The organism is Enterococcus sp. AZ103 (assembly GCF_051714685.1).
Taxonomy (GTDB): Bacteria; Bacillota; Bacilli; order Lactobacillales; family Enterococcaceae; genus Enterococcus_A; species Enterococcus_A alishanensis.
The window spans coordinates 2,303,292-2,360,962 of sequence record NZ_JBIOSI010000001.1; the positions used below are offsets into that span (position 1 = coordinate 2,303,292).

General features: G+C 35.9%; 48 protein-coding genes, 1 pseudogene and 2 riboswitches (1 of these 51 only partly in view). Of the genes and pseudogenes, 1 reads left to right on the forward strand and 48 read right to left on the reverse strand.

Annotated features, from left to right (window positions below):
* Nucleotides 1-219: 219 nt before the first annotated feature.
* The 22 genes from ID741_RS11570 to purC form a co-directional block, all read right to left on the reverse strand.
* Nucleotides 220-2,373, reverse strand: coding sequence for a 5'-nucleotidase C-terminal domain-containing protein (locus ID741_RS11570; RefSeq protein ID WP_438720069.1), 2,154 nt, complete (start codon nt 2,371-2,373; stop codon nt 220-222).
* Nucleotides 2,374-2,537: 164 nt separating this feature from the next.
* Nucleotides 2,538-4,382, reverse strand: coding sequence for a translational GTPase TypA (typA, locus tag ID741_RS11575; RefSeq protein WP_218325326.1), 1,845 nt, complete (start codon nt 4,380-4,382; stop codon nt 2,538-2,540).
* Nucleotides 4,383-4,500: 118 nt separating this feature from the next.
* Complete coding sequence (locus tag ID741_RS11580; RefSeq protein WP_438720070.1) at nt 4,501-5,259, reverse strand: inositol monophosphatase family protein; 759 nt, start codon at nt 5,257-5,259, stop codon at nt 4,501-4,503.
* 13 nt (nt 5,260-5,272) lie between these two features.
* Nucleotides 5,273-5,542, reverse strand: coding sequence for a UPF0223 family protein (locus ID741_RS11585; protein ID WP_218325328.1), 270 nt, complete (start codon nt 5,540-5,542; stop codon nt 5,273-5,275).
* A gap of 82 nt (nt 5,543-5,624) precedes the next feature.
* On the reverse strand, nt 5,625-7,031 hold the full coding sequence (lpdA, locus tag ID741_RS11590; RefSeq protein ID WP_438720071.1) for a dihydrolipoyl dehydrogenase: 1,407 nt from the start codon (nt 7,029-7,031) through the stop codon (nt 5,625-5,627).
* A 7-nt stretch (nt 7,032-7,038) separates the two neighbouring features.
* Entirely contained in the window at nt 7,039-8,688 is a 1,650-nt protein-coding gene (locus ID741_RS11595) for a dihydrolipoyllysine-residue acetyltransferase (RefSeq protein WP_438720072.1), read from the reverse strand.
* Between the two features lie 19 nt (nt 8,689-8,707).
* The gene (locus tag ID741_RS11600) at nt 8,708-9,685 is read right to left on the reverse strand and encodes an alpha-ketoacid dehydrogenase subunit beta (RefSeq protein ID WP_218325331.1); all 978 of its coding nucleotides are present in this window, start codon (nt 9,683-9,685) and stop codon (nt 8,708-8,710) included.
* A gap of 2 nt (nt 9,686-9,687) precedes the next feature.
* On the reverse strand, nt 9,688-10,797 hold the full coding sequence (gene pdhA / locus ID741_RS11605) for a pyruvate dehydrogenase (acetyl-transferring) E1 component subunit alpha (protein ID WP_218325332.1): 1,110 nt from the start codon (nt 10,795-10,797) through the stop codon (nt 9,688-9,690).
* Between the two features lie 375 nt (nt 10,798-11,172).
* Complete coding sequence (gene mgtA / locus ID741_RS11610) at nt 11,173-13,779, reverse strand: magnesium-translocating P-type ATPase (protein WP_438720466.1); 2,607 nt, start codon at nt 13,777-13,779, stop codon at nt 11,173-11,175.
* 125 nt (nt 13,780-13,904) lie between these two features.
* Nucleotides 13,905-14,071, reverse strand: a riboswitch (M-box (ykoK) riboswitch).
* Nucleotides 14,072-14,126: 55 nt separating this feature from the next.
* Nucleotides 14,127-14,855, reverse strand: a complete 729-nt coding sequence (locus tag ID741_RS11615; protein WP_438720073.1) for a nitroreductase family protein — start codon at nt 14,853-14,855, stop codon at nt 14,127-14,129.
* The gene (locus tag ID741_RS11620; protein WP_438720074.1) at nt 14,848-16,287 is read right to left on the reverse strand and encodes a PLP-dependent aminotransferase family protein; all 1,440 of its coding nucleotides are present in this window, start codon (nt 16,285-16,287) and stop codon (nt 14,848-14,850) included. Before ID741_RS11620 ends, ID741_RS11615 begins: the two co-directional genes overlap by 8 nt.
* A 109-nt stretch (nt 16,288-16,396) precedes the next feature.
* The gene (guaC, locus tag ID741_RS11625) at nt 16,397-17,374 is read right to left on the reverse strand and encodes a GMP reductase (protein WP_438720075.1); all 978 of its coding nucleotides are present in this window, start codon (nt 17,372-17,374) and stop codon (nt 16,397-16,399) included.
* 127 nt (nt 17,375-17,501) lie between these two features.
* Nucleotides 17,502-17,933, reverse strand: a complete 432-nt coding sequence (locus tag ID741_RS11630; protein ID WP_218325336.1) for a DUF3788 family protein — start codon at nt 17,931-17,933, stop codon at nt 17,502-17,504.
* Between the two features lie 364 nt (nt 17,934-18,297).
* Nucleotides 18,298-19,551 (reverse strand): phosphoribosylamine--glycine ligase, encoded by a 1,254-nt coding sequence (purD, locus tag ID741_RS11635; protein WP_438720076.1) that lies wholly within the window; start codon nt 19,549-19,551, stop codon nt 18,298-18,300.
* Nucleotides 19,552-19,562: 11 nt separating this feature from the next.
* Nucleotides 19,563-21,095, reverse strand: a complete 1,533-nt coding sequence (gene purH / locus ID741_RS11640) for a bifunctional phosphoribosylaminoimidazolecarboxamide formyltransferase/IMP cyclohydrolase (RefSeq protein WP_438720077.1) — start codon at nt 21,093-21,095, stop codon at nt 19,563-19,565.
* A complete protein-coding gene (purN, locus tag ID741_RS11645; RefSeq protein ID WP_438720078.1) occupies nt 21,076-21,663 on the reverse strand; it encodes a phosphoribosylglycinamide formyltransferase in 588 nt (195 codons plus the stop codon). The genes purH and purN overlap by 20 nt, the downstream gene beginning before the upstream one ends.
* Nucleotides 21,664-22,707, reverse strand: coding sequence for a phosphoribosylformylglycinamidine cyclo-ligase (purM, locus tag ID741_RS11650; RefSeq protein WP_438720079.1), 1,044 nt, complete (start codon nt 22,705-22,707; stop codon nt 21,664-21,666). It abuts the gene before it with no gap.
* Between the two features lie 12 nt (nt 22,708-22,719).
* Nucleotides 22,720-24,159: an amidophosphoribosyltransferase gene (gene purF, locus ID741_RS11655; RefSeq protein ID WP_438720080.1), complete on the reverse strand. Its 1,440-nt coding sequence runs from the start codon at nt 24,157-24,159 to the stop codon at nt 22,720-22,722.
* Nucleotides 24,144-26,360, reverse strand: coding sequence for a phosphoribosylformylglycinamidine synthase subunit PurL (gene purL, locus ID741_RS11660; protein ID WP_438720081.1), 2,217 nt, complete (start codon nt 26,358-26,360; stop codon nt 24,144-24,146). The genes purF and purL overlap by 16 nt, the downstream gene beginning before the upstream one ends.
* Entirely contained in the window at nt 26,360-27,040 is a 681-nt protein-coding gene (gene purQ, locus ID741_RS11665; RefSeq protein WP_218325343.1) for a phosphoribosylformylglycinamidine synthase subunit PurQ, read from the reverse strand. Before purQ ends, purL begins: the two co-directional genes overlap by 1 nt.
* Complete coding sequence (gene purS / locus ID741_RS11670) at nt 27,041-27,295, reverse strand: phosphoribosylformylglycinamidine synthase subunit PurS (protein ID WP_438720082.1); 255 nt, start codon at nt 27,293-27,295, stop codon at nt 27,041-27,043.
* 3 nt (nt 27,296-27,298) lie between these two features.
* Nucleotides 27,299-28,009 carry a phosphoribosylaminoimidazolesuccinocarboxamide synthase gene (gene purC, locus ID741_RS11675; protein ID WP_438720083.1) on the reverse strand — a complete coding sequence of 237 codons (711 nt, stop codon included), beginning with the start codon at nt 28,007-28,009 and terminating at the stop codon, nt 27,299-27,301.
* A gap of 244 nt (nt 28,010-28,253) precedes the next feature.
* Here purC and ID741_RS11680 point away from each other — a divergent pair, with 244 nt between their 5' ends.
* Nucleotides 28,254-28,610, forward strand: a complete 357-nt coding sequence (locus ID741_RS11680) for a hypothetical protein (protein WP_218325345.1) — start codon at nt 28,254-28,256, stop codon at nt 28,608-28,610.
* A 112-nt stretch (nt 28,611-28,722) separates the two neighbouring features.
* Here the strand turns inward: ID741_RS11680 and ID741_RS11685 are convergent.
* The 26 genes and pseudogenes from ID741_RS11685 to ID741_RS11810 form a co-directional block, all read right to left on the reverse strand.
* A pseudogene (locus ID741_RS11685) lies at nt 28,723-30,162 on the reverse strand (alanine/glycine:cation symporter family protein); the annotation flags it as partial.
* 125 nt (nt 30,163-30,287) lie between these two features.
* Entirely contained in the window at nt 30,288-31,583 is a 1,296-nt protein-coding gene (gene purB, locus ID741_RS11690; protein ID WP_438720084.1) for an adenylosuccinate lyase, read from the reverse strand.
* A gap of 13 nt (nt 31,584-31,596) precedes the next feature.
* Entirely contained in the window at nt 31,597-32,718 is a 1,122-nt protein-coding gene (purK, locus tag ID741_RS11695) for a 5-(carboxyamino)imidazole ribonucleotide synthase (protein ID WP_438720085.1), read from the reverse strand.
* Entirely contained in the window at nt 32,711-33,199 is a 489-nt protein-coding gene (gene purE / locus ID741_RS11700; RefSeq protein WP_438720086.1) for a 5-(carboxyamino)imidazole ribonucleotide mutase, read from the reverse strand. Before purE ends, purK begins: the two co-directional genes overlap by 8 nt.
* 155 nt (nt 33,200-33,354) lie before the next feature.
* Entirely contained in the window at nt 33,355-33,936 is a 582-nt protein-coding gene (locus ID741_RS11705; RefSeq protein WP_218325456.1) for a xanthine phosphoribosyltransferase, read from the reverse strand.
* Between the two features lie 151 nt (nt 33,937-34,087).
* Nucleotides 34,088-35,242 carry a glycine/sarcosine/betaine reductase complex component C subunit alpha gene (grdD, locus tag ID741_RS11710; RefSeq protein WP_438720087.1) on the reverse strand — a complete coding sequence of 385 codons (1,155 nt, stop codon included), beginning with the start codon at nt 35,240-35,242 and terminating at the stop codon, nt 34,088-34,090.
* A 10-nt stretch (nt 35,243-35,252) separates the two neighbouring features.
* Nucleotides 35,253-36,791 carry a glycine/sarcosine/betaine reductase complex component C subunit beta gene (grdC, locus tag ID741_RS11715; RefSeq protein ID WP_438720088.1) on the reverse strand — a complete coding sequence of 513 codons (1,539 nt, stop codon included), beginning with the start codon at nt 36,789-36,791 and terminating at the stop codon, nt 35,253-35,255.
* Nucleotides 36,792-36,809: 18 nt separating this feature from the next.
* Nucleotides 36,810-37,130 carry a thioredoxin TrxA gene (trxA, locus tag ID741_RS11720; protein ID WP_438720089.1) on the reverse strand — a complete coding sequence of 107 codons (321 nt, stop codon included), beginning with the start codon at nt 37,128-37,130 and terminating at the stop codon, nt 36,810-36,812.
* 1 nt (nt 37,131) lies between these two features.
* Nucleotides 37,132-38,097, reverse strand: a complete 966-nt coding sequence (locus ID741_RS11725) for an NAD(P)/FAD-dependent oxidoreductase (protein WP_218325353.1) — start codon at nt 38,095-38,097, stop codon at nt 37,132-37,134.
* Nucleotides 38,098-38,179: 82 nt separating this feature from the next.
* Complete coding sequence (grdB, locus tag ID741_RS11730; protein WP_438720090.1) at nt 38,180-39,484, reverse strand: glycine reductase complex selenoprotein B; 1,305 nt, start codon at nt 39,482-39,484, stop codon at nt 38,180-38,182.
* A gap of 35 nt (nt 39,485-39,519) precedes the next feature.
* Nucleotides 39,520-39,993: a glycine/sarcosine/betaine reductase complex selenoprotein A gene (gene grdA / locus ID741_RS11735; RefSeq protein WP_438720091.1), complete on the reverse strand. Its 474-nt coding sequence runs from the start codon at nt 39,991-39,993 to the stop codon at nt 39,520-39,522.
* A 29-nt stretch (nt 39,994-40,022) separates the two neighbouring features.
* Nucleotides 40,023-41,309 (reverse strand): glycine/sarcosine/betaine reductase component B subunit, encoded by a 1,287-nt coding sequence (locus ID741_RS11740; protein WP_438720092.1) that lies wholly within the window; start codon nt 41,307-41,309, stop codon nt 40,023-40,025.
* Nucleotides 41,310-41,357: 48 nt separating this feature from the next.
* Nucleotides 41,358-41,732 carry a GrdX family protein gene (locus ID741_RS11745; RefSeq protein WP_438720093.1) on the reverse strand — a complete coding sequence of 125 codons (375 nt, stop codon included), beginning with the start codon at nt 41,730-41,732 and terminating at the stop codon, nt 41,358-41,360.
* A 221-nt stretch (nt 41,733-41,953) separates the two neighbouring features.
* A riboswitch (glycine riboswitch) is annotated at nt 41,954-42,057 on the reverse strand.
* Nucleotides 42,058-42,239: 182 nt separating this feature from the next.
* Nucleotides 42,240-44,846, reverse strand: coding sequence for an ATP-dependent chaperone ClpB (clpB, locus tag ID741_RS11750; RefSeq protein WP_438720094.1), 2,607 nt, complete (start codon nt 44,844-44,846; stop codon nt 42,240-42,242).
* Between the two features lie 363 nt (nt 44,847-45,209).
* Complete coding sequence (locus ID741_RS11755) at nt 45,210-45,383, reverse strand: hypothetical protein (protein ID WP_218325361.1); 174 nt, start codon at nt 45,381-45,383, stop codon at nt 45,210-45,212.
* A gap of 123 nt (nt 45,384-45,506) precedes the next feature.
* On the reverse strand, nt 45,507-46,547 hold the full coding sequence (locus ID741_RS11760) for a lysylphosphatidylglycerol synthase transmembrane domain-containing protein (protein ID WP_218325362.1): 1,041 nt from the start codon (nt 46,545-46,547) through the stop codon (nt 45,507-45,509).
* Nucleotides 46,548-46,674: 127 nt separating this feature from the next.
* Nucleotides 46,675-47,904, reverse strand: a complete 1,230-nt coding sequence (gene pepT / locus ID741_RS11765; protein ID WP_218325363.1) for a peptidase T — start codon at nt 47,902-47,904, stop codon at nt 46,675-46,677.
* A 28-nt stretch (nt 47,905-47,932) separates the two neighbouring features.
* Entirely contained in the window at nt 47,933-49,048 is a 1,116-nt protein-coding gene (locus ID741_RS11770) for a Nif3-like dinuclear metal center hexameric protein (RefSeq protein WP_438720095.1), read from the reverse strand.
* On the reverse strand, nt 49,035-49,736 hold the full coding sequence (locus ID741_RS11775) for a tRNA (adenine(22)-N(1))-methyltransferase (RefSeq protein ID WP_438720096.1): 702 nt from the start codon (nt 49,734-49,736) through the stop codon (nt 49,035-49,037). Before ID741_RS11775 ends, ID741_RS11770 begins: the two co-directional genes overlap by 14 nt.
* A 116-nt stretch (nt 49,737-49,852) precedes the next feature.
* Nucleotides 49,853-50,779 carry a primosomal protein DnaI gene (gene dnaI / locus ID741_RS11780; protein ID WP_438720097.1) on the reverse strand — a complete coding sequence of 309 codons (927 nt, stop codon included), beginning with the start codon at nt 50,777-50,779 and terminating at the stop codon, nt 49,853-49,855.
* The gene (locus tag ID741_RS11785; RefSeq protein ID WP_438720098.1) at nt 50,779-52,077 is read right to left on the reverse strand and encodes a DnaD domain protein; all 1,299 of its coding nucleotides are present in this window, start codon (nt 52,075-52,077) and stop codon (nt 50,779-50,781) included. Before ID741_RS11785 ends, dnaI begins: the two co-directional genes overlap by 1 nt.
* An 11-nt stretch (nt 52,078-52,088) precedes the next feature.
* Entirely contained in the window at nt 52,089-52,565 is a 477-nt protein-coding gene (gene nrdR, locus ID741_RS11790) for a transcriptional regulator NrdR (RefSeq protein ID WP_218325368.1), read from the reverse strand.
* 90 nt (nt 52,566-52,655) lie between these two features.
* The gene (coaE, locus tag ID741_RS11795) at nt 52,656-53,255 is read right to left on the reverse strand and encodes a dephospho-CoA kinase (RefSeq protein ID WP_438720099.1); all 600 of its coding nucleotides are present in this window, start codon (nt 53,253-53,255) and stop codon (nt 52,656-52,658) included.
* Nucleotides 53,252-54,091 (reverse strand): DNA-formamidopyrimidine glycosylase, encoded by an 840-nt coding sequence (gene mutM / locus ID741_RS11800; RefSeq protein WP_438720100.1) that lies wholly within the window; start codon nt 54,089-54,091, stop codon nt 53,252-53,254. The genes coaE and mutM overlap by 4 nt, the downstream gene beginning before the upstream one ends.
* Before the next feature lie 181 nt (nt 54,092-54,272).
* Nucleotides 54,273-56,915, reverse strand: coding sequence for a DNA polymerase I (gene polA, locus ID741_RS11805; protein ID WP_438720101.1), 2,643 nt, complete (start codon nt 56,913-56,915; stop codon nt 54,273-54,275).
* A 101-nt stretch (nt 56,916-57,016) separates the two neighbouring features.
* Nucleotides 57,017-57,671: the 3' portion of a Bax inhibitor-1/YccA family protein gene (locus ID741_RS11810; protein ID WP_438720102.1), read on the reverse strand. It continues 29 nt past the right edge of the window; only the last 655 of its 684 coding nucleotides appear in the window; the start codon falls outside the window, past its right edge; the stop codon is at nt 57,017-57,019.

Consider the following 57,671-nt stretch of genomic DNA (forward strand, 5'->3'; position numbering starts at 1 on the left):
GAAAAAAAGTTTAAGGAATCTTTTTTTCTCTCTAAATGTTCGGCTTTAAGTTTTACACAAGTTAGATTTTTTTAGAAATAGAGAATTTAAAAAAATTGTGATTAAATCAGTTTTTAATTGTGAAACAATCTCAAATATGAAACATTAGTTATAGTTATTAATGAAAATTTTGCTTTTACTATAAAAAAAAAGAGCTGATAAAAAATCAGCTCCTTACTCTTAATATCCGTTAAAACCAATACCTTCTGCTTTCCAACCAGCAGTTACTAACCAATCATTTTCTGCTTGGCTTAAAGTATAATGATGGGCTCCAGCAACAGCATTTTTATTGTACAAACGATAAATTGATTTTTGTCCACCAGATCGGAAACTTACACCTTCATTAACCCAGCCTTGTTTAACTAAATAATCTCTTTCACCAGCATCTTTAGTGTAATGATGATCACCAGCATTTGGATTATAAACGCGATAAACTTCGTCTCCTTGTTGCGGCGCTTGCCAACCAGTACCTTCATCAGTCCAGCCAGCTTGAACTAGACCATTTTTCTCGCCTTCACTAAGAGTGTAAAAATGTTCGCCAGAATTTGGATTATAAACACGATAAACGTCTTGATTTTGCAAATCTCCGTAAGTTTTTCTTCCTTCAATGGCAGCAGCGATAGTTTGCCCGTTTGCTGTCAAATCTTCAATATAACCAATGAAAGTTTCAGTATCAGGATCAATTGCGCTAATTAATTTTGCATTGGTAAATTCTGTAAATCCATCACCACCACCATATAAGAAATCATTGATAATTAATTTGTAAGTTGTATTATCTTCAATTGGTGTCCCATCTGTTTTGGTTAGATTATTAACCACATAAGGATATTCAGTTTTTGTTGCTGCATCTTGGTTGTCTGAGAAAGTATATTTCAAACCAGAACCTTGCAAGAAGTAGCCAGAATATTGCTGCGTTTCTTTGTTATAGCTAAAAGTTTGTTGATTTAACACTGTTCTGATTTGCGCACCGGTCATTTCAACCACTTGCATAATATTACCAAAAGGTTGAACGGCTTGTGCGGCTCCCCAAGTAATTGTGCCATCATCTTGAACTTTTAAATCGTCACGAATTCCACCATTATTTGTTAAAGCAAAATCAGCATCAATATTAGCTTTTTTAGCCATATAAACCTGACCATCGGTAATTAAATTACCAACTGCTGATTCACCAAATTCATTCACCGTTCGGGAAATGTCATCTCCGCTGTTTGCTTTACCAATAGATGTATCAGTTACCGCTTTTACTCTTTCAGAAGCATCATCCACAATTTTTTGAACTTCAACATCAGCAGTTGCACCACCAGGAGCTACCGCTTTTACTTCGGCATCCGGTGTAGCAACAAAATCCATTTTTTCAGTATCATAAGTCCCATTTAAATTAATAAAACCTTTGCCTTGTGATGTTGATTGAACCACACGAGTTTTACCGACCACACCGTTTGTGTACACATGGTTATGACCTGCAAAGTAGGCATCAACACTATTAGTTGGATCTAATTGATTAACTGTGTTAATAATATTAGCAGTTTCACCAGTTGCTGTATTTCCATCTTGAATTGAAGGAGTGTGTCCTAATACAACAATCGCATTGACGCCCTGATCACGTAATTTTTTAGAACTATTGACGATTGCTTCCGCCGGATCAGTAAAATTATAATCTTTATGATGAGCAGCCAATACTAAATTAGGAATTTCAGTCGTTACTACACCAATAAAACCAACTTTTACTGTTTCTCCGCCAACTTGCTTTTCTTCAATCACATAGTCTTGCCAGCCAAATGGGTTAGCTCCTGTCATTTTATCTTTTACATTAGCAATGGTTAAATCAAAATTTCCTTTCAACGCTTCTTGACCAATCTCGGTATTATATTCACTAACGATATCGTAAAAATGATCATCTTTTCCCGGAGGATTTCCTAATAAGATACGATTAAATTCTGCTAAACCTTCATCAAATTCATGATTTCCTAAAGTACCCACATCAAATTTCATTTGATTTAATATCCGCATCGTGGGTTGGTCTTGTAGCAAACCTGAGTTAGCTGGGCTGGCTCCAACCATGTCGCCAGCTTGTACGCGATAAACTGCAGCATCTTGGGCAGTAGCTTCATTAAAATATCCTGCTAAAAGAGATGCTGTTCCCGCACCACTAACTTTTTCTCCATTAGGACCATAATAACTTCCTGTAGTGCTTAATGCTCCGTGAAAGTCATTGATACCCAACATCTGGACTGGAACCTCAGCTCCTTCACTTATTTGAGAGAGACCAGCAATCCCAAATCCAAAAACTGCTGAAAAAGTAAAGAGACTTTTAAATAGTTTACTTTTTTTCATAAACATCCTACTTTCTTTAAATTTTTGAAACGCTTACAGGTAAAGGATAATATTTAAACGATAATTATTCAAATAGTTTTCATGATTTCTTCACATTCTCTAATAATAAATAATTTCACAAAAAAACCAAAATCTCAAAGATTTTGGTTTTCAACATTTGCATATTAAACAGCTTCAAGATTCTTTTTCTTTTTAGCGGCTTTTTCCCGTTCAGCTTTGTTTAAAATTTGTTTTCTCAAACGAATGCTTTCAGGAGTTACTTCACAATATTCATCATCGCCTAAAAATTCTAATGATTCTTCTAAAGTAAGAATTTTTGGACGTTTAATTACTGATGTTTGATCTTTGTTAGCAGATCGTACGTTAGTCATTTGTTTTGCTTTAATAATATTTACACCTAAATCTTTGTCACGACTATTTTCGCCGACAATCATGCCTTCATAAACATCTGTACCAGGTTCAACAAAGACCGTTCCACGTTCTTCAACACTCATAATTGAATAAGTTGTCGCTTTACCAGTATCAACCGAAACCAGAGCACCATTACGACGTCCGCCGATGATAGCTTGAATCATTGGTAAATATTGATCGAACGTATGAGACATAATACCATAACCACGTGTCATTGATAAGAATTCTGTTGTAAATCCTAATAATCCACGAGCTGGAGCTAAGAAAATTAAACGCACTTGACCATTTCCTGAGTGAATCATGTCTTGCATTTCAGCTTTACGTTGACCTAAAGCTTCAATAACTGAACCCATGTATTCTTCAGGCGTATCAATTTGAACCCGTTCAAATGGTTCGCATTTTACACCATCAATCATTTTTTCAATTACTTCTGGACGAGAAACTTGTAATTCATAGCCTTCGCGACGCATGTTTTCAATTAAAATTGACAAATGCAATTCGCCACGACCAGAAACCGTCCAAGCATCTGGTGAATCCGTTTGTTCCACTTTTAATGAAACATCGGTGTGAAGTTCTGACATTAGACGTTCTTCAATTTTACGAGAAGTCACAAATTTACCTTCACGACCAGCAAAAGGAGAATTATTTACTAAGAATGTCATTTGTAATGTTGGTTCATCAATGTGTAAGATTGGCAAAGCATCTTGTTGATCAACTGGTGTAACAGTTTCACCAACGAAAATATCTTCCATTCCAGAAACAGCAATTAAATCGCCAGCTTTTGCTTCATCTACTTCTAAACGTTGTAAACCGAAGAAACCAAAGATTTTTGTTACACGGAAGTTTTTAACTGAACCATCAAGTTTCAATACAGATACTTGATCGCCGACTTTAATTTTCCCACGGAAAATCCGACCAATTCCGATACGTCCAACATAATCATTATAATCAAGTAAAGATACTTGGAATTGTAAAGGTTCATCGGAATTATCAACGGGTGCTGGAATTTTTTCTACAATTGTGTCAAAAATAGGTTTCATTGTATGCTCTTGTTCAGCAGGATCATCAGATAAGCTAGATGTTCCATTGATAGCAGAAGCATAAATTACTGGGAATTCTAATTGGTCTTCATCTGCGCCTAATTCAATAAATAATTCTAACACTTCATCGACAACTTCTGCTGGACGAGCTGAAGGTTTGTCAATTTTATTTACTACTACGATTGGAATCAAATGTTGTTCCAACGCTTTTTTCAACACAAAACGAGTTTGAGGCATTGTTCCTTCATAAGCATCCACCACTAAGACAACACCATCAACCATTTTCATGATTCGCTCAACTTCGCCACCGAAGTCCGCGTGTCCAGGTGTGTCCATAATATTGATTTTATAATCTTGGTAGTTTACTGCAGTATTTTTAGCTAAAATAGTAATGCCGCGTTCTTGTTCCAACGCATTAGAATCCATTGCACGTTCTTGTAAGCGGACATGACTATCTAAAGTATCGGATTGTTTTAACATTTCATCAACTAGGGTTGTTTTACCATGGTCAACGTGGGCAATAATTGCTACGTTGCGGATATCATTTCTGTATTTCAATTTTTTTGCTCCTTTTCTCATAACACAAGACTTGCACAGTTGTTGATTATAGCAGATAAGCAGTTAAAATGTTAGTAAAAGATTTTCATTTTTTCAGAAAATATCTTTTACTTAAGTTTTAAATATCATATTCTGTTATTTCTGACATCACTGCCTGTGTGCCGCCTTTAAAAAATTCTCGACCGTTAAAGCTTAATGGTTGATCCTGGAACCCACTAAACACCATATCAAACTGTTGCATCATGACGATTCCAGCCGCGTAATCCCAAGGACTTAAACGACTAATGTAGCCGTTTTGAGTGCCTTTTAAGATTGCAATAAAATCTAAGCCCGCACAGCCTAAGATTCTAACACCCATTGCTTCTCGACCGATTTCTTTCGTATGGAATTTATTTTCACCTGTTACTAGAGATACGCCCATACCGATTAGTCCATCTGCTAATTTTGTATTAGCCGGTTTAGGCAATTCTTTTCGGTTATGGAAAACTTTACCGAGCTTAGGACCACCCCAAAACAAATCATCTCGCATTACATCATAAATAAATCCTAATTGCCCGATGCCTTCTTCAAAAACCGCAATCATAATACAAAAATTCTCTTTTTGTAAAACAAAGTTCATCGTACCATCAATCGGATCAATCACAAAAACACGACCTTTAGAAATATCGGTCTGATCTTGATCGTTCTCTTCACCTAAGATATGTGCATCAGGATCATAGGCTCTTATTTTATCTACCAAAAAATCTTGGGTTTCTTTATCGACATTTGTCACTAAGTCAGTGCGTCCATTTTTTTCATCAATTACTAATTCATCATTTAAAGCCGCCCTAATCTTTTCTGCTGCTTGATAAATCCACTGAATAATTTCATTTTCCATAAAAACTTCTCCTCTACATTTTAAATCGCTTTTGTTGTGTATTTTTAGCTGTTTTAACTGATTGGTACAAAGAATAGCCACTTGTTTGTTCAAAGCTTCGACCGATTCGTTTTTCTTCACCAATACTTTTTACAACAGTTTTGAAGTCCTTGTAGCCAGCTAGAAACGTATCAGTTTGGATTCCTTCTTCATATGCTTTTTCAACTAAATTTAAAAATTGGACAACTGTCACCATTTCTTCAGTACTCCAGTCATCATCTAAGGGATAGCTATAATTATCCATTGATCTCCCTCCGTTCTTAATTAGTTTAACAGTATCAAAAAAAAAGTCGAGTGTCTCCACCCGACTTTTCACTGATTAAAAATTAAATATGGATTGGTAAACCTAGAGCAAGTTCAGCAGCATCCATGGTAATTTCTCCTAAAGAAGGATGAGGATGAATTGTTAAAGCAATATCTTCAGCATTCATGCCTGATTCTATCGCTAAGGCTAATTCCGAAACCATGTCACTTGCACCTACACCAGCAATTTGTGCGCCGACAATCACATTATCTTCGACTGTCGTAACTAAACGGATAAATCCTTCAGTTTTAGCTAACGATAATGCACGACCGTTACCAGAAAATGGGAATTTATAGCTTTTAGCTTCAATACCGGCAGCTTTCGCTTCTTTAATTGTTAATCCAACAGAAGCAAGTTCTGGATCAGTAAATGCAACAGCTGGCATAGCTTTATAATCAATCGCTACTTTTTTACCAGAAATTGCCTCTGCAACAATTTTAGCTTCATAACTTGCTTTGTGAGCTAAAGCTGCTCCTGGTGTAATATCACCAATAGCATAAATATTAGGTACATTTGTACGTCCTTGATTATCGACTTCAATCAAGCCACGATCAGCAATCTCAACACCTGCTTGTTCTAAGCCCATATCATTTGTATTGGCACGACGTCCAACAGTCACCATTACGTAGTCTGCTTCGATCGTTTCTTCTTTACCGTCTACTTCATAACGAACACTAACGCTATCGCCATTATCAATAGCTTCACGAGCCATTGCAGAGGTAATAACTTTTACCCCTTTTTTGGCAAAATCATCTTCTACCAATTTCACCATATCTTTTTCATAAGTTGGTAAAATTTGAGGTGTTCCTTCAAGGATTGTTACTTCAGCACCAAGGTTTGCATATGCACCACCTAGTTCAGCACCGATAACACCGCCACCGATGATGATGAATTTCTTCGGTACTTCTGGCAAATTCAATCCACCAGTTGAATCTAAAATTCTACCGCCAAATTTAAATCCTGGAATCTCAATTGGACGTGAACCAGTCGCAACAATCGCATTGTTAAACGAATAAGTTTGCGCAGAATCGGGATGAATCACTCGCAAAGTATGATCATCAACAAAGAAAGCTTCCCCTTCAATGATTTCAACTTTGTGTTTTTTCAGTAAGAATTTAACACCTGTCGTTAATTTGTTAACGACACCATTTTCTTTCCAATCTTGTGTTTTTGCAAAATCTAATTTTACATTTTCACTAGTTACACCAAACAAACTAGAATCTAATGAATCTTGATAATGATGTCCAGCAGAAATTAACGCTTTTGATGGGATACAGCCGACGTTTAAACAAACGCCGCCGATAAATTCTCGTTCAATAATTGCAACGGTTTGACCCATTTCTGCTGCACGAATTGCAGCAACATATCCTCCAGGTCCTGAACCAATTACAACTGTGTCTAATTCAATGGCAAAATCTCCAACTACCATGTTTCTATCATCCTTCCATTAAAAGTAATTCTGGGTCAGCCAATAGACGTTTAATATTGTTCATGGCTTTTTGAGCAGTAGCGCCATCGACGATTCGGTGGTCAAAACTTAATGACAATTTCATCACGCGACCGACAGCTAATTCACCATCAGCATTTACAATCGGTTCTTGTGTAATCGTTCCAACACCTAAAATCGCAACTTCAGGATAATTGATAACTGGTGTGAACCAACCACCACCAACTGAACCGATATTTGAAATAGTAATTGTTCCATTGCGCATATCTTCTGCAGCTAATTTACCTTCAATTGCTTCAGCAGCTTTATTGTTGATTTCATCAGCAATTTGGAACATCCCTTTTGTATCAGCATTTTTTACGTTTGGTACATATAAACCATGATCAGTATCGGTAGCTATGCCGATATTATAATAATTTTTGTAAACAATTTCTTGCGCTGCATCATCAATTGACGCATTCAAGATTGGGAATTTTTTAACTGTTGCAGTTAAAGCTTTCACCACATAAGGTAAGAAAGTTAATTTTGTACCATTGTCTAAAGCGACTTGTTTAAATTTCTTACGGTGATCCCAAAGTTTAGATACTTCTACATCATCATGCAAAGTAACATGTGGTGCAGTATGTTTGCTATTCACCATCGCCTTAGCAATTGCTTTACGAGTTGGTGTCATTTTTTCTCTTGTTTCTGCTTCGCCCATATTTGAAACGAACGGTTTCGCTGGCGCTGCTGGTGCACTTGGTTGTGCAGGAGTAGTACCAGTTGGTGTTGATTCAGTAGCTGGAGTTGGTGTATTTGCTACTGGCGCTGCATTTCCACCTGCTAGGAAGGCATCAATATCAGCTTTTGTTGTACGACCATTTTTACCAGTTGCCGCAACAGCTGTGATATCTACATCTTTTTCGCGGGCATATTGACGAACTGATGGCATTGCCAAAACATTTTTATTTGGGTCACTTGCTGCAACAACACCAGTTGATTTTGGTGCTTCTGCTGCAACAGGAGCTGCCGGAGTTTCAGCTGCGGCTGGCGCTGCTGATGCACTATCGTTATGACCTGGTGCATCGATTTCGACTAAAACATCGCCTACATTTGCCACTGTTCCTTCAGGTACGATGACATTTTTAACCGTTCCAGTAACTGGAGACGGAATTTCTTCAACTGATTTATCATTTTGTACTTCTAATAAAGTATCATCTTCGTTAATTGTATCGCCGGCTTTGACAAACCACTTAACGATTTCGCCTTCAGCAATACCTTCGCCGATATCTGGTAATTTAAATTGGAAAACGCCGCCGCCAGATGAACTTGAACCTGATTCTACTACCGGTCCAGCTGCAGGACTTTCTGGTGTTTGTTCTGTAGCAGCAACCCCGCTATCACCTTCGTTCTCTTCGTGACCAGGTGCGTCGATTTCAACTAGAACATCGCCTACATTAGCCACTGTTCCTTCTGAAACTAAAATATTTTTCACCGTGCCTGTCACTGGTGATGGAATTTCTTCAACTGATTTATCATTTTGAACTTCTAACAAAGTATCATCTTCATTAATTGTGTCACCTGGTTTTACAAACCATTTAACGATTTCGCCTTCTGCGATTCCCTCGCCAATATCAGGCAGTTTAAATTGAAAAGCCATGCTTATCTCGCTCCTTTAATTAAAATTCTACGATTTCTTTTACTTTTGCTTCAATATCGCTAGCATTTGGTAACCAGATACCTTCCGCTTGACCAAATGGGAAAATTGTATCTGGGGCAGAAACACGTCCAATCGGAGCTTCTAGGGATAATACAGCTCTTTCAGAAATTTCAGAAACTACTTGTGCACCGACACCGGCTTGTTTTTGTGCTTCTTGTACAACAACCACTCGGCCAGTTTTTTCAACTGATTTGATAATTGTTTCAACATCTAGAGGAGCAACTGTTCTAAGATCAATAATTTCAACGTTGATATTTTCTTTTGCTAAATTATCGGCTGCTTTTATCGCTTCACGAACCATTGCGCCATAAGTAATAATTGAAACATCACTACCTTCACGAGTTACAGCAGCTTTATCTAAAGGTACTTCATAAATTCCTTCTGGCACTTCTTCACGGAACGAACGATACAATTTCATATGTTCTAGATAAACAACTGGATCATTGTTACGAATTGAAGAAATCAATAATCCTTTTGCATCATATGGATTTGATGGGATAACTACTCGCAAACCGGGAGATTGAGCCATCAAGCCTTCTAAATTATCAGAGTGAAGTTCAGGTGTATGCACACCACCACCAAAAGGTGAACGAATAGTGACTGGTAAATGACGTGTACCACCCATACGGTAACGAGTGCGAGCCATTTGACCTACTACTTCATCCATCGTTTCAAAAACGAAACCAAAGAATTGAATTTCTGGAACAGCGCGAAAGCCTTCTAAAGCCAAACCAAACGCTAAACCACCAATTCCTGACTCAGCTAAAGGTGTATCAAAAACGCGTTCTTCACCATGTTTTGCTTGTAATCCTTCAGTCGCACGGAATACACCACCGTTTTTACCAACATCTTCACCGAAAACTAATACATTTTCGTCTTTTTCTAGCATTAAATCAAGAGCATCAGTGATGGCTTGAATCATTGTTTTTTGGGCCATGATTATTTCGACTCCTTCGCTTCATAGAATTCAATTTGTTCTTTAATACTTTGCGGTTGTACTTCATACATATTTTTTAAGAAGTCTGAAACTTTTTGTTTAGGTACACGATCAGCTTCAGAAATTGCTTCCTTGATTTCTTCTTTTGTTTGTTCAATGATTGCTTCTTCTTTTTCTTCAGACCATAGACCTTTTTCCGTTAAATAATTTCGGAAACGAACCAATGGATCTTTCTTTTGCCATTCGTCATCCATTTCTTTAGAACGGTAACGAGTTGGATCATCACCTGATAAAGTATGAGGACCATAACGGTAAGTCAAAGTTTCAATTAAAACTGGACCGTTGCCATTTGCTGCCCATTCACGAGCCATCTTTGATACATAATAAACAGCCAATGGATCCATACCATCAACTTGGATACCTGGGATTCCAGCAGCAACAGCTTTTTGAGCTAAAGTAGCTGCCGCAGATTGTTGTTCTCGCGGAGTTGAAATTGCGAAGCCATTGTTTTGAATGTAAAAAACGGCATTGGCATGGTAGGCTCCAGCAAAGTTAATCGCTTCATAGAAGTCCCCTTGAGATGAACCGCCGTCACCAGTATATGTGAAGGCAACATTTTTCTTATTACGTTTCTTAAGACCTAATGCTACACCAGCTGCTTGGACATATTGCGCTCCAATAATAATTTGTGGTGGTAATGCTTGTAAGTCGTCAGCATAATGATTTCCGGCAACATGACCGCGCGACCATAAGAATGCTTCTGCTAAAGGTAAACCATGTTGAACCAATTGAGGCACATCACGATAACCTGGTAATAAAACATCTTCTTTTTCAAATGCAAATTGACTAGCTAGTTGGCTAGCTTCTTGGCCAGCAGTTGGCGCGTAAAATCCTAAACGACCTTGACGATTCAATGCAGTTGAACGCTGATCTAACACCCGTGACCAAACCATTTTAGTCATTAATTCGACCAATTCCTCATCTGATAAATCTGGGATCAATGCTTCGTTTACTACTTTTCCATCTTCATCAATTGCTTGATAAACAGGGAAATCAGCATTAATATCGGCTAATAACGCTTTAAAGTCGATCGTTTTCTTTTTTTCTGCCATGTTGTCACACTTTCCTCTCTTTTTCTCAGTCACTGATAAAACAGGAACTGAATCTGTACTACTGATTTCTCAGCTTCACCATTAAAGTATCATTTTTAACATGAGAAGACAAACAATATGCAACGCTATCATAAAAGTTTTAGCTAGAAATTTCTTATTTTTTTGTGAAAAATTGACCAAACTAAAGTGGTTTAACAAAGAAAACTAACAAGAGACTGAAACCTCTTTCTTTCGCTATGATTGCCAGTCATAAATCAACTCGTGATCTAACAATTTAAAAATTACAATTTTTAATTGTGAAAAAATTTACTTGTGAAAATATATTTTATATAAAAAAAGAAACAGAGCAACTATAAAAGTCACTCTGTTATAATTTCAAACCCATTCACCAGCAATTTTGATATATATTTTTTTCCCAATCTGCACTGCAATTAAATAGCCAACAACAATTAAGAAATACCATACCCAATAGGCATTAGGTAATGCTACAAAATCAAATTGCGCTCTTATTGGCGTAATCACAATAATAATACCAACCACTACTGCAGCCAGTAGACTAGCCAAAACTTGTGGTGCCGGACGACTTTGAATAAATGGAATTTTTCTAGTTCTTACCATTAAAACTACTAAGGCTTGCGTCGTTAAACCTACAACAAACCAACCTGTTTGAAATAGATTTTGATTTCCTATTGTATTTGCGCCAAAAACATACCACATTAAGACAAAAGTTAAGATGTCAAAAATCGAACTGATTGGACCAATACAAACCGTAAATTTCAACAAACCTTTTGTTTCCCATTTTGTTGGTTTAACTAATTCCTCTTCATCCACGTTATCCCAAGGAATTGTTAGCTGAGCAATGTCATAAATTAAATTTTGTAATAAAAGTTGCATGGATAACATTGGTAAAAATGGTAAAAAAGCACTGGCAACTAAAATTGAAAAGACATTCCCAAAATTTGAACTAATCGTAATTTTAATATATTTCATCATATTACTAAATACTCGCCGGCCTTCTAACACACCGCTTTCTAAAACGGTTAAGCTTTTTTCCAACAAAATAATCGAGCTGGCATCTTTAGTAATATCAGCAGCTGTATCAACCGATATCCCCACATCGGCTTTTCTTAAAGCTGGTGCATCATTAATTCCGTCTCCCATAAAGCCAACCGTGTGGCCTTTTGTTTGTAAATTTTCAATAATCCGGGCTTTTTGCATTGGATTTAATTTTGCAAATAAATTAGTTGTATCACCAGCAATCTGTAATTCTTGATCACTCATTCGGTCAACCTCAGTACCTAAAACATATTTACTGGCATCAATACCTACGTCATTACAAACTTTTTGGGCTACTATTTCATTGTCACCTGTTAAAACTTTGACGTTTACTCCATGTTGATGCAAAGAATCAATTGCAGTCTTGGCAGATTCTTTTGCTGGGTCTAAAAATCCCATAAAACCGATTAAAGTCATATTTTTTTCATCACTGCTACTATAAATTGCATCGCTATGGACATCTTTTTTGATTGCCACCGTGATTACTCGCATACCTTGACGATTCATTTTTTGGTTTACTTCTTGCAATTTTTCTTTTAATTCATCAGTTAAGGGTAAGATTTCTCCATTAATCTCTACCTTATCGCAGACAGTCGCCATCTCTTCAACCGCACCTTTTGTGATCATTAATTGATGATCATCTGCTTTAATCACAACTGTCAAACGACGACGTGAAAAATCAAAGGGTATTTCATCGATTTTTTGGACTGTTTGATAAGGTAATTGCTGTTTTTGTTCTTCATAGTAATTAATCACTGCAATATCCATTAAGTTTTTCCAACCAGTTTGATAAGTTGAGTTTAAAAAAGTTAGATCTAAAACTTGGCGATTTTCTTCCCCTAAAGGATTCAAGTGTTCAACTAATACCACACGATCTTCTGTAATCGTACCGGTTTTATCAGTACACAAAATATCCATGCCACCTAAATTTTGAATCGCAGCTAGTTCTTTCACAATCACTTTTTGTTTAGACAATGTCAAAGCACCTTTGGCCAGATTTGAACTAACAATCATTGGAAGCATTTCTGGCGTTAAACCAACTGCTACGGCAATTGCAAAGAAGAAGGCACTGCTCCAGTCTCCTTTAGTAACACCATTAATTAGTAAAACTAAAGGGAATAAAACCATAATCATGCGTAATAGCAATTTACTAACTTTCGTCAAACCAATGTCAAAACTTGTCTTCCCACGTTTGGCTGTTGCATTTTTAGCAATGTCTCCAAAAAATGTTTGTTGCCCGGTTTTTAAAATAATAGCTTTGCCTTGACCACTCAAGACATCTGTTCCCATAAAAACTAAATTTGATAAATCTAGGGCAGTTTCCTCACTTATTTTGTTGTGGTCACTATTAACAAATTTTTCAATCGGCATTGATTCACCGGTTAACGAAGATTGATTAACGAACAAATCTTTGGTCCAAATCAAAACTGCATCAGCAGGAATCATATCACCAGTTGCTAAAGTTAGGATATCTCCAGGAACAATTTCATCCATTGGTATTTCCGCTGTTTCGCCATTTCTTGTAATGGCAGAGGTATTTTCAATCAATTCTTTTAATTCAATACTGGCTTTTTGGGAACGGTATTCTTGAATAAAAGTGATTAAAACACTCGCTAAAATCATAATAACCATTACAATTGCCGCTTGAAAATCTTTAGTGGCAATTGAAACAATCACTAATAATGCTAAAACATAAACAAAAGGATCGTTAAAGGCTTGTAAAAACAATAACCAAGCAGGCGTCGGTTTTTGTGCAGATACTTCGTTGGGCCCATATTCTTCCAAACGCGTTTTTGCATCTTGATTTGACAAACCTTTTTCAGAAGTCCTTAAGTTTAAAAATAAATCCCGATCAGTTAATTGTGCTAATTTTTTTAGTTCTTGGTCCTTGCTGATATTTTTGGCAAGGAGATTTTTCTTGCTCATCATAATAATTCCTCCAATTTCTTATTCTCTTACTCGGATGTTCGTCAAGATCCATCTTCCTCACCACCTTTCATTGTCAGACACAAAAAAACGCACACTCAACAACGAGCATGCGGAAATAACCTCAATCATGTCATCGTTGAGCTTTAGCACTATAGGGCGTAGACAAAATTTGTCAGCTACGTTAAACGTCACCTTCACGATGGCATCTGTTAGACCAACTCGGAGTCTCTCGATTCCTTTGCGGCAGTAGCTTATGTCCATATAGGAGCCTCACCTAACAATATTTATATTATTTAATAAAATAACTATAAATTGAAAATCTGTTTCTGTCAAATCATCTAAAGTTATTTTTGCAATTTTTTATCTTTAAGAAATTGATCAACTGCAGTATTTGGTTTTTGTGAAAAATAATCAGCAAATTTTTGACTCCAGATTTTTGTTTCTCTGGCTTCAGCAAATTTTTCCATCGTTTCATCATATTTTTCAATCACTTGATAGTCATAATCTTTAAAAGTGTCATAAAATACAATAGCTTCTTCGGGTAAACGTGGTTTTACTTTCATTTCAACAGTTGGTTTGCCAATGCTCATTCCCGCTACTGGCAACATATAATCAGGTAGATTTAATAATTGGCTAATTGCAGCAATATCTTTGCGAATACTTCCAACAATTACGCTTCCTAGTCCAAGGGATTCAGCGGCTAATGTTGCGCTATTCATGGCTAAGGCTGTATCAGTCACCGCAGTCAATAATGGATCAATTCCTTCAATTATCGGGAAATCAACCTCATATTTATCAGCGACTTTTTTTGAACGATTTAAATCAGCAACAAAAATTAAAAAAACAGAGCTTTTTAGCATGTGGGGATTACCTGGATTCATTGCAACTAATTTTTCTCGAATTGAGGAATCTTTTACCACAAAAATACTGTAGAATTGTCCATTCATCCAAGTTGGCGCTTGTCTTGCAGCTGATAAAATCACCTGTAATTCTTCTTCCGATAGTTGATAATTCTCATCGAAATCACGGTACGTACGACGGGTTTGTAATAGATCTAGCATTTGATTATTCATATTGACCTCCTTCATTTTTTTTCAATTGATCGGTGATTTGTTGAAATTTATTAAAAAACACTGCCAAATTTTCTTGATTTAGACGAGTGTAATTAATCCTAAGGGACATCGTATCATTACTAAATAAAAACGCCGGAGCTACTAATAATTGTTCATCCAAAAAAAGTTCCCAATCTTTTCTCGTTAATTTTTTATTTTTCCAAGTTAAATAAGCATATAGCCCACCTTCAATTGGTTCAAACTGCCAATCATTTGATAAAAGCTTTAATTCTTTTTCAAAATCATGAGCGCTTTGTTTTAAAGTGTCTACTAAATTCTGCTGCTTTTGATTAAAATAAGGATCCTTTAATGCAGTGCTGGCAACAACCTGAGGGAAAACGCTTAAAGAAAAATCAACCATTTGACGTGCTTCGGCTAAACGCACAATCAAATCACGATTTGCAACAATCCAACCAATTTTCAAAGATGAACCAAATATTTTTGACAAGGAACCTAAGTGAATGACTTCATCTGGTGCAAGTTCTTTCAAGGACAGCGGTAAATCTACGAAGGCCAATTCGCTAAACACATCGTCTTCTACAATGGGAATTTGATATTTTCGACTTAAATCAATTAATTCTTTTCTTCTTTGTAAGGACATAGTCCTGCCAGTTGGATTTTGAAAGGTCGGATTGACTAATATCATTTTGATTTTTTTGGTTAAAATCAATTGTTCTAACTGATCCACTCGCATTCCTTGGCTATCTAATTCAACACCGTACAATCGAATGCCCGCAGTAGCAAAAATTGGCAAAGAGTACAAAAATGATGGATCTTCAATCGCGACACTATCGCCATTTTGCAACATCACTTGAAGCAATAAAAACATGGCTTGTTTGGCTCCTGATGTAATTAGCACTTCATCAGAAGAAACATCGATTTTTTGTTCTTTTTTTATCCGCTGAACAATTAATTCCTGTAATGGTAAATAACCCAATGGGCTTTGCTTTTGTTCTTCCAGTAGCAATGTCTCCCATTTGAAAGAAGGTAAACGAAAACTGGGAATTAAATTCAGTGGTAATTCTCCAGTATATAGATCCAAACTTTGGACTGATTTCAATTGCTGTTGCAGTTTAACTAAATATGCTTCTTGTTGAAAATGATTGTCGGCTAATCGCCTACGCCAATCAATCCGAGGATTAGCTGTTCTGCCCCAGTTTCCCTCGTTAACAAGCGTTCCGCTACCACGTTTTCGTACAATCCAGCCCAAAGCAACTAATTCATCCAACGCATGAACTACTGTTGAACGATTCACTTGATAAGTCTCAGCCAATTTTCGCTCCGGTGGCAAACGATCTCCCGGCAGTAATTGGCCATTTTGAATATATTCGATTAACTGTTCCATAATTTGTTGATAGACTGGAATATTTTTTTGGTTATTTAACTGCCACATCAGTCGACTCACTTCCCTTAGTATTAAAATTACTGGAGGAAAGGGCCACTGTCAATCAAAAAAAGTGATGGAGGATGATCAATTTGATCTTCCTCCATCACTTTTAAATTTAAATTGTATCACCATTGAAAATTGAATTTTTAACTATTACGTAGTCAACTTTTTGGATAGATTCCAAATCGCGACCACCTGCATAAGAAATTGAAGACTGTAAATCCTGTTGCATTTCCACTAAAGTATCTTTCAAATGACCTTTAAACGGAATCCAGATTTTTTTACCTTCCACATTTTTCTTTTCACCTTTTTGAAATTCAGAAGCACTACCAAAATATTCTTTTAAAACGACACCATTTTCAACTTTGGTTTCACCTGGAGACTCTTCATGGCCAGCAAAAAGTGAGCCAATCATTACCATTGTCGCTCCAAAACGAACAGATTTAGCAATATCACCATGGGTACGAATTCCACCATCGGCAATAATAGGTTTTCGGGCAGCTTTTGCACACCAACTTAATGCTGCTAATTGCCAACCGCCAGTTCCAAAACCAGTTTTAATTTTAGTAATACATACTTTACCAGGTCCAATGCCGACTTTTGTCGCGTCTGCACCAGCATTTTCTAGTTCACGAACCGCTTCAGGCGTTCCAACATTACCAGCAATCAAAAATGCATCTGGCAATAATTTTTTAATATGCTTAATCATATTAATCACTGGATCAGAATGACCATGGGCAATATCAATTGTGATATAATCTGGTACTAAATTTTGATCGGCCAACGATTGCACGAAATCATATTCATTCGCTTTTACACCAACACTGATTGATGTAAACAAACCTCTTTTTTGCATCTTTTTAATAAACGGAATCCGCTCTTCTTCGTAAAAACGATGCATTATGTAAAAGTAACCATTTTCTGCTAAAAATTCTGCGATTGATTCATCGACAATTGTCTGCATATTAGCGGGAACCACTGGCATTTTAAAGCTGAATTTACCTAATTTAACACTTGTGTCACATTCTGAACGAGAGTTCACGATACACTTGTTGGGAATTAGTTGGATATCTTCATAATCAAATACTTTCATAAAATCCTCCATTTGTTTAAACAATAAAAAACATAGGACATTTCGCCCTATGTAATTTACAATAAAATTGAGAAAAAAGCAAGAATAATTTTTATTATTCTTGCTAAAACACGAACATTAAACTATTTTAATGTTTTTCTCTTAAGTTTTTAGCTTGAAGACTGACTAGAAAAACGACATCTTCCATTTCAGCTTCATTCGTTACATCCATCTCGATCATCTTTGTTGATGGAGATATTTGTGCAAACTTTTCTTTAAACTCATCAGACATTACTTGAATCATTGGTGTTAAATAGCGAATCCCAAAATCAGGTAGTGGGGTTTTTACGGAAAAATAGTCGTCATGAATGATGATTGAGCACAATAAACCTTGATATTGTACGACTTCAATGTGCCAGCCAAGCTTTTTTTGAAATATTATTTTAATTTGTGGCTCATAGTGACGAGTGAGTTGTGCCAGCAAAATTTTTAAATACTGAGAGTTTGGTAAAAAATCCATGATTGCTTCCATATTGGGTTTTTCAGCTTCCAATTGAGACGATAGCCATTTATCATCCATCAAACTTCCTCTTTTCTTATCAATTGATATATACGTACAAGAATGAACAACATAAAATTTAAAATATTGGGATAACAATATTCATAAATACTTATTTTTTCAATTCTAATCTCATTATTTTTTCATAATTTTATTTTAACATGATATACCGCGCATGTCATTGTTTTCCTCTTTATTATCTTCACTTATCTGTTTCTACTTATTATTATTAATGCTTTTATTCTTCACAACGGTCTTGATTTTACTAAAAAAAGAGCCTTATTGCAAGCTGCAATAAAGCTCTTTTTTATTTTATTCAATTATTTTTTTCTAGCAAATTTTTTATCTTACTAAAAACTAAGAAAATTAAAAACAAATAAATTGATTATTTATTACGACCTTTATCACCAATATCTTTTCTGAAAAAATAACCATCTGTATTTGTTTTTTCTAATGCTTTGTAAACTTTTTGCTGTGCATCAGAAATATTTTCACCATTTGCTTCCACAACTAAAACCCGGCCTCCATTTGCCTTTAGACCATCTGAGTCAGAAACTCCGGCATAAAAAATGTTGACATTTTCATCACCAAAGGTTGGAATCGGCATACCTTTTTGATAATCTCCAGGATAGCCATCAGCAGCTAAAACAACACCAACACTAGCAAAATCATACCAGTTTATTTTTGGTTCTTTTTCATGCAACAAATCGTCAATAACTTCGGCCAAATCACTAGCTAAACGCGGCAAAACAACCTGAGTCTCTGGATCACCGAAACGGGCATTAAATTCAATCACCTTTGGTCCATCTGAAGTTGCAATTAAGCCGGCATATAATATGCCAGAAAAAGGTGTACCATTTTGAACCATACCATTTACAGCAGGTTTGACAACATTTTCGACTGCTTCATTAATAATTGATTCGGAAATTTGTGGTACGGGAGAATAGGCACCCATTCCACCAGTATTAGGCCCTTTGTTTCCTTCAAAAGCTGGCTTATGGTCTTGAGCAATAACCATTGGATAAACATCATTATTTCTAACAAAAGATAATAGCGAGAACTCTTCACCAGCTAGAAACTCCTCAATCACCACTTTAGCACCACTTTCACCAAAACGGTTTTGATTAAGCATTTCATCTAGTGCTGATAAAGCTTCTTGTTCATCCTGTGCCACTACTACCCCTTTGCCTGCAGCTAAACCGTCTGCTTTGATTACAATTGGCGTGCCTATTTTTTTTATATAGGCCTGCGCTTGATCAAAATCAGTAAATACTTCGTAGGCTGCAGTTGGAATTTGATTTTCTAGCATAATTTGTTTAGCAAACTCTTTTGAACCTTCGATCATTGCGGCTGCTTTATTAGGTCCAAATATTTTTAGATCAGCAGCTTGAAAATCGTCGACAATCCCATTCAACAATGGTACTTCAGGTCCGGCAAATGTCCATTCGATTTGATTTTCTTTAGCAAATTCGATCAAAGCCGGATGATTATCTTCTTCAATAGCTAAAGTTTGAATGCCGTCATTTAGCATACCAGGATTTCCTTTTGCGCAAAATACCTCTGTCACCTTTGGACTAGCTAATATTTTTTTAGCAATGGCGTGTTCACGACCACCTGAGCCGATAATTAGAATTTTCATCAGGTCACCTCTTAATGTCTGAAGTGACGGCCACCAGTAAAGACCATCGCTACACCATATTTATTTGCCATCGCTATTGAATCTTTATCTCGAATACTACCACCAGGTTGGACAATCGCTTTAATGCCGTGTTCAGCTGCATATTCTACTGAATCATCCATTGGAAAATAAGCGTCACTAGCTAAAACAGCGCCAGCCATTTTATCAGTAGCTTGTTCTAGCGCAATTTTTACAGAACCCACACGATTCATTTGGCCGGCACCAATACCAACTGTTTGATGTTGGTTAGCAACGACAATCGCATTTGATTTCACGTGTTTGACAGCTTTCCAAGCAAATTCTAACGCTTTTAATTCCTCTTTGGTTGGCTGGCGATCCGTGACGACTTCGTACCCTTCTGCTTTTTCAGTCAAGATATCTTGGTCTTGAACTAATAAACCACCTAGTACAGATACTATTTCTACTTGTTCAGAACTTGAATTACTAAAGTCTAGTATTAATAATCGCAAATTCTTTTTCTTCGACAATAATTCAAATGCTTCAGCAGAAAAAGATGGTGCAATAATAATTTCTAGAAATAATTCATGCATCTTCTCAGCTGTTGCCAAATCAACTTCTCGGTTAGCAACAATAATACCGCCAAAAATGGAAACGGGATCGGCTTCGTATGCAGAATTATAAGCTTCAAAAATTGTTTTCCCAGTTCCAATACCACAAGGATTCATATGTTTCAACGCCACAACAGTTGGTTCAGAAAATTCACGGGCAATCCTTAAAGCAGCATCAGCATCTTTAATATTATTGTACGATAATTCTTTGCCGTGTAATTGTTTCCCGCTAGCAATTGAATAAGAAACAGGAATAGCATCTTGATAAAAAGCTGCTTTTTGATGACTATTTTCACCGTATCGTAAAGTTTGTTTTAAATCATAAGTTAAAGTTAATTTTTCTGGTTCAGCAACTTCAACTGCTGCTGTTAAATATTCAGCAATCAGGGCGTCATAAGCAGCCGTGTGACGAAAAACTTTTGCCGCTAATTTTTTTCGCGTAGCTAAACTAGTTTCGTTGTTTTCAGCAAATTCTTGTAAAACTGTTTCATAATCTAGCGGATCTACCACTACAGTAACAGCCGCGAAATTTTTCGCCGCTGAACGAAGCATACTTGGACCACCGATATCGATGTTTTCAATCGCATCCGCTTCCGTAACCTCTTTTTTCAAGATAGTCTCTTTAAAAGGATATAGGTTCACACAAACCAAATCTATTGGTTGAATGTCATGAGCGTCCATTGCTTCCATATGACTAATTAAGTCTCTTCGTCCTAATAAACCACCATGTATTTTCGGGTGCAGTGTTTTCACTCTTCCGTCCATCATTTCTGGAAAACCAGTGACTTCATCAATACTGATTGTTTTTACACCGGCCTCATCTAAAACTTTTTTAGTTCCACCAGTAGAAATAATTTCAAATCCGTTTTCGATTAATTTTTCAGAAAACGAAACAATTCCATTTTTATCAGATACACTAATCAGCGCACGTTTCATGACCAAACTCCTTTATGATTTTCGCAATGACTGCGGGATAAAGTCCATGCTCAACTGCATGAATTTTTTCTTCTAAAGTTTCTAAAGTATCATTTTTATCAATAATCACTTTTTCTTGCGCAATAACTGGTCCAGTATCCACACCACTATCTACATAGTGAACAGTGACACCTGTTTCAGCTACTCCAGCTTCAAAAGCATCTTTAATACCGTTTAATCCCGGGAAACTAGGCAATAATGCCGGATGAATATTAATAATTCTTTTCGGGAATGCTTGCAAAAGTTTTTCACCGACAATTCGCATATAACCTGCCAAAATAACTAAATCAATCTGATTTTTCTTCAGTAAATTCAATAATGCATCTTCATAAGCAGCTTTATTTTCAAACTCTTTCAATTCAAAGCTTTCACTGGGAATTTGAAATTTTTCCGCTCTCTTTAAGACATACGCATCCTGGTGATCAGAAAAAAGTAAATCAATTTTTGCAGGAATCTCCCCATTTCCAACAGCATTAGCTAAAGCTTCAAAATTAGAACCATTCCCAGAAGCTAAGACAGCAATTTTCATTTATTTTGCTCCCTTAAATGAAATCGACTCATTAACTTTGTCAGTTACTTTTCCAATAATATAAGAAGCTTCATCATTTTTTTGCAACAGCTCTTGAACCGCTGCAACCTTTTCTGGTGCAACCGCTAATACCATACCAATACCCATATTGAAAATTTCGTACATTTCCATGGTAGGAATTTGACCATATTTCTCCATAGTTGAAAAAATTGGTAAGATTGGCCAGGTTCCTAATTCAATCTCACAAGCAAGTTGATCAGGTAGCATTCTTGGTAAGTTTTCAACAAATCCGCCACCAGTTACGTGAGCTACACCATGGAGTAATTCATCTTTAACCAAAGGTAAAATTGCCTTGGCATAAATCCGAGTTGGTTTTAATAATTCATCAGCTAACGATGCCCAATCAAGTTCTGGCAATTTATCTGAAATCGTAAAATCATTATCTTCAAAGAAAATTTTACGAACCAAAGAATAGCCATTGGAATGAATTCCTGATGAAGGCAACCCAATCAAAACATCGCTAGCTTGAATTTTTTCCCCAGTTACAATTTTACTTTTTTCGGCAATCCCCACAGCAAAGCCAGCTAAATCATAATCCTTATCACCGTACATACCTGGCATTTCAGCTGTTTCGCCACCAATTAAAGCTGCCCCAGCTTGCACACAACCATCAGCTACGCCGGCAACAACTTGTTCTAAACGTTCTGGAACATTTTTTCCAGTAGCAATATAATCTAAAAAATATAATGGTTCAGCGCCCTGTGCAATAATGTCGTTGACACACATTGCTACACAGTCAATCCCTATTGTATTGTGACGATCTGCCTGAATAGCGACCATCAATTTTGTTCCTACACCATCAGTACCAGAAATCAAAACGGGTTCTTTGACGTTTAATTGACTTAAATCAAAATTGCCGCCAAAGCCACCAATTGCGCCCATCACGCCTAATCTTTCAGTTTTCTTGACATGTTTTTTAATTCTTTCTACTACTTCATAACCCGCTTCTACATCGACACCAGCTTTTTGATATGCGTTAGCCATTATTTCTCTCCTTTAGAAAAATGAAATTTTTTCACGTAATGATTCTTGATATTTTTCTTCATAATCGTACAATGGCGTAGGATAATCCCCATTAAAATAAGCCATACATAAACCAGAATAAGGTGCATCAAACTTCAAGCCAATCGCGTCAATTAATCCTTCTTCACTTAAAAAGGCCAAAGAATCAGCACCGATTTCTGAACGAATTTCTTCAATTGAATGATTTGCTGCGATTAATTCTTTTCTTGTTTGAATATCTATTCCATAAAAACAAGGGTAGCGTAGAGGTGGTGAAGCAATTCGTACATGAACTTCTTTTGCACCGGCTTCTTTTAATAATTCCACTATCCGACGACTGGTTGTCCCACGCACAATCGAATCATCTACCATGATGACTTTTTTGCCTTCAACAACACCTCGAACTGCTGACAACTTCATCCGAACACCTTGTTCTCTTAATTCTTGGGTAGGCTGGATAAAAGTTCTTGCGATGTACTGATTTTTTACTAAACCCATTTCATAAGGAATGCCAGTTGCTTCTGCATAACCACTAGCAGCTGATAATGATGAATTTGGCACACCGACTACCATATCCGCTTCAATCGGTGCTTCAGATGATAAAATTCGACCCATATTTTTTCTAGCACTATGAACATTTACCCCTGCAATATTTGAATCAGGTCTAGCAAAATAAATGTATTCCATTGAGCAAATTGCATGTTGTGTCTCATCAGTAAATTTTTCAACTGTCAAACCTTGGTCGTTAATAGTAATTACTTCACCAGGATTTACGTCTTGTAAAAACTCGGCACCAACTACTTCTAAGGCACAAGTTTCTGAAGCAACCACATATGCTCCATTCACCATTTGTCCGATTGATAATGGTCTGAAGCCATTGACATCTAAAGCGGCTACCATAGAATCTTCCGTCATCATTAAATAAGCAAAACCGCCTTTTACCGTATTCAAGGCTTCTTTTAATTGACTAGAAAAATCTGGTTTGGCGCTTTTACGGATTAAGTGCATTAAGATTTCTGTATCTGAATTAGAGTGAAAAATTGCGCCTTCTTCCTCCAAATCTTTTCTTAAAGTTTTAGCATTAGTTAAATTACCATTATGCGCTAGTGCAAAATCACCATCATAAAACTTAAACAAAAACGGTTGAATGTTATCCACACTACCATTTCCGGCAGTCGCGTATCGCACATGACCAATTGCTGCTTGTCCAGTTAATTGATCTAACTGTCGTTCATCTTTAAAAACTTCTGACAATAAACCTAAATCACGGTATCCTTTTAATTTACCTTCATCATTTGATACAATACCGGCGCCTTCTTGTCCTCGATGCTGTAAACTATGGAGACCAAAATAAGTGACGCGTGCAGCATCTGGATGACCCCAGATGCCGAACACACCACATTCTTCATTTAAACTTCTTACTTCATAAGACATGGAATAGCTTCCTCCCAAAGTTCTTTGGCTGTCTTGACTGCAACATTAATTTTTCCATCATTCGCTTCAATTGTTAATTGACCATCGGCAGTTACTTCACCAATAAATTGCGCTTTTTTAACACTACTTTCAAAAACTGCTTGATTTTCTTTTTTCACAGAAAGGATAAAACGAGATTGTGTTTCACTGAATAATTCTGCTGCCTTCAAATCAACCTTCACTGAAATCCCTAATTCATTCGCGAAAGTAGCTTCAGCTAAAGCCGTTGCTAGACCGCCTTCAGACAAATCATGAGCACTAGATACTAAACCAGCTTTAATTGCTGATAAAACCAACTCTTGGTTTTCTTTTTCAGTAGCTAAATCAAAATTCATTAGTTTCCCTTCAATTAAACCCTTTTGCATTTTTTGAATTTCAGAACCATTAAAATCGGCTTTGGTTTCACCAATCACATAGACTAAATCACCAACATTTTTAAATTGTTGAGTTGTTACATGGTTTAAGTCTTCGATTAAGCCAACCATACCAATCATTGGAGTTGGATAAATCGCTTTTCCGTCTGTTTCATTATATAAAGAGACATTCCCAGAAATGACTGGTGTATTTAAAACGGTACAAGCTTCAGAAATACCATCAGCAGATGTCCATAATTCCCAGAATCCTTCAGGTTTTTCAGGAGAACCATAATTTAAACAGTCAGTAATCGCTAATGGCTGTCCACCAGATGCAACAATATTTCGCGCAGCTTCTGCAACTGCAATTTGTCCGCCAACCTCAGGATTTAGATATAAATAACGGGCATTACAATCTGTTGTCATTGCCAATGCTTTATTCGTACCACGTACTCTAAGAACAGCAGCATCACTACCCGGGCCTACCACTGTATTAGTCCGAACTCTAGAATCGTAAGTTTCAAAAATTGTTTTTTTAGAAGCAATAGTCGGTTGTTTTAACAAATCTAAAAGGGTTGCTGTTGCATCTTGGATTGTTGGTACAAAATCAGCCATTTCCGCAAATTCTTTAATACGAGCAGGTTCTTTCTTTTCATTCTGATAAACCGGCGCATCTTCTGCTAAAGCATCCACAGGCAAATTCGCAACTTCTACATCATGATGATATAAACGATATAAACCATCATCAGTTACTTCACCAATTGTTACAGCATCTAAATCATATTTTTTAAATAATTCGACCACTTGATCTTCTGCCCCTAATTCAACACAGATTAACATCCGTTCTTGAGATTCTGACAACATCATTTCATAAGGGGACATTCCTGTTTCCCGTTGAGGTACATCATCTAAATAAAGTATCAAACCAGATCCAGCTTTTGAAGCCATTTCTGCACTAGAAGATACTAAACCAGCTGCACCCATATCTTGAATGCCAACTAAAATTTCAGAATGGTCTAAAATCAATTCCAGACAAGCTTCCAATAATAATTTTTCCATGAATGGATCACCAACTTGCACAGCCGAACGTTGTTGTTCTTCCCCTTCAACAAATTCTTCTGAAGCAAAAGTAGCGCCATGAATACCATCGCGACCAGTTTTAGCCCCTACGTACATGATTTTATTGCCGACACCTTTGGCCTGCCCTTTTTGAATATCTTTATGATCAATTAAACCAACACACATTGCATTAACTAATGGATTTCCTTCATAGCTCGCATCAAAAGCTACTTCGCCTCCGACAGTTGGAATTCCAATACAGTTACCATAACCAGAAATTCCAGCGACAACTTCTTCTAATAAATATTTTGTTCGGGAATTATCTAATTCACCAAAACGTAAAGAATCTAAGATAGCAATCGGTCTTGCACCCATACTAAAAATATCACGAATAATTCCGCCAACACCGGTTGCAGCCCCTTCATAAGGTTCAACAGCTGAAGGATGGTTATGACTTTCTGCTTTAAATACAACTGCTTGATTATCACCAATGTCAACAATCCCAGCACCTTCACCAGGCCCTTGTAATACTTGCTTACCAGTTGTTGGAAATTTTCTTAAAACCGGTTTTGAATTTTTATATGAACAATGCTCACTCCACATGACTGAAAAAAGTCCTGTCTCAGTATAATTAGGCATCCGACCTAAAATATCCTCTGAAATCATTCGATATTCTTCGTCAGTTAGCCCCCATTCAGCGTAGATTCTTTGCTCTTTAATCTCTTGAGCTGTCGGTTCTGTTTTAATCATTATTTAGCCGCTACCTTTCCGAAGTTATTAATCATTGATGCGAAAAATTTCAAGCCATCATCTGACCCTAATAATTTCTCTACCGCTCTTTCAGGGTGAGGCATCATTCCTAAAACGTTGCCTTGTTCATTGACGATACCAGCAATTTTCTCAACACTACCGTTAATATTATCTTCTGCATAAGAAAAGACAATTTGATTGTTGGCTTTTAATTGATCCAATGTCGCTTCATCGCAGTAATAGTTTCCTTCACCATGGGCAACGGGGATTTGAATAATTTCGCCTTCCGCATATTCGGTCGTAAAGTTTGTTTGATTATTTTCAACTTTTAAAGGTGTAATTTTACTGATGAATTTTAAGCTGTCATTTCTTCTTAAAGCCCCCGGTAAAAGACCTGCCTCAGTTAAAATTTGAAAGCCATTGCAAGTACCAAAGACTGGCTTGCCTTCTTCGGCCATACGGACAACTTCTGCCATAATATTTGCAAAACGAGCAATTGCACCACAGCGCAGATAATCGCCATAAGAAAATCCGCCTGGCAATAAGACGCCATCAAAACCAGCCAAACTATCTGCATCAAAGCGAACATATTCACAATCAACATCCATAATTTCTTTGATTGCCCAATACATATCCATATCACAATTTGAACCTGGAAAAACGATGACTGCAAATTTCATTTAAACTTCCTCCATCGTACTAATTTCATAGCGGTAAGTTTCCATATTAACGTTAGCTAATAATTTGTCACAGATTTCTTCAATCATTTCTTCGATGGGACGATCACTTTTAGCTACTTTGATTTCAAAATATTTACCAATTCGAACATCTTCAATCGTGTCATAGCCTAAACGATGAACGGCACCTTTGACTGCTTCACCTTGAGGGTCCAATACTGAATCTTTGTAAGTTACATATACTTTTACGAAATACATTTTTTACTCTCCTTTTAATCGATTTAAGACTTCTTGATAAACAGGGATTAAATCCCCTAAATCTCTACGGTAAATATCTTTATCTAAATGTTCATTTGTGGCCTTATCCCATAAACGGCAAGTGTCAGGTGATATTTCATCAGCCAATAAAATTGAACCATCTCTTGTTCGGCCAAACTCTAATTTAAAATCTACTAAGAGAATGCCAATTTCATCAAACAGTTCACTTAACACTTCATCAACTGCTAAAGCCATTGTTTTTAACGTTGTGATCTCTTCATCAGTAGCAATATCTAAGACCTTAATATGGTCTTCAATAATCATTGGATCATCTAATTCGTCATTTTTAAAATAAAATTCAACAATCGGAAATTTCACCGGTGTACCTTCAGGAATTGCTAAACGCTTTGAAAAGCTTCCGGCAGCGATATTCCGAACGACAACTTCCAACGGGATAATATCAACTGCTTGGATAATTTGTTCTGTTTCTGAAATTTGTTCCACGAAATGACTACGAATTCCTTTTTCATCTAAGCGTTGAAAAATTAAACTAGTGATTTGATTATTAAGCTCACCTTTGCCTTTAATTTGGTCTTTTTTAGCGCCGTTTAAAGCCGTTGCTTGATTCAAATACTCAACCCAAATCAAATCTGGTTGTTCCGTTTGAAATAGTTCTTTTGCTTTGCCTTGATAAAGTAATTGGCCTTTTTCCACTTGCGTTACCCCTTCTTAATTGTGAATGATTTATTGTTATCGAACAATTATCATTCGTATTTTATTCAATTATAGTGTAACAACTCACAAAATCCGGGTCAATTATTTATCGGATATTTATATTTTTTTAATCCTTAATGTTCGTTTTTTGCTAAATTTTGTATTTCAGGCCAAAAAAGATAGCGTTTACATATTAAAAATTAGGTGCTATAGTTTATTTGATAATAATATCGGAGGAATGAACATGTTACAGACAGGATTAATTGCTCAAGAATTTCTACATCATATGAATGAAGCAGATAAACACCAGTTGTTTAACTATTTACTTGGCTTGAATGTCACCCATAAAGAAAATGTAAATACCTCTTTTTATACATATAAAAATCTGAAAAAATGGCTGAAACCTAAGCAACAGCCTATTCAGACTTTTTCGTTTATAAACGATCACAATGATGAATTGATTATCAGCCAGCTTAAATATCAAAAACTATTTAAACAAGGTTATCAAATAAAAGTATTTTATAATTTAAACGAATATGACTATCATTTAGTAGATGATCTCTTGGTTGAGTTAAAAGGAGAATTATTATCATATGCCTAAAAAAAGAGTTTTCCAAAGCGGAAAACTCTCTTTTTTAATCATCTTCTTGTTTGATTGCTTGAATCAGATCATTTTCTTTATTTACATCATTATCAGGTTCTTCTTGATATTGATCAATCGACACAGCCAGATCACTCATTGATAATTGCTCGTCCAACTGACCAGCTGCCATTCGACTAAAGTATGATTTGGTTTCTCGAATAACTACTGGGCTCAATAAAATCAACGCAACAATATTTGGAAAGGCCATTAATCCGTTAAATATATCTGCGATTGTCCAAACCATTGTGACAGTCAAATAAGGACCAATAAATACTGCTAAAATATATAATACTCGAAAAGCTGACGAAAACTTTGTATTTCCACCAGTTAAATAACTAAGACATCTTTCAGAGTAATAATTCCAGCCTAAGATAGTTGTAAAAGCAAAGAATGTCAGACAAAGCATTAATAAAAAAGAAGCTAGTGTTTGAGAAATTGGTAATGCCTGTGTAAATGCAAAAATTGTAACAGCTGATCCTTCCAGCCCTTGATCCCAAGCACCCGTTAAAATAATTGCCATCCCAGTCATATTACAAACCACTAATGTATCGATAAATGTTCCAGTCATTGAAACTAAACCTTGTCTTACAGGTTCTTTTGATTGCGCTGCAGCAGCAGCGATCGGTGCGCTACCTAAGCCAGACTCATTTGAAAAAATACCTCGTGCAATTCCTCGCTGCATTGCGATCATCATCGCACCCAGCGCACCACCTGATACTGCACGTAAACCAAAGGCACTTTGGATGATTTCAACAATCACTGCTGGTAACCGACCAATATTAAAAATAATCATAAATAAACACAAGCCGACATATAAAACAATCATTGCCGGTACAACAATTTCAGAAACTTTGGCAATTCGAGTGACCCCACCAACTAAAACGATCGATACCAAAACGGTCACAATAGCACCAGAAATAACGACAGCCAAAGAATAATCATTGCCAAATAAACTAATTGTATGGGCATTATTCGGATCAAAAAATACTTGTGCAGAAGAAGTAATACCATTAATTTGTGTAATTGTTCCAATCCCAATAATACCAGCAATTGCTCCGAAGAAAGCAAACATTTTTGCTAGCCAACGCCATTTCATTCCTAAACCTTTTTCGATATAGTAAAACGGACCGCCCAACGCCTTACCTTGATCATCAAAAGTTCGATATTTAACTGCCAGTAATCCTTCAGCATATTTTGTTGCCATTCCCAATAAACCAGCGATTTCTAGCCAAAATAAAGCACCTGGACCGCCTGACACAATCGCCGTAGCTACCCCAACTATATTTCCCGTACCGATTGTTGCAGAAAGAGCTGTAGTTAATGCTTGGAAACTCGTTACGTCTCCTTCACCACCATCTTCGTTTTTTACCATATATTTTAAAGCTAGTGGTAATTTTCGAATCTGAATTCCTCGTGAACCAATAGTTAAAATAATCCCAACACCTAATATTAGTAAAATCATCGGTGCTCCCCAAATTAAAGAATTGATTCTTGTTAAAAATGCATCCATAAAACCATCCTATCTTTCATTTTTTTAAGTACTTACTGACCTAAACCTCCTTTTTCGATTTGAAAACGCTTTCAAAAAGATTTATCGAAAGTAACCAAGATTTCTCTTAGTTACTTATAATCAGTTTACTCAATACCAACTCTTTTAAAGATTTCATCGACATTTCTTAAATGATAATTATAATCGAAGGCATCATCTAAATCAATAGCTGATAAAACATTCGTTATATTTTCATCTTCCTCTAATAATGGGCGGAAGGCAACTTGGTTATCCCAAGCATACGCAGTTTTCGGTTGCACCAAATCGTAGGCTGCTTCTCGTGACATCCCATGATCAATTAGCTTTAACATTACTCTTTGACTATAAATTAAACCAAAGGTTGCTTCCATATTACGTTTCATATTTTCTGGGAAGACAGTTAAATTTTTTACTATTTTGCTAAAACGATTTAACATATAATCAACTAAAATTGTTGTATCTGGTGTGATGATTCTTTCAGCAGAAGAGTGAGAAATGTCTCTTTCATGCCATAAAGCAACATCTTCAAAAGCTGTAATTAAATGGCCGCGAACTACTCGTGCCAATCCAGTCATATTTTCTGAACCAATTGGATTACGTTTATGAGGCATTGCTGAAGAACCCTTTTGACCTTTTGCAAAAAATTCTTCAACTTCACGGGTCTCAGATTTTTGTAAACCACGGATTTCAGTGGCAAATCTTTCAATTGAAGTAGCAATTAATGCCAAGCTTGAAAAGTATTCAGCATGTAAATCTCTTGGTAAAACTTGCGTAGAAATTTCTTGCGGACGAATTCCTAGATGTTCGCAAACATATTTTTCAACAAATGGTGGAATGTTAGCAAAAGTTCCTACTGCTCCAGAAATTTTGCCAGCTTCAACTCCTTTTGCTGCATGATCAAAACGTTCGATATTTCGCTTCATTTCAGAATACCACGTAGCCAATTTTAACCCAAAAGAAGTAGGTTCCGCATGAACACCGTGAGTACGTCCCATCATCACAACATTCTTGTTGGCTTTAGCTTTTTCTCCAATAATATCCAAAAATTCTGCTAGATCTTTACGAATTAAATCATTGGCTTGTTTATATAGATAACCATATGCTGTATCCACAACATCAGTACTTGTTAAACCATAATGTACCCATTTTCGTTCTTCACCTAATGTCTCAGAGACTGCTCTTGTAAAAGCAACGACATCATGCCTAGTAGATTCTTCAATCTCTAAAATACGATCAATATCAAAATCAGCATTGTCACGGATTTTTTCAACATCTGCTTTAGGAATCTCACCTAATTCTGCCCAAGCCTCGTCAGCTAAAATTTCAACTTCCAACCAAGCACGGTAACGATTTTCGTCACTCCAAATGTCGCCCATTTCTTTACGTGTATAACGTGGTATCATGTTGTGCTCCTTCTTAGTCCCAAATTTTTGTATTTTTTACTTCTTCTAAAGTTTGATCAACATCTTCAGTTAAAATGGTAATATGGCCCATTTTACGTCCTTTTTTAGCAGGTGATTTGCCATAATAATGGAACTGCCAATCGGGTTTTTCACCAATTAATTGATAAGTATGCAATAAACGTTCACCCAAAATATTTACCATCACAGCTGGTGATAATAATTTGGGTTGACTTAACGGCCAACCGCAAACGCCACGAATATGTGCATCGAATTGGCTGATTGAACAAGCTTCAATCGTATAATGTCCCGAATTATGTGGTCGTGGAGCTAGTTCATTTACATAAAGTGTTCCCGCCTCAGTAAGAAATAATTCGATGCATAAAGTACCTACCAGACTGACACTTTTAGCAATAACTTTAGCAATACGACTAATTTCATCTGCTACATCTTGTTCAATTCTTGCAGGTGCAATCGTTTCATGTAAAATGTTATTGCAATGAATATTTTCTACTACCGGAAAAGTCACATACTCCCCTTGCAGATTACCACTTACAATAACCGATAACTCTTTTTCAAAGGGAATCCATGATTCTAAGACACATGTTCCTTGACGTAATAAATTCATAGAAGGCGCTAAATCAGCTGAACTTTTTAAAACATATTGCCCATGACCATCATACCCACCTCGTGTTGTTTTCAAGACACAAGGAAAACCAATCCCATCAATCGCTTCTTGAATATCCGTTGGAGAAATGATAGTGGCATAAGGCGCTATCACAATATTATTATTCTCCAAAAAATTTTTTTCCATCAGACGATCTTGAGTGATCGCCAACAAATCCGTCCCTTGCGGAACATTGGCTTTTTGAACGATTTGATTCAGTGTTGCCACGTCAACATTTTCAAACTCATAAGTAATCACATCACTGCGGCGAGATAATTCTTCTAAAGCTAATTGATCATTGTAGTTCGCCATAATATGCCAATCTGAAACTTGAGCTGCTGGACAATCTTCAACAGGATCGACGATTCCAGTTCGAAAGCCCATTTCCTTTGCACTAATTGCCATCATTCTACCTAATTGACCGCCGCCGACAATTCCAATTGTTGCGCCCGGTTGCAATGCTTTAACCAAGTTGTTCACTACTTTCTATTACAGTTTCTTTCATTTGTACTCTTTTATCTGCCAATCTTTCAGCAATTTTTTCATCTTCAATTGATAGAATCTGACCTGCTAACAATCCTGCATTAGTTGCACCGGCTTTTCCAATTGCTGTTGTTGCAACTGGTACGCCACCTGGCATCTGAACAATTGATAATAAGGAGTCTAAACCATTTAGTGTTTTTGATTGTACTGGTACACCTATCACTGGTAAAGTTGTTTTAGCTGCCACCATTCCAGGTAAATGTGCTGCACCCCCAGCACCAGCAATAATTACTTTGATTCCTCGATTTCTTGCATTCTCGGCAAATTCGAACATCAAATCCGGTGTTCGATGAGCAGAAACAACTTTCTTCTCATAATTAATTTCTAATTCATCTAAACTCTCACAAGCGTACTTCATTGTTTCCCAATCAGAAGTACTACCCATAATTACAGCCACTGTTGCTACCATATTGTGCCCCTTTCTATGTCGTCTTTATTTTAGCAAGTGAGATTAAGCAAGTCAAAAAGAAACTGAATGATATTTCAAATAATTAGTAAAACGTTCGGAAAAAAAGATCACCTTTGTTTTTTTTACAAAGAATGACCCTTTTATAAACTTATATTTTACGCATCAGCCTTAGCAAATTCGATCTCACCATTTTTTAGTGAAGCAATCCGAGCTAGAGAAACTACCGGAATATCCATATCTTCCAAAAGCTTTCGACCATCTTGGAAAGATTTTTCGATAATGATACCAACACCTTCGACATGTGCTCCTGCCTGACGACACAATTCAATTAATCCTTTGGCTGCTTGTCCATTCGCCAAGAAGTCATCCACAATAAGGACATTATCCTCAGCAGATAAAAACTTACGTGAGATAGAAATAGTACTAGTCACTTGTTTCGTAAATGAATAAACTGATGACGTCAACAATTCTTCGTTCATAGTTAAGCTTTTTGATTTACGAGCGAAAATCATTGGTACGCCCAAAGTTTGAGCAGCAAAAATTGCTGGAGCAATACCAGAAGTTTCTAAAGTAACAACTTTAGTAATTTTTTTATCAGCAAATACTTCTGCCAATCGATCTCCCATTAAATTCATTAAAACAGGATCGACTTGGTGCGTCACAAATTCGTCAACTTTTAAGACATTCTCACCTAAAACACGGCCTCTTGCTGCAATTCGTTCTTCTAATTCCTGCATAAAATCTTCCCTTCTTTTCATGTGCTATCTCTATTAAAACAAAAAATCAGAAATATCTAAAGTGATTTTTGTCTTCAATTGAATTTTTAATCAAAATAACCAGTTAATCACAAAAAAAAGTCCAAGAAAAAACTCTCGAACTTTTTATGTCTTATAAATATTTTTCTGTTTTTAATAGCTCTCCTGCAACTGCTTCATTTTTTTCATTTACAAGTAAAACCGGACCAGTACAACCCATGCCACTTTCAGCGTATATATTTCCTTTCCATAAAGCTTGGACAGCTTCTTCTAATTCCATCACGTCGATGCCGCCAATTTCCGCTGTTACAATTTCTTTTTCGGGGGCAACAACTTTCTCACTTGTTTCAGTCTTAACTTGTAAACTTTCACGAATTGTATTTAATTGAGCACTTAAAGCCTTGTCATATTCTTCCTTACTTACATCAGCAATTTTTCCTTTTGCTAATTCGTAAGCATAGGTTAATGCATTTGCAATTACTGGCGCGCCACTTGCCCGTGAGATGATACAGATGTTGTCGCGATAATTTAATCCTACACCAGGGCCATAACCAAAACCAGCTACTTCATATTGGCCGCCGCTATTATAAGCAGAAAATAGTTTCATTAAAACATTACCTGTCAAGCTATCACAAACAACAACATCACAAGTTCCCGTTAATAAATCGTTCCCTCGCAAAACGATACCGCCATCCGCTCTAGCACTTTCGCCGAAGTTTAGTTCATAACCATTTTCTTTTAATGAAACCAAAGCCCGTTCAACTGTCTTTGCACCATCGACATTTAAAATACCCACGGTTGGATCTTTATGTCCTAATGTTTTTGCAACTGCTACACCATTGATGGCATTTAGCAACATTGCTTCATTTCTTTGCGTACTTGCCGTTCCTGTGGTAGTAGCGATAATCATTTCACGACCAAAAGCGGGCGTAATTACTCGACCAACAGTTGCCACTCCGATTGGAAAATTATAATGTAAAGTTACACAACCATCAATTTTTCCATCATGCAATAATTCTTCCATCATTTCGTAAGCATCTTTTTGACAATCGGTGGTAGATACATGCTCAAAATCACTGGCCCATTCTACATCACTACCGATTAATACAACATCAAACAAATTATTCTGTTTGATTGTCTCAGCTGCCTGACGCATGACATCAAGACCTAATTCGCTACCGTCAATCGTTAAGCCAATTTTTATTCTTGGTTCAATATGACCTGTTTCTAACGCATCCGCAAGTTTATTAAAAACTTTTGAAACTGCTTGATTTATTTGATTAGACATGAAATCACCCCTAATCTTCCGACAAACTGGCGGCAAATTTTTTCAACGCTTTTGCAACTTCTTGTTTCACTAATGCTTCTACATCGCCACTAGGTTCGTCGACTTTACCATCATTTCGTTCGATCATAATGGATACTCCATCAAATAAATTAGTCATTCTTCCTAAGAAAAGCGATCCTTTACCGACAATCATCGCACGATTTTTATCACCAGAAGTTAAATCCTTAGTAGCAAAACCTAAATATGGTACGCCACTTGGAATATGTCCCTGTGTTGGTGCCCAACCTACTAAAGCTTTCTCGTTTACAAATTTCATTAAATCAGGTTTAGCAATATCTCCCCGCAACACGCCGATTGCACCAATCATTTTTAGATTTGATAGTGGTACATCTCCTGCTCCGGCTGGTTTAGTAATATCTGGATTTTGCATTTCAACGGAATAAACGTCTACATCTTCAATTGATAAATTGGCTTTTGTTAAAGCATCACCAATCAAAGCCGTTGTTACTGCTTGTGGACTAGAACCACTAGAGACTTTGTGCATCCCTGTTAAATCATGACGAATTACTGGATGTTTACCATCATTTTCAGAAATTACCGCCGCGAATCCACCTAAAACATCTTCCAATATAGGGAATCCTTTACCCACGTGAGATTTTCCATTCATTCCAAGTTTTGCTGAAGCACCACCGGCTACAACGACTACATTTTTATGTGTTCCAGCCGCAACTAATGAAGCAGCATTGATTAGAGCGTGAGTTGGTCCTGCACAGAAACTTCTGATATCACTACCTGTTGCATTCACACAGCCACACAATTCAGCAATTGATTTGGCAAAGTTACCTCCGCCGCGTTGATTCATATCACCACAGGCTTCTTCACTGCATTCAATCACATAGTCAATTTTTGCTGGATCAATTTTTTGGTCAGCAAATAAATGTCGTAACGCTAGAATTCCGCTGGCTTTAACAACTAAATTTTCCAACATAACATGAGCATTCAAATTTACATCAATTTGATGAGCTCTTGATACACAACCAACTAATTGGCGATTATAATACAAACCTTCCGCAGCATTTTCAGCAATTTCTTCTTCCAACCAAGCCAAAGGTTTTTCATGTTTAATTTTTTCAACGTCATCTTTAAATAATGGATGATTGCTCAAAGCTGTTCGGACTTCTTCAGCAAAGTTTTCTTCTAAATGAACCAGTTCAAATACGTCAGCAATTTGTAACAAACCATAAAAATCAAGCTCAGGCATAATTTCACCAAATTCACCAAACCGTTTTCCTTTTGGTGGATTTTCTTGATTCACCCATGGTTGAGGAATTTCTTTTAGTTGGTCATAATCCATGTTTCCAATAAAAGTTTGATTGGGTGCATAATCCACTATTTGATCATAGGTTCTTATGTTGTCATACAATGATTTTAAATAATCACTGTCAGGTGTAGTAATTTTTTCAGTCATTACTGTGGTACCGTTATGTTCGATCATGTCAGGCGTGTGTACTAAGACGTAACTTGCGCCTTGTAAAGTTGAGTATTTCATCGATTAACTTCCTTCCGCCTAAATATATTTTTGAATCATAGCCTCCACATTTTCACGGGTAACATCATCTTTAGCTACTTCATCGACTTTTTCACCGTTTTTATAGATGGAAACAACTGGTAAGCCTAAAACTTTATGTTGAATACAGAATCGACGGACTTTCTTTTGCGATGTATTAAACTTAGTAAAAGGTATTTTTTCACCGTATTCATTTGCTAAATTTTCAATCGCTGGCATCATAGCTAAGCAATTTTCACAGCTTTCGCCCCACCAGTCAACTAAAACCAAATCTTTATTTATTACTTCATTCTCAAAATTATCAACAGTTAATTCAATCATTTTAAACAACCTCCATGCTTTTGATTTTTTCGATATATTTTTGTGCGGAGAATGCTGCGGTTGCTCCATCTCCAGCTGCAGTAATTACTTGTCTTAATACTTTAGGTCTGACATCACCACAGGCAAATACGCCTGGTACATCTGTCTTCATTGCGTCATCAGTGACAACATAGCCATATTCATTCAAGTTCAATACGCCTTGATAAATATCTGAGTTTGGTACATTACCAATAAAGATAAATATACCAAATGTTCCATCTTCTTCATCTGCTTCGAAACGAGTTAATTCACCAGTTTCAGTATTTTTAATCGTCATAGCTTCAACAATGCCATCTCCTTCAATACTATCAACGACTGAATTAAAAATATAAGAAATCTTATCATTTGATTTGGCCTGCTCGATTGCTATTGCATCTGCTGTTAAAAATGCTAAGTTTTGAATTAATGTAACTTTGCGTGCAAAAGTTGTAATAAACATAGCTTCTTCAACGGCAGAATTTCCACCACCAATAACAAAAACTTCGAGATCTTCAAAGAAAGCGCCATCACATGTAGCGCAATAAGAGACACCTTTACCACTTAGTTCTCGTTCACCTGGACAACCAATTCCTCTTGGATGCGCCCCATTCGCACAAATAACTGCATATGCTTCAAGGATCGTTCCATCTTGACAGGTAATTTTTTTTACTGTATCAGAAAGATCCAGATCAACTACTTTTTTACCGATTTCAATCTCTGCACCAAATTCTTTAGCTTGTTCAGTCATTCTTTGAATTAACTCTGGTCCACTGGTTTCTCCATCATTTTGTTTAATTGAACCAGGGAAATTTGCTATTTCATGAGTAGACACAATTTGTCCGCCTAATTTTGTTTGTTCTAAGATTAAAACTTTTAGTCGTGCTCTAGCATTATAGATTGCTGCTGTTAAACCTGCTGGGCCACCACCAATAATAATCACATCATACATTTACAGTCTTCCTTTCTCATTTAAAAGTGGCTAGCACAAAGATTGCGCTAGCCACTTCATAAGCGCATTCTATCGCTTCAAATTATTCAAAAACAGTTTGTGCATCTACAGGTGTTGTTAAAGCATTGAAAGCTTTATCAACTAATTGTTTTCTTAATTTATACTCTTCCTCTGGTGCCAAGCTTGGGTTTCCTAGCGGATGAGGAATCGCAACAGTTGGAACAATTCGGTTTGCTCCTACTGTTAATGAGATTGGTACGACTGTACACATGTGAACTACAGGGATACCAGTTTTTTCAATTTCTTTAACCATCGTTGCACCGCAACGAGTACAGGTTCCTCAGGTGGAAGTTAAGATAACTGCTTCGACACCATCTGCTAATAATTTTTTAGCAATTTCTGCTGCATATTTTTTAGCATTAGCAACGGCAGTTCCATTTCCCACAGTTGTATAGAAATAAGGATGAAGACTACCGATTTTTCCGTCTTTTTCCGCTTGGCGAACAACATCAAGTGGTAACACTCGATTAGGATCTTCATTCGCATAAATTGGATCATAGTCACCATGTGCTGTCTCATAGTTTTCTGAAGTCAAACGATCCACACCAGAAATATCATAGGTACCAAATTTTGAAGCTGAGCTAGATTCAATATGGTCAGGATTTCCTTTTGGAACAATCCCACCAGAAGTCACTAAACCAATTCGTGTTTTAGATAAATCTTTGATTGCTTCGGCTGGTGCGACATTATCAAATTCAGGCATTGGATATTCAGTTACGAAATCTTCACCCTTTATTTTTTTCACCAACATATCAACCGCTCTTGCTGACCCACGTTCTTCTAATTGAACATTTTTTCGATGTCTTACATAGTAATTATCAGTTTCGGGATCAACTGCTTCTTTATTTAATAATTTAGTAATTAGTTTTGCCATTACTGGAACGACTTTACGCATTCCGGCAGCACTATTTTTAGTTGGCACAATGTAAGAATCCTTGCGGTATAAATCTAACCCGGGATTTTCTTCATACATCCCAGTAACCGCAGGAATATTTAATTCTTCCATTACTGCCTTACTTACAGCACCACAAGCCATCCCATAACGTCCCGCATTAAATGCAGGGCCCGCAACGACTATGTCTGGTTTGAATTCCTTGATTAAATTAAGCACTTCCGATTTTGCAGAGTCCAAGTTTTCATTGAAATAACTGTCTCCGCAAACCACCGTTCCTACGATTTCAACGTTATCACCTAGCGATTGTTGAAAAGCTAGGCCTGGACCAATTACTTCAGCTTTACTAAAGGGAGTGATATCGGCTTTTTCTTCGCCGCCAATCCCAGCATAAAACTGATTAATATAATGGACCAGTCTGAATTTTTCAGTCATAATACGCCTCCTTGTTCAAATGATTTGCTAAAAAATTAGTATTTGGAGAATTCATCTCTTATGGTGGAGACTTCATCTACAATATCGTCAACATCGAGAATCATTTCCATCATACCAATTTGATCTTCATAGACAGCATCATCTGCAAGTGCTTTGAATTCAGGTTCTACAGCGTGGTAAACAGCTAGACCTAGCTGTTGGTTAGTCAATGGACCAGCGTAAGTAGGATCTCCGTTAGTAACAGTTTCGGCAGCAAGACCTGCTGCTTCTCCTTCTGCTGCACCTAGGATTACTACTGTGTTTTCAGGGCCGTAATTTTCAGCCGCTTCTTTCACTCTACGTTGATTTTCTAAGTCCATTGCACCAGCGGCCGTTCAGACGAAGCATTCGGTTGAAGAAAAAATTACTTCTGCTCCAGTATCCGCGATACAAGCTTCAATTGCTTGACCTGGAATACCATCACGGTCACCAATCACTAAGACTTTTTTATCTTTTAAATTTAAAGTCATGATTGTTTCCTCCTTATTTTTTCTATTTATTAAACGCCTTTAGCAGACATTTTATTGAAACCAAGTTCATTTGTTGCTCCAGTAATTGCTTGAATTTCGACTTCGATGGTCCCGTCTTCTCTCAGACTACCATCAAATCCACCAGCGATTACATCAGTATAGTCAAGTTGTCCAATTACTTTTTCCATTTTCGGTAAAATAATTGTTTCATTGGCATTTCCGCCAGTTACAACAGCTGTTGCTAATTTATCCGCATCGGCTAAGCTTTGGCTAGCGCCGTCACGGCCTGCATATTCATCTGTTACGATAACTGTCTTAATATTTTTCTCTTCGACTTTTTTACAGTTCATGATTAAATCGGTATCTGGGTTACCAAATCCTTCTTGTGAAATAATTACACCATCAAGACCAAGATACTCAGTAAGTTTTGCCACAAAGTCACTAGAACGAACCTTATCTTGTAAGTAAACCGTTTCATTTGTGATAATTACACCAACAAAATTGATTTCTTTTCCGTGTTTATCATATAAATCATGAATGACAGGATTATTTAAATGATGATAAGTTGTATTCTTATCACAAGCAGAAACACAGTTACCACTGATAATTGCACCATCCATAATTTCCGTCGGATACATAATTGTCGGTACAATATGTTTTGCATCTGCACCATAAACATACGTATCATGCAATAAACCTTGTGTTTGCAACATATAAACGTAACCAACTTTTGGTAAATCAGGATATTGCTGAATTTGCTCCAATAATGGTAGTGTTTCATAGGTTAAAATTTCATCAGGTTCAACAGCTTCACCAAAATGACCAATATACTCACCAACTTTTAAACCAGCATAACGTGCTGCTTCTTCATACTGATGTGTTGGTAAATCTTCCTTAGGTGATAATACAAGGCAAATTTCAATTATTTTTGAAAATGGTGTTAATTCAGCACCGGGACCCTGCATATCAACAATTCCTTCTTGGAACCCAATAATTTTCCCGACAGTCATCACGCCGCAGCCTTTTAATACATGCGTACGACCGGAACCAACAATGTTTACTTTGTTAATCACACCAGGAAAAACGCCTCCAGCAAAATCAACTTTTGTTCTTGGTTCAATTACGTCTTTGACAGGTGTAATTCGAATACTGTCACCTGGTTTGGCAAGTTCAATTTGACAATCATTTAGACGATCATCTGACAATACCAGTTCACGAATTTTTTCCGGATTAATAGTTAAGACACCATCAACGATTTTTTCTTCGGTACCCAAGACTACTTCCCGAATTTGAATGTTTCCTACTTCAAGTTTCATTTGTTCACCTCAATTCTTATTTTGGAAAAAATTAAATTGTCCCCCCTTTTATTTCTGGAAGTTGTACCCGATGCGTTCGAAAGTACTTTGGGCAATGAAATAATCAACAGTCGCAAAATCCGCCAATACACTGGCAACCCAAGTTGGACGTTGCTTTGATTTGATAAATTTGTTGTATACTTCAATTGCTTCTTCCATATATTCCAAACTTTCCAGATCAATCTCAGGAAAGTGGGTTTCATTTAGAAAAATAGTACGGTAATAAGTTTCATTCGGTTTTAGACTACTACTCAAAGGATGGGTCAGTAATCTTAAATGATTATCGATTACTAGACGTTTCACTTCAATTAAAACATCTTCGTAGCTTCCAGCAATAAACTTAACATTCTCATTCACTTTTGGATTATTTGAAACGATAATCATTTCTCTGGCTCCTTATATATATTTTCACAAATTCAAATAAAATATTTTAGAAAAATAAGATAATTACCATTGTGTAGAATTGTTTAATTTGTGATTTGTTGAACAAAAATACTAAAAAAAAGAGCACACTAAACAAATTTGCAGTGTCCTCTGTTGTTTGACCTGAGAGTTTCTTTTGATTAAAAATTGCTCCTTCGGTGACTATGCTTTCCAGATTTTGTCAATGATAAACGGTATTTTTACCTGAGATCTTCAAAATATCCTTTGCTTAGATATTCCTTATTCCTTCGGTAGTAGTCCAGCTACGTTCTCCCGCATATCAAATATTTAATTGTTATCGCTTACAAATCCATCCTAACAAAGGACCTCTCTCTTTTCAACCATAAAATCATAATAAAACAATGAGTTTTTTCTACAATTTAAATAATTTATCTTTAAATATGATTATTTTATAACAAAAAAGAACCATAACAATTATTTTAATCGTTACGGCTCCATTATGATTTTCTAAATCGCTGACTCAGATTTTACAACCTCGAACTGTAATTTTTCATTTATTAACTGAATGGTTACAGTTGTTTTAGGCATTACATGTCCTGCTATTATCTCTTTTGCTAGTGGAGTCTCCACTTCTCGTGTAATAAATCGCTTCAATGGTCGCGCACCAAATTGTGGCTCATAAGCACTTTCAGCAATCCAAATTTTTGCTTCATTACTAATGTCAAGCGTAATTTCTTGTCCTTCAAGGCGGTCAGCAAGTTGTTGAATTAATTTTTCTACAATGCCTTTAACATTTTCAAGACTAAGTGGTGTGAACAAAATTGTATCATCAATTCGATTTAAAAATTCTGGCTTGAAATGACCCCGCAATAAGTTTAGCACTTGTTCTTTTATATTTTCAGGTATGTCGCCCTCAGAACTAACACCATCTAGTAAAATTTGTGAACCGATGTTGCTGGTCATAATTAGCACCGTATTTTTGAAATCGACCACTCGACCTTTTGAATCAGTTAAGCGACCGTCATCTAACACTTGCAACAATAAATTAAAAACATCAGGATGGGCTTTTTCAATTTCGTCCAGCAAAATAATTGTATAGGGATTTCGTCGCACAGCTTCTGTTAATTGTCCGCCCTCTTCATAACCGACATAGCCTGGAGGCGCACCTACTAAACGAGAAACTGCATGTTTTTCCATGTATTCACTCATATCAATTCTTACCATATGGTCTTCAGAATCAAATAAGTTTTCTGCTAAGGCTTTAGCTAATTCCGTTTTACCAACTCCAGTTGGTCCTAAGAATAAAAATGAGCCTAATGGACGATTAGGATCTTGTAATCCTGCACGTGAACGCAACACCGCGTCTGAAACCGCATCAACTGCTTCATCTTGACCAATCACTCTGGTGTGTAAAGTACTGTTTAAATGCAAAAGTTTTTCTCTTTCACCTTCCACCAGTTTCGTTACCGGAATGCCAGTTAAGCGTCCGACAACTTCTGCAATTTCATTTTCAGTTACTGCTTCTTGAACCATTTTCAAATCATTAGCCTTATTTTTTTCTTCTAATTCAGCCAACTCTTTTTCAAGTTTTGGAATTGTACCGTGGCGTAAAACGGCTGCTCGTTCTAAATCGTAATTATTTTCAGCATCTTCTAATTCGTGTCGAGCCTGATCAATTTCACTACGTTTTGAAGAAACAGCATTAACTTCCTCTTTTTCGGTCTCCCATTGTAGTTTCATATTATTAGCATCTTCTCGTAAATCAGCCAGCTCTTCTTGCAAATTGTTTAAACGTTTTTTACTTGCATCATCCGATTCTTTTTTCAAAGCGGCTTCTTCAATTTCTAATTGCATCAAACGACGAGAAATTTGATCCAGTTCTGTCGGCATTGAATTCATTTCCATTCGAATACTAGCGGAAGCTTCATCAACCAAATCAATCGCTTTATCTGGTAAAAAGCGGTCTGTAATATAGCGATCTGATAATGTCGCAGCTGCAACCAATGCATTGTCATGAATGTTCACGCTATGATGGATTTCAAACCGTTCTTTTAATCCTCGCAAAATGCTAATCGTATCTTCCAAAGTTGGTTCTTTTACTAATACCTTTTGGAAACGACGCTCTAAGGCTTTATCTTTTTCCATATATTGACGGTATTCATCTAAAGTCGTAGCACCAATCAAATGTAATTCACCACGAGCCAACATTGGTTTTAGCAAATTACCGGCATCCATGCTTCCCTCAGTTTTTCCAGCACCAACAATATTATGAATTTCATCTATGAATAAAATAATTCGACCATCAGATTTTTTAACTTCTTTTAAGACGCCTTTTAATCTTTCTTCAAATTCTCCTCTGAATTTAGCTCCAGCAATTAAGGCACCCATGTCCAGTGAAAAAATTGTTTTATCTTTCAAGTTTTCTGGTACATCTTTTCGAACGATTCTTTGCGCTAAGCCTTCAACGATTGCTGTCTTACCAACGCCGGGTTCACCAATTAAAACCGGATTGTTTTTAGTTTTTCGACTTAAAATTCGAATCACATCACGAATTTCCTCATCTCGACCAATCACGGGATCTTGTTTTCCACTTTTAACCTGTTGTACCAAGTCAACACCATATTTTTCTAGTGCTTTATAAGTTTCTTCTTGGTTCTGACTCGTAACTCTTTCTCCTTGACGGATATCCTCAATGTTTTTCCGAACTTCTTTTTCGTTTAAACCTTGTGAGTTTAAATATTTGGTTAATCGATAGTTTGGTAATTTCATCAAAGCTAAAATTACGACCTCTGTTGATAAAAATTCATCTTGGAATTGATTACGCAATTGATCAGCTTCAGAAAATAAGTGAAATAAATTTTGGCTAAAACCTTGACCATATTGGACATTGCCACTAACACTTGGATATTCATCTAAAGCTTGGTCAATTTCATTTTCAAATTGGTCGACATTTATGCCAGCATCTGTATAAAAATTACGACCAAAATGATTTGGCTGTAAGAAAATTTTCCATAAATGCGCAATATCAATTTCTTGATGTTTACGAGTCATCGCAACTTGTTGCGCTTCTGCAATAGCAGATTGAAGGGTTGTTGTCATTTTTTCAATATTCATTATTTATCCTCCTTTTTTAGTACAAACTAATTATAGCTCCATTGGTCAGTCAAGGTCAAATAAAAACTAAATATTTAAGTTATTTTAAAAAAAGCATCGATAATTTAGGAAGTGCAACTATTTTTTGAAACAAAATGAAAAAGCAGCTCAATCTGTTAGTTGAATGCGTTCTTCAATTGAAGTGAGCACAAAAAATCTTGATTTCTGTTATGATAATAGCTACTTCTTGAAATGCCGAATAACTTTGTCAGTCGAGTAGTTGATAATTTATCGATGTGTTTATTAATGAATAATACTTTCTAATGTCACCACCTTTTCTGAGAAAAAAATTTTCAGGAGTTCCAGCTCTTTGTTTTTATCTTTTTATTCTTTTTCTAGTATTTTTTCTGCTTTCCAAAGTCGACCAGAAGATGATTTAAGTCTAGTCAAATCATGCGCAGCATACCATTTTTTCCAGATATAGATTGTTCTGTTACTAGGAATGTTAAATTCCTTTTCTAGTGAGGTAACTGATTCACCAACTAATAGACGTTTCACAATTTGAATTTTTAATTCTCGGAATAATAATTATGTTTTGCCATAACAAAAATACCTCCAAATTTATTTTACTAAATTTGAGGTATTTTTTTAGTTATATCTTATTATATTGTCAATGCCCATTTAATCATCAACTCTTTTTTTCATTTTATTCTCTTTAAGTTCTAAATTAATTTCTCTTTGTTTATTTATCAACACGTATACCATACCAATTAGGAAAGGCATCAAATAAGTAGCGTAACGATATAATAATAAAGAAGATACCGCTTCGACTCGTCCAACTACTGAACTAAATAATAAAACATAGACAAACTCAAATCCACCGATTCCACCAGGAGCAGGTAAAATCCCCCCGAGAATAACGGTAAAACTGATTAGTGCAACTATTAATAACAAGTTTAGATCTTTACTTTCACTAGATAAAATAAAATATGGGATAGTATACCAAACACCTAATTTCACCAAAGTTGAGAGAAAAACCTTTATGACCGTTTCCTTATGATTAAAAAAAGTTTGAATCGTATCTCGTAAAGAATAAAATTGCATATTAACTTTATCAATCAGATCCCGCAGTTTTTGTCGTTTAAATAAGCGATTGGTAATGATGACAAATAATACTTGGGCATTAATACTCAAGCTAAATAATAACAAGACGCCTACAATCGCTAAAGTAACGACTAATCCAATCACCACATAAATAATCCCATGATTGATTTGTTGACTTAATTCGTTTCCCTTTAAAAATAGAAAAACTACAGCTACAGCAGATAACGCAACTTTATAAACAACCATTCTCAAAGCAACCACACCGGTTCCTTGAGAAAATTTCAAATCCTTTTTATGGTAAAAAAGAACTTCAGAAACAATCGTTCCAGTACCAAATGTAATCACACGATAAAAACTCATATAGGCAGAAGAGAAAAAGCCATCACACAAGGTAAATTCTGGATTATATTCTGCTACAATATTTTTTACCGTAAAGCCTTCAACTAATAAACTTAAAAATCCTAGTAACGTTACTCCCGCTAATACTGGCAAAGAAGTGTCAGCCAATTCTAAAAATATATCACTTAATGAATCTCGCACGACAAAAATAATCACGCCTATAATTGCTGCAAACAAACTAACATTTAATATCAATTTACTTTTTCCGGTTTTTTGCATTTTTATTTCCCTCTTAAATCTGAATTATCTCAAGCCTAACACAAAAACTGAAAATTTCAAAAAATCATGAAAGCTTTCTCTTAAATAAAAAAACGCGGAGTACTATACTCCGCGTTAATCAAACATTTTATTTTGCATTGTTTTCTGCAATTTTAGCAATTACATCCACAGCTTTTTCCATTGTTTGTAATGATACATATTCGAAGCGACCATGCATATTTTCTGCACCACCAAAAATATTTGGTGTAGGAATACCCATGAATGAAATCTTAGAACCATCAGTACCACCACGAACAGGTTCGATAATTGGTTCGATCCCGACTTCTTTCATGGCACCTTCAGCTAAATCAATAATACTCATGTCTTTTTCAATAATTTCACCCATATTGTAATATTGGTCAAACATATCAATAACAACACGTTCTTGATCAAATTGTTCATTTAATTTTGCTTGAATATCTAAAACTTTTTGTTTACGTTCTTCAAAAATCTTACGGTCATGATCACGAATAATGTAAGTCATTTTGGCTTCTTCAACATTTCCATCAAAAGCTAATAAATGATAGAAACCTTCGCGACCTTCTGTATTTTCAGGACGTTCGTTTTCAGGCAATAGATTATGGAAATCAATTCCTAATTGTAATGCATTGATCATTGTATTTTTTGCAGTACCTGGATGAACATTTTTACCAAGTAAAGTAATTTCAGCTTGAGCTGCACTGAAAGTTTCAAATTCTAATTCTCCCAAAGGACCACCGTCCATTGTGTAAGCAAAATCAGTATTAAATTCTTTCACGTCAAATTTATCAGCGCCAATTCCGATTTCCTCGTCTGGACCAAAACCAACGCGAATTTCTCCGTGTTTGATTTCAGGATTTTTAATCAAATATTCCATTGCTGTCATAATTTCAGCAATTCCCGATTTATCATCAGCCCCTAATAAAGTTGAACCATCTGTTGTGATCAATGTTTCACCTTTATATTTTTTCAAACTTGGAAAGTCCTTTGTATTTAATGTATATTTTCCTTCTTTATCTAGTTTAATAGTTGATTCACCATCATAATTTTCAATGATTTGCGGATTAACATTTTCAGCATTGAAGTCAGCAGTATCCATGTGTGCGATAAATCCAATTTTTCTAACTTCTTTGTCTACATTGCTAGGTAGAGTTGCAATGACATAACCATTTTTGTCATTGTAAGAAATATCTTTCATACCAATTTCTTCAAGTTCCTTCATCAACTCTTTGGCAAAAGCCACTTGTGTTTGAGTAGACGGTGTTGTTGTGCTAGTTGCATCTGAACGAGTTTCTGTTTTTACATAACGTAAAAACCGTGGTAATAAATTTTCGTACATATAACTCTCTCCTTTATAATATGACTATTTATTTAAACGAAAAAGGATTGGTAGAAGTCTCTGAAACGTAAAAATCGACTTGCCAAGCTTCTTCATTTTTCCATTGATTAAATTGTTCCACCATTTTTACTTTACAAAGTTCTTCAATGTAATGACCAGGATCAATCACTAACATTTCAGTTTCTTGCATATCATGACCAATATGATAAGTTACATCACCAGTAATATAAACATCGGCAGCATGTTTTACTGCATCAAGGAAAAAGTTTTGACCACTTCCCCCGCAAATCGCTACTTTTTTAATTGCTTTGCAGCCTTTTCTTGGATAGATGACGCGTAATCCTGTTAAATGGAAAACCTCTTTAACTTTTTGAATAAATTCTTCTGGTTCCATGGCTTTTTCCAACTCTCCGATACGACCGATGCCATATTTTTCAGTAAAATTATCTAAAGTATATAGATCATAAGCTGGTTCCTCATAAGAATGAGTCGTCAACATGGCAGCTATCACTTGTTTTTCGATTGTTTCTGGAAAAATCACTTCAATTTTACTTTCTTGAACTAGTTCAGCCTGATCGATTTTTCCAATTGTTGGATTTGCTTCTCCAACTGGTGTAAACCTTCCCTCTCCATTCATAGTGTATGAAGCAGCTTCATAATCACCGATTTTACCTGCGCCTGCTTTGGCTAAAGCTTCTCGCATTTTTGGTGCTTCTTCTATAGGAACAAAGACGGCTAATTTTTTCATTCTTATTGTATGGGTATGAACTAGGTATGTTGTATTTTTTACCTCTAGTAATTCACAAAACCAATCATTTAAACCATTCGGAATAATATCCATATTAGTGTGGGCCGCATAAACAGCGATATCATGTTTAATTAATTCCGCATACATATTTACTTGTACATCATCAGTTATTAATCGATTAATCGGTCTAAAAATTGGTGGATGTTTAACGACTAATAGATCAATATTTTTTTTAATCGCTTCAGCTACCACTGCAGGACGGACATCAAGGCTCATCATAATTTTTTGAACCTCTTTATTCAACGTACCTATATGCAGACCTACTGGATCGCCTTCTTCAGCCAAACTTTTTGGACAATATTGATTAAAACGTTCGATAAAATCAATTGCTTTCATCTGCCAACACCTCCTGAATCCAAGCGATTTCTGTTTCTAATTGATGAATTTTTTGATCCGTTGCCTGTCCCTGTTTTAAATTGGTTAAGATGCTTTTGCTTTTTTCTAATTTATGAGTCCATTTTTGAATAAAAATTGGATTTTTTTCTTCTATTAAAAGAGGACCAAAAAATAAATCTTTATCAGAATAGCTAACAACATTCCCTTTTTCCGCAACGATGATTTCATAAGTTTTATGATTTTCTCTGATAATTGCTTCATCAATTATTTCATACTTGTTTTCAACTAACCAAGTTCTTAATTGTCTTTCAGCCACATTGGGTTGCAAAATAAGTCGTTCATCACCTGATAAAACATCTTTACCAGACTGCAAAATATCACGAATCAATACGCCACCCATGCCGCAAATTGTTACTGCTGATATATTATCAGATTCTTTGACGGCTGCTAATCCATCAGCTAAACGTACAATGATTTTTTCTTCTAAATTATTTTCTGCAATTTGTTTTTTAGCTGCTTCAAAAGGGCCTGGCACGACTTCCCCAGCAATTGCAAAATTTATTTTATTCTGTAAAGTCAAAGCGACAGGCAGATACGCATGATCTGATCCAATATCTGCTAATCGTGCATCCTTTGGAACATATTCAGCAACCTTTTGTAAGCGCTTCGATAATTGGTTTACCTTCATTTTTTCACTTCCTAAATTTAATTATAACACCACACAAAAAAACAGCCCCAAAAAAAGCATTTAAAAAAGCTAATTTTAACGGGGCATTTTGTTTTTTCTTAGAATATTCTCTTCATTTATCCATTTCGACGGTTATTTCCAATAACCATTATCTCTCGACTCAAGTAACGAATTCGTTCCATAATTCTTTTTGCTTTTAATGGCTCTTGATCTCCACGTTGTGTGACACTCAAATGTGTTTCTAATTCGTCCATATTGAAATTAGAAGAAAAGAAGGTCGGCAGTTGTTCTTGCATTCGATATTGTAAAATCACACCTAAAATATCATCTCGAATCCATGCACTCATAGAATCTGCACCAATATCATCAATCATTAAGATTGGGGCCTTTTTTACTGAATCTAGTTTGTCGCCGACACTATCACTGGAGATGGCTTGTTTCATTTCTCCGGCAAAGGAAGGAAAATGCAACAAAGTAGTTTCAAAACCTTGAGCCGCTAATTCATGAGCAATTGCGCCAAGCAAATAAGTTTTTCCAACACCAAATGTACCTACTAAAAACAAGGCTTTGTGAAAATTTTTTGGATTTTCAACATATCCATTGATAAAATCTAAGGCCGCTTCGAGGGCCTCGCTTCGACCAGCTGTAACTTCAAAATTACGAATCGAAGCTTCTCGAATATCTTTTGGCATATCTAAAGAATTAACCCGATTACGGATTTCTGCTTCCTTCTGAATCCGAACTAATTCATCTGTTGGAACATAAGTGACATCAATGAAATGGAAATTTAAATTTAAGCGTGGTTCATAACCTGGTGCAATCATTGTAGGATCATTAGTTAGAAATTTATTTTTTTCTTGCACGAATTCGTAAAGTTTTGCAAAAGATTTTTCAATATCTGCTTGCGTTAGTTTTTGTTTATGGGTTTCAATAAATGCTCTTACATCAGGATCCTGTAAAACTTCTTGCATCATTTCTTGATAACGACCAGCTACCCCACGGCTTCTAATAATTTGTGTCAGTTCTTTTCCTACGTCTTCCATTAATTATCACCCTCTTTATTTAAAAATTGTGCTAATTTTCGATTTAATTCAGCCGTTTTCTCCTCACTTAAGGAACTTTCAACTGGCGGTTGCTTAATATGCTCGGGCAGTGCCTCTGTCCGTGTTTGGAAATTTTTCCGTTGTGAAAAGTTAGTGGAACTTTTTTTCTTAACAAACTTTTGATTATTATTTTTCAAACGCGAGATGGCTTTTTCAGGGGTATCAATGCCTTGAGCTGACCAGTCCTGAGCAATTTTAGTAATATAATTTTCATTTAAATAGCTTTGTTTTTGGACGACTAGCGCATAATTAATTAATATATTAACTACGCCAGAAGTCAATTTTTGTTGGGTCAGCATTTTTTCAATTAATTTTAATTCATTATTTTGCGTACTGACCCCTTTTTGTTTTTTGATTGCCTTAAAATACTGAACCGGTGGAAATTTTTTACTTTCCTCCAACAATCTTGCTTCACCTTTTGTAAAAGACTCAGGCTTTACTTTTACTGGTTTTTCTTCTGAGGGCTTATCTTGTTTACCTAACAATTGTCGTAAATAGTTTAAATCTACATGTTGCGTTTCACCGACTGAAGCTTTACCGACAAAATCGGCCATTTCAATCTCGTTAACTGCATACATAATATGCAAGCTTTCAATCGCTTTTTTTGTTTGATCATTCAAGTGAATTTTAAATTTTTGAATCAAGTGGTTAAATGTTTCCCAATCAAATCCTTTATCCAAGGTCTCTTCTACAAACATATCTTGCGTTTGCTTTAATACTTCAGCATTTGCTTCAAAGTTGGATTCTTGAATATTATAGATTTCTCGAAAGGTTTTCGCAATATTTTTTAAACCCTTTTTATTAAAATTGGCGGGTTTAAAGCGATCAACCAATCTTTGATAACGGCGTTCACCTATTTTGTTAAGTAATAAGTAGCTCATAATTGGATCTTGAAAAAAAGTTTCTGGTTTCATGGGGGTATGCAATTGATAAACTAGCTGTAAGCCCAATTCAGTATCTTTTTTTTCAAAACTTTCCAATAAACCTAGGCCTTCTAATTTTTCACGAGCTTTAATCATGTTTGGTAAGCCTAGATCAATTGCTGACAACAAATCAGTGTGCATTATTTCCTGACTTTTTCCAGTTAAAGTAATATCAGCATTTAAATTCAAATAGAGAGCCAGTGCTTGACTACCAATGATTGGCTGATAAAGATATAGTAATGCCTGTTGATTACTTTGATCTAATTGTGGCACCCCATAAACTGTATAAAAAGTTGTGGGTTTGATTTCTTCCACTTAAATTTCTCCTATTCTTCTGGCTTAGAAGATTTCGCTTTATCGACAATTTCTTGTAATTCTCGCAAAAAGACTGACATGTCTTTAAACTGACGATAAACACTGGCAAAACGAATATAAGCAATTTCATCTACTTCCATTAAATCTTCCATCACAAAATCACCAATCAAACTCGTTGAAACTTCATTTTCTCCCATGCTTCGGACACGATTTTCTACGTGATCGACGATTTGTTCCATTTGTTCCATCGCCACTGGTCTTTTCTCGGCTGAACGGATTAAACCGCGTAAAATTTTATCTCGACTAAATTCCTCACGATCACCATTACGTTTCACAACTAATAGCGGTGCGGCTTCAATTCTTTCAAAAGTGGTGAAACGAAACCCACAATTTTCACACTCTCGGCGACGACGAATGGCACGATTGTCATCTGTTTGACGGCTATCTATCACACGTGAACTATTATGATTACATCTTGGACAACGCATTTACTCACCTCTTATTTTATCTGAAGATTTAACTAAAGTTTACCATAACAAAATTATGAAAAAAAGCGGTTAAAGATCTAACAATACGCATTAACTGATAAAGTTTTGTTTTTTTAACCAATCTTCAACTTGCTGTTTCGTTTCTTCTATCGTACCACGATTGTCAAATACGATATCTGCTTTTTGTTTTTTTTCATCAATTGACCATTGGCTGTTGATTCGATTAAAGGCTTCATTTTCGGTATAGTTATTTCTTTTCATCAAACGTTCCAACTGAATTCTAGGACTAACATAAACTACAGCAATCACGTCCAATTCTTTTTCATAGTGAGCTTCATAAAGTAAAGGAATATCTGCAATAACTAAAGGGGATTTCTTCTTTAGCTCTTCAATTTGACGTAAAATTTCTTTTCTAATAAATGGTTTGATGGTTTCATTTAATTTTAGCCTTTCATCTGGCTGACTAAAAACTAAATCACCTAATTTTTTTCGATCCAAACCACCTTCAGCTAATAAAATATCTTCACCAAATTTTTCGACAACTGCCGCTAATCCCTCGGTACCAGGCTCCACTACTTCTCTAGCCACCACATCGCCATCAACAACAGGAATTTGATGATTTTTAAATACATTTACGACTGTTGATTTTCCAGTAGCAATACTACCAGTCACGCCTAATACAAAACTCATATCTTCACCTGCTTTAATTTTTGACAATGGGGACAAAGATGGGTACCTCTTTGAGCGACTTTAATTTTAATAATCGGTGTTTGACACCTTTTGCAAGGCAGTCCGGTTTGGCCATATACATTCAACTTTTGTTGGAAATGACCTGCTTCGCCTAAAGCATTCAAATAGGTACGGATAGTTGTTCCACCAGCTTTTTTTGCTTCTGAGATAACAGTAATAATTGCCTGATGCAGTTTCTTTGCGGCCTGCTTTGAAATTGATTTTGCTGGCTGCATAGGATGGATTTTGGCTAACCATAATACTTCATCAACATAAATATTGCCTAAACCAGCAACAATTTTTTGATTGAGCAATAATGGCTTAATCATGGTGGTTGATTTTTGTAATTTTTGATAGAAAGGCGCGAAGGCAAATTCTTCAGTTGTTGGTTCTGGACCTAATTGAAGGATTCCTTTATAGTTTTCACCTTGTCCTTTCGGTAGTAAAGCCATTCGTCCAAATTTTCTTACATCGTGATAAATTAATTCAGAACCATCAGTGAAAATAAAACGCACGTGACTATGTTTATCCAAAACAGTCTCTTCAGGAAAATATTCATACTTTCCTTCCATTCTTAAATGAGAGACCATATCAAAATCATCAAATTCAAAAATTAAATATTTTCCACGTCTTTTAACATCTTGGATTGTCTCACCAATTAATTCGATTGCAAATTGTTCAACTTCTGGTGATTCAATAATTCTAGGCCAAAAAACCTCTACTTTTTTAATTGTTTTATTTTTTACTAATGCTTCCAAACCAATTCTGACGGTCTCAACTTCCGGTAGTTCTGGCATTTCAACACTTCCTAGTTAAAAAAGACTGGGACAACAATCTAAACAGTTTTTAAACATCTGAATCAAAATCAGTAAAGCTACTAAAGATTGTCATTCTTTGAAAATGACTTATTAGATCCCAAAACCAACACTATAATGTTCGGATTTCTTCTGTAAAATTTGTTGTCACAGTGTTTTTATTTTATTTTGCTTCGTACCAAGTTTTTCCCCAGCTACTATCTGTTAATAATGGGACATTTAATGATACAGTATTTTCCATGACTTCTTTGACTAATTTATCTAGCATTTCGACTTCATTTTCTGGTACTTCAAAAACCAATTCATCATGCACTTGCAATAACATGGTTGCTTTTAGATCTGTTTTGGCTAATCGTTTAGACAGTTCAATCATTGCTAACTTAAGAATATCAGCGGCACTTCCTTGAATTGGAGTATTGATCGCTGTCCGCTCTGCGAAAGAACGAATATTGAAATTTCTTGAGTTAATATCTGGTAAGTAACGGCGACGATTATAAAGTGTTTTTGCATAGCCTTGATGTTTTGCCTCTCGAACACTTTCTTCCATATATCTTTTTACATCAGGATAGTTTTCGAAATAAGTGTCAATATATTCTTGTGCTGCTTTTCTAGTAATTCCCAAATTTTGTGACAAGCCATAATCAGAAATTCCATAAACAATCCCAAAGTTCACCGCTTTAGCGTTACGACGCATGTTTGGTGTTACATCTTCTTCTTTTACACCAAATACCCGCATTGCCGTACTTGTGTGAATATCCATGCCATCCTTAAATGCTTGAATCAAATGCTTGTCGCCAGAAATGTGAGCCAATACCCGCAATTCAATTTGTGAATAATCTGAAGAATAAATCAGCCAATCTTTTTCCCGGGGAACAAAAGCTTGACGAATTTTACGACCTTCTTCTAAGCGAATCGGAATATTTTGTAAATTAGGATCAACTGAACTTAAGCGACCAGTTTGAGTCAAAGTCTGAATATAACGAGTGTGAATCTTATTATCTGATTGAATCACCTTCAATAAGCCTTCAACATATGTTGATTGGATTTTAGCAATTTGACGATAGTTCAAAATATCGTCAACTATTGGTGCTTGTTCTCTCAATTGTTCTAAAACATCAACAGCGGTTGAATAACCGGTTTTTGTTTTTTTAATAACTGGTAACTGCATTTTTTCAAATAAGATCACACCTAATTGTTTTGGTGAATTGATATTGAAGGTTTCACCAGCTTCTTCATAGATTTTTTGCTCAATTTCTTGTAGTCTCTTTGAAAATTCGCCTCGCATATTTTGTAAAGTTTGGGCATTAACTGTAATCCCAGTAATCTCCATTTCGGCTAAAATCCGAGATAATGGCAATTCCATCTCATAAAATAAACGATCTTGTTGTTTTTCTTCCAATTCACTTTCAAGTTTTTGACTCAAAAATTTAATGGCTTGAATTTTTCGTGCCAAATGATTAAAGAACACTTCTTGATCTTCCGGCAAGCCTTTTTTGGCCCCTTTACCATAAATCTGTTCATCTGATTGAATTTCAGTAAAACCATAATGTTGAGCTACACCAGCGATATCATTACTGTTATCATTTGTATCTAGCAGATAGGCTGCCAGTAAAACATCAAAGTTAATACCTTCAGTTTTCGTGACAAAACGATTCAAAGCAACATATGTCCGCTTTGCATCGTAAACTTTTTTTCCATTTGTTGACTCTAACCAACTTTTAAATACCGGGGATTCAAATAAATCCAAATGATTATTCGTAACATAAATCTTATTTTGGTTGCTCCAAGACACGCCAACAACGTCAGCAGTATGATAATTATCTTGTAGCATTTCTACATGGAGGCAAGCATCTGGTCCAAATTGACTTTCATCAAAAGTATCCACCACATCATAATGGATATCTTCAAGTTCTACCGGATCTTCTTCAATATTTAGCTTACTTAAAAACTGTTTAAAATCCATCTCTTTGTAAAATTCGACTAGTCTTTCGATATCTTTGCCATGATAACTTAATTCATCTAACTCAATAGTTACTGGGGCTTTTGTATCAATAGTTGCTAGTTTTTTTGATAAGAAGGCTTGATCTTTATCATTAATCAGATTTTCCTTCATCTTGCTTTTTTTCATTTCATCAATGTTTTGATAGACACCTTCAACGCTGCCATATTCTTTAATTAATTTAATCGCCGTTTTTTCACCGACTTTTGTTACACCAGGATAATTATCTGATGTATCGCCTGCTAATCCTTTTAAATCAATAATTTGATTTGGAGTCAAGCCATCATATTTTTCAGCAACATGGGCTGGTGTATATGATTCGATATCACTGACTCCTTTTACTGTGATATCGACAGTAATTTTATCACTTGCTAACTGAGTTAAATCTCGGTCGCCTGTTAAAACCACTACTTCAAAATCATTTTGGCTACCTTGCTCAGCTAAAGTACCAATAATATCATCGGCTTCATAGTTATCAAGTTCATAATGTTTAACCCCTAAAGCTTCAATTAATTCTCTAATATAGGGCATTTGCTCACGAAACTCACCTGGTGTTTTCGAACGTCCACCTTTGTAGTCACTATACATTTCTGTTCTGAAGGTAGTTTTTCCGGCATCAAAGGCCACTAGGACATGAGTAGGTTGAACACTTTTCATTACATTCTCAAACATATTATTAAATGCATAGATTGCATTCGTATGTAAGCCATTTTTATTTTTAAATTTTTCAAGTGAATTGTGCATCGCAAAAAAAGCTCGAAATGCGACACTATTCCCATCTACTAATAATAATTTTTTTTCAGTCATAATTTCTCTCCTTTAACCTTCATTTTAACAAAGGCATCACCAATTTGAAAATGAAAAAAGACTTTGATAAACTTTCGCTCATCAAAGTCTCAATTTGAAAATTAGTTATTGTTTCCAAAAATTCTTAAGAACGCCAAGAACATATTAACAAAGTCTAAGTATAATTGTAATGCTAAGAATACCGCAACCCCATTTCCAGCTTGGCCGTTCGTTCCAGCATAAATTTTGCGGATGTTTTGATTGTCATAAGCTGTTAAACCGGACATGATGATAACCATTAAGATAGAAATCAATAATTCTACAGCTGAACTTTGTAAGATAAAGACATTCAAGAACATCGCAATAATAATCCCAATTAAACTACTTAGTGCCGCACGACCAACACCTGACAAATCTCGTTTGGTGGTAACTCCTACAACAGCCATCACCATAAACATCACCATCGTTGAAATAAATGCCTGTGTGACTGTTCCAATATCATAAATGGCTAAAGTAACTGCTAAAGTAATTCCATTTAAAACAGAGTAAGCAATGAATCCTGAAATTGCGATCGTTGAATTTTTTTGAGCTTTTACCCCTAAAATAATGACTAAAGCAATTTCCAAAATCCAAAGACCAATAAAGCCTAATGGGAAATGTTGAATCAAATTAATTGCTTGCGCGCTCATTGGTCCTAATGTTAAGTAAGAAACAAAAGCGCTAATTCCAATTCCTAAAGCTAAAAATCCGTAAATCTTAGCAAAAAAACGATTTAAG

Excerpts from the sequence above, each read along its gene's own strand:
- pdhA (WP_218325332.1), bottom strand. The coding sequence starts at position 10,797 with ATGGCAGAAAAAAAGAAAACGATCGACTTTAAAGCGTTATTAGCCGAT.
- ID741_RS11725 (WP_218325353.1), bottom strand. The coding sequence starts at position 38,097 with ATGTATGATGTGATTATTATTGGTGGTGGCCCAGCAGGTTTAACAGCA.
- lpdA (WP_438720071.1), bottom strand. The coding sequence starts at position 7,031 with ATGGTAGTTGGAGATTTTGCCATTGAATTAGACACAGTTGTAATTGGT.
- ID741_RS11775 (WP_438720096.1), bottom strand. The coding sequence starts at position 49,736 with ATGAAGGTAAACCAATTATCGAAGCGCTTACAAAAGGTTGCTGAATAT.
- purF (WP_438720080.1), bottom strand. The coding sequence starts at position 24,159 with ATGTCTTATGAAGTAAGAAGTTTAAATGAAGAATGTGGTGTGTTCGGC.
- polA (WP_438720101.1), bottom strand. The coding sequence starts at position 56,915 with ATGACTGAAAAAAAATTATTATTAGTAGATGGGAATAGTGTCGCATTT.
- purN (WP_438720078.1), bottom strand. The coding sequence starts at position 21,663 with ATGAAAATTGCTGTCTTAGCTTCTGGGAATGGTTCTAATTTTGAAGCT.
- ID741_RS11745 (WP_438720093.1), bottom strand. The coding sequence starts at position 41,732 with ATGATTATCGTTTCAAATAATCCAAAAGTGAATGAGAATGTTAAGTTT.
- pepT (WP_218325363.1), bottom strand. The coding sequence starts at position 47,904 with ATGTACGAAAATTTATTACCACGGTTTTTACGTTATGTAAAAACAGAA.
- purE (WP_438720086.1), bottom strand. The coding sequence starts at position 33,199 with ATGGTAGCAACAGTGGCTGTAATTATGGGTAGTACTTCTGATTGGGAA.
- ID741_RS11600 (WP_218325331.1), bottom strand. The coding sequence starts at position 9,685 with ATGGCCCAAAAAACAATGATTCAAGCCATCACTGATGCTCTTGATTTA.
- ID741_RS11595 (WP_438720072.1), bottom strand. The coding sequence starts at position 8,688 with ATGGCTTTTCAATTTAAACTGCCTGATATTGGCGAGGGAATCGCAGAA.
- purM (WP_438720079.1), bottom strand. The coding sequence starts at position 22,707 with ATGGCTAACGCATATCAAAAAGCTGGTGTCGATGTAGAAGCGGGTTAT.
- dnaI (WP_438720097.1), bottom strand. The coding sequence starts at position 50,779 with ATGGAAGACGTAGGAAAAGAACTGACACAAATTATTAGAAGCCGTGGG.
- guaC (WP_438720075.1), bottom strand. The coding sequence starts at position 17,374 with ATGAAAGTATTTGATTATGAAGATATCCAACTAATTCCCAACAAGTGT.
- purD (WP_438720076.1), bottom strand. The coding sequence starts at position 19,551 with ATGAAAATTCTAATTATCGGCTCAGGTGGTCGTGAACACGCCATTGCT.
- coaE (WP_438720099.1), bottom strand. The coding sequence starts at position 53,255 with ATGAGTTTTGTATTAGGCGTGACTGGTAGTATTGCTACTGGAAAATCA.
- ID741_RS11615 (WP_438720073.1), bottom strand. The coding sequence starts at position 14,855 with ATGAATAATCAAATGCTAGATCTATTACAAACCCGTCGTACGTACCGT.
- purQ (WP_218325343.1), bottom strand. The coding sequence starts at position 27,040 with ATGAAATTTGCAGTCATCGTTTTTCCAGGTTCAAATTGTGATATGGAT.
- ID741_RS11760 (WP_218325362.1), bottom strand. The coding sequence starts at position 46,547 with ATGCAAAAAACCGGAAAAAGTAAATTGATATTAAATGTTAGTTTGTTT.
- ID741_RS11770 (WP_438720095.1), bottom strand. The coding sequence starts at position 49,048 with ATGAAAGCAATTGATTTTATCGAACGTTTTAATCAATATTGTCCAAAA.
- trxA (WP_438720089.1), bottom strand. The coding sequence starts at position 37,130 with ATGATTGAATTAACTGTTGATAATTTTGAGAATGAAGTAATAAATAAA.
- ID741_RS11570 (WP_438720069.1), bottom strand. The coding sequence starts at position 2,373 with ATGAAAAAAAGTAAACTATTTAAAAGTCTCTTTACTTTTTCAGCAGTT.
- purS (WP_438720082.1), bottom strand. The coding sequence starts at position 27,295 with ATGTATTTCGTAAAAGTATATGTAACTTACAAAGATTCAGTATTGGAC.
- ID741_RS11680 (WP_218325345.1), top strand. The coding sequence starts at position 28,254 with ATGTTACAGACAGGATTAATTGCTCAAGAATTTCTACATCATATGAAT.
- ID741_RS11740 (WP_438720092.1), bottom strand. The coding sequence starts at position 41,309 with ATGAAACTTGAAGTAGGAAACATTCAAATTCGGGAAGTAGTCTTGGGT.
- clpB (WP_438720094.1), bottom strand. The coding sequence starts at position 44,846 with ATGAATATTGAAAAAATGACAACAACCCTTCAATCTGCTATTGCAGAA.
- ID741_RS11585 (WP_218325328.1), bottom strand. The coding sequence starts at position 5,542 with ATGGATAATTATAGCTATCCCTTAGATGATGACTGGAGTACTGAAGAA.
- mgtA (WP_438720466.1), bottom strand. The coding sequence starts at position 13,779 with ATGAGCAAGAAAAATCTCCTTGCCAAAAATATCAGCAAGGACCAAGAA.
- ID741_RS11630 (WP_218325336.1), bottom strand. The coding sequence starts at position 17,933 with ATGGATGATAAATGGCTATCGTCTCAATTGGAAGCTGAAAAACCCAAT.
- purB (WP_438720084.1), bottom strand. The coding sequence starts at position 31,583 with ATGATACCACGTTATACACGTAAAGAAATGGGCGACATTTGGAGTGAC.
- ID741_RS11705 (WP_218325456.1), bottom strand. The coding sequence starts at position 33,936 with ATGCAGGAATTAGAAGAACGAATTGCAGCAAGAGGCCGTGTTTTAGGT.
- ID741_RS11580 (WP_438720070.1), bottom strand. The coding sequence starts at position 5,259 with ATGGAAAATGAAATTATTCAGTGGATTTATCAAGCAGCAGAAAAGATT.
- grdD (WP_438720087.1), bottom strand. The coding sequence starts at position 35,242 with ATGTCTAATCAAATAAATCAAGCAGTTTCAAAAGTTTTTAATAAACTT.
- nrdR (WP_218325368.1), bottom strand. The coding sequence starts at position 52,565 with ATGCGTTGTCCAAGATGTAATCATAATAGTTCACGTGTGATAGATAGC.
- mutM (WP_438720100.1), bottom strand. The coding sequence starts at position 54,091 with ATGCCAGAACTACCGGAAGTTGAGACCGTCAGAATTGGTTTGGAAGCA.
- purH (WP_438720077.1), bottom strand. The coding sequence starts at position 21,095 with ATGAAACGTGCGCTGATTAGTGTATCTGATAAAAATGGAATTGTTTCG.
- purL (WP_438720081.1), bottom strand. The coding sequence starts at position 26,360 with ATGATTAAAACAGAACCGACAGCTCAAGAGATTAAAGAGCAAAGAATC.
- ID741_RS11620 (WP_438720074.1), bottom strand. The coding sequence starts at position 16,287 with ATGTGGCAGTTAAATAACCAAAAAAATATTCCAGTCTATCAACAAATT.
- grdC (WP_438720088.1), bottom strand. The coding sequence starts at position 36,791 with ATGAAATACTCAACTTTACAAGGCGCAAGTTACGTCTTAGTACACACG.